We start from the raw sequence: 57,671 nt of genomic DNA, 5'->3' as shown, positions 1-57,671 counted from the left end.
TTATGGCGTACCGGCAGCCAACCAGCCTCATACCAAGGATCAGAGATCGTGCCTCTCGGGGGTTGCGATCGGGGGGGGGCGCCGATTCAAGAAGGCAAGCGGATTGGAGTTTGCCATGGCGATCGCGCTTTGCACAGATTTCGACGCCGCCTATGTGAGGAAGGCGGCTCGCGGCTCGCGGGACGGCGCACAGACCTGACGCTTGTTCGTGCTGGCAGCGATCTATGATGGCGCGAGCCGGACCGAGGCGGCCAGCGCGGATCGGCGGGGGCATGTTGCAGATCGTCCGAGATCGGGTGGCGAAGTTCAATGCGGCTGGTCCTTGCCGGGTTGATCGACCGGAATCCACTAGCTTCGCCACGCGCGCTCCAACTTCCCTCCACATTTCCTCCATTGAAGCTCGGTACGGCGGGTCGGCTCAACGCGAGGAAATCCCATGGCGACAAGAGAAGGCCCGATAAAGTCGACACGCACGCCGATCTGGATCGGATTGGGCGGCGCCGGCGCAGCCTTGCTGGCCACCGTCATCAATCCCCTGCTCGGCTCGGAAGCCAACGAGCAGGTGCAGATCTTCTTTAGTGAAACCGCGAAGTACATCGCCTTTGCGACGACCTTCTTCGTGGTGTTTTGGGTGTTGCTCGACAAGCCGCTGAAAAAGCGCAAACTGTCGCGCAAGCCTTGGCCCAAGCCCAGTCAGGTGTTTCGCGAGGCGCTGTTCAGCACCTGCACGCAGGTAATTTTCATTGCTGTCGATATCTGGACGGCGTTTCTCGTCCCGGCATCGGAAAAAAACAGCTATAGCGACATCGCTTCCCACGGGTGGGCCTATTACGCGATGATCCTGTTCTTTGTTTTCGTGATCCACGATGCGTACTTCTATTGGATGCATCGCATCATGCATCACCCGAAGCTGTATGATCGGGTGCACAAGGTTCATCACGAAAGCACCGACCCGACGCCTTACTCGGCGTTTCACTTCCACCCGCTGGAGGCGTTGGGCGAAGCAGGCGCGGCGGTGGCCATGCTCCCCCTGTTCCTCCTCCTGCCGTGGCACGTTTCGATCCCGGTGGTCTGGGGGCTGGGCCAGCTGGCGTTGAACGTGATCGGCCACCTCGGCTACGAGGTCTATCCGTCCTGGTGGCTCAAGGTTCCGGTGCTGCGATGGAAGAACACCGCGATGCATCACTACATGCATCACCAGATGGTCCGCGGAAACTATGGATTGTATTTCCGCTGGTGGGACAAAATCTGCGGGACCGAGTTCAAGAACCTCGAAACCAAGTATGACGCCCTTTTCAAGGACGGTAAGGTTGCCGAAGTTCCAGCCGGCCAGCCGGCAGGTCAAGCCTGATCGATGCTGCTCGCTGCTGCTTGCTCAATGGAAGGCAGCAGCAGCGAGACGTCTATTTTGGGTTGGTCACTGGCGGGTTGTAAATCATGCGCAACCCCGGCGCGGCGGCCAGGCCGCGTGGACAAATCCAGCGCTTCGGGAACGACCGAAATTGGGTGGAGGCTGTGTGAAAACGCCCTGATATGCTATGATTTTGGCGTTGTAGGAGGCGCCGAAGTGGGACGTTTCATCGAGGGCTGTGACCGCCGGCAGAAGCTGCTTTTGCCCGATAGCGTTGATGATTACGTGTCCGAGGACAACGCGGTACGCGTGGTTGATGTCTTCATCGACGAACTGGATCTGGCGGGGCTCGGCTTCGAGGATGCAGCGTCTACGGGGCGCCCGGGATATCACCCGGCGATGCTGCTCAAGCTATATCTCTACGGGTATCTGAACCAGGTGCAGTCGAGCCGGCGGCTTGAGCGCGAGGCAGGTCGCAATGTCGAGCTGATGTGGCTGACGGGCAAGTTGGCGCCAGACTTCAAGACCATTGCTGATTTCCGGCGCGACAACGGCCAGGCGATCCAGGCGACGTGCCGGCAGTTTGTAGCACTGTGCCGTAACCTTGGCCTCATCGCTGGCGGAACGGTGGCGGTGGACGGCAGCCTGTTCAGGGCGGTTAATACGCGCGACAAGAACTTCACGCCGGGTGCGATCCGCCGTCGGATGGAGCAGGTGGATGCGAGCATCGAGCGATATCTGGTCATGCTCGATACCGCCGACCGGCAGGAAAGCGAGGTCGCCGAGATTCGCACGACCCGACTTGCCGAGCGGCTCGAGGCTCTTCGCCGACAGATGCGCGACCTCAAGGCGATGGAGCAGGCGGTCGAGGCCGCGCCCGATCGGCAGATATCACTGACCGACCCGGATGCGCGAGCCATGGCGAGCACCGGCAAGGGGACGGGACAGGTCGGTTACAACCTTCAGGCAGCTGTCGACGCAGACCACCATCTTTTCGTGGCGCACGAGGTTACGAACGTCGGTCACGACCGAAGTGCGCTTGCTGCCATGGGCAAGCTGGCACGCGAAGCGACCGGCGTGGAAGATCTGACGATACTGGCCGACCGGGACTACTTCTCAGGCGAAGAGGTCCTTGCGTTCTCCGCGATGCCCCATCCTATCTGATCCCAATGACGTTCCGCAACTAGATAGCTAGTCGTCCTGCGACAGTCTCACGACGACCTTGCCGATCGCCGAACGGTTGGCCAGCCGCGCGATCGCTGCGCCGCCTTCGGCGAGGGGGAAGACGCGGTCGATCCGTGGCTTGATCTGTCCGTTCTGCCACCAGTGCAGCAGTTCGCGCACATGGGCGCGATGACGTTCCGGTTCGCGGGAAACGAAGCCGCCCCAGAAAACGCCGCGCATGTCGCAGGCTTTCAACAGCGTCAGGTTGAGGGGCAGATGCGGTATCCCCGCCGGGAAGCCGGTGACTAGGTAGCGACCTTCCCAGGCAATGCTGCGGAGCGCCGGCTCGGCATAGTCGCCACCCACGGGATCGTAGATCAAATGCGCGCCGTGCGGGCCCACGGCCGCCTTGAACGTGTCTGCCAGCGCCTTGGACGCGGCCTTGTCCAAGGGGCCTGATGAATAGATCAACGTGCTGTCGGCACCGGCTTGGCGCGCGGCGGCGGCCTTTTCCGCGCTGGAAACGGCGGCCACGACCGTGGCCCCAAGCGCCTTGCCGATCTCGATTGCAGACAGGCCGATGCCGCCCGCCGCGCCCAGGACCAGCAGCGTTTCACCGGCCTTGAGTTGCCCGCGATCCTTCAGCGCGTGGATCGTGGTGCCATAGGTGAAGACGAGCGCGGCGCCTTCGACCGGATCGGCGCCGTCGGGCAGGCGGACTGCCGAGGCGGCGGGAACGATGACCTGTTCAGCCAGTCCGCCCCCAAGCGTGATCGCGATCAACCGATCGCCGATCGCCCAATCCTCCACGCCCTCGCCCAGCGCATCGACGATACCGCAAACCTCCGAACCCGGTGCGAAGGGGCGGGTTGGCTTGAACTGGTACTTGTCCTCGATGATGAGCACATCGGGATAGTTGATGGCGCAGGCGACGACACGGATCCGCAGTTCGGACCGGCCAGGCTGCGGGGTTGGCAACTCGGCCAGTTCCAGCGTTTCAGGGCCACCGGGCGCGCGGGAGATGAGCGCTTTCATCACAGCACCTCGAACAGGCCGGCCGCGCCCATGCCGCCGCCCACGCACATCGTCACGACAACGTGCCGCGCACCGCGCCGCTTGCCCTCGATCAACGCGTGACCGACCATGCGCGCGCCCGACATGCCATAGGGATGGCCGATCGAGATCGCGCCGCCATTGACGTTGAGCCGGTCATCGGGAATGCCCAGCGTGTCGCGGCAATACAGCATCTGCACGGCGAAGGCTTCGTTAAGCTCCCACAGCCCGATGTCATCCATGCCAAGGCCGAACCGTTCGAGCAGCTTGGGCACTGCAAAGACTGGGCCGATGCCCATTTCATCGGGTTCGGTTCCAGCCATTGCCATGCCGACATAGCGGCCGAGCGGCGTGAGCCCGCGATCGGCAGCCAGCCTGGCTTCCATGATCACGCAGGCCGAAGCGCCATCGGACAGTTGCGATGCATTGCCCGCGGTGATGACGCCACCTTCAACCACCGGCTTGAGCGCGGCGAGCCCTTCTGCCGTGGTTTCCGGGCGATTGCCTTCGTCTTTCGTCAGCGTGACGTCGCGGTGCGAAATTTCTCCGGTGGCCTTGTCGGCGACGGCCATCGTTGCGGTTACGGGCACGATTTCCTGGTCGAACGCTCCGGCGGCCTGGGCCGCGGCGGTTTGTTGCTGCGAGCGCAACGCATAGGCATCCTGCGCAGCGCGCGAGATGCCATAGCGCTTGGCGACAATCTCGGCCGTCTGAAGCATCGGCATGTAGATGTCTGGCACCATCGCGAGCAGCGCGCGATCGGGCTCAACCCGCATTTGCGGCGTCTGCACCAGCGAAATGGATTCAACGCCGCCGGCAACGACCACGTTCATGCGATCGACAATGACCTGCTTGGCAGCCGTGGCGATCGCCATGAGCCCGGAGGAACATTGCCGGTCGATCGTAAGGCCCGAAACCGTTACCGGCAGGCCGGCTCGCAAGGCGGCGGTGCGCCCGATCGTGTGCTGCACGCCCTGCGGCAAGGCAGCGCCGATGATGCAATCGTCAATTTCGGCCGGGTCCACGCCGGCCCGCTCGACAGCGCTGCGGATCGCATGCGCGGCGAGGGTCGGGGAGGGGGTGGCGTTGAAGGCGCCGCGATAGGCGCGGCCGATCGGCGTACGGGCGGTGGAAACGATGACGGCGTCGCGCACGAAAATCTCCTGATGTTTCAAATCGTGAATTGGGTGAGCCAAATGGCGGCAAGGGCGGGCTTGGCGTGCCCCTCGATCTCGATCGTGACATCGAGTGTCTGTTGAAAGCGACCAGGTGACTTCTCGGTAATATCGACAAGCGTCGAGGCCAGGCGAATCCGGCTGCCGGAGCGAACCGGCGAGATGAACCGCACTCGGTCCAGCCCATAGTTCACGGCCATCTTGGCAGGCGGCATGGCGGGGCGTGCGATCGAAGCCTCGAGCCAGGCCAGCAGTGACAGGGTGAGAAAGCCGTGCGCAATCGTGCCGCCGAACGGTGTTTGCGCCGCGCGCGCCGGATCGACGTGGATGAATTGGTGATCATGCGTCGCCTCGGCGAAGAGATCGATCATCTTCTGATCGACGATGACCCAGTCCGAATGGCGGGTTACGCCGATCTCGGCCTGGATGGCGGCGGGAAGATCGGTCATGCGAAGGCCTCTTCCGGCAGGTGGCGCACCAGATCGCTGTGCGTGTCGACCACGCGGAGCCACGCCAAAGCCTGTGGCAATTCGGTTTCGGCCATGAAACGGCAGGCAGCGAGGATGCCGGGCCGCAGCGGACTATCGACGGTGGCCTTCCCGGCCTGGTCCAACCACAACCACATGACCACACCGTGGCCAAAGGCGCGCAGAAACAGCGTCGCATCGTCAAAGGCGCCGGCGCCGCTGCGCTTCTGCAACCCGGCAATGGTCTGTGCCAAGCGGTCCCAGAAGGCGGTCAGCGCAGTGGCACAACCGGCGAGGGTGCCATCCGTGCATGCGGCCGTGGCGGTGATCCTGTCGCGCAGTATTGCGAGGCCGCGCCCATCGGAAAACAGGATCTTGCGTCCCAGCAGGTCAATCGCCTGGATGCCTGTGGTGCCTTCGTGGATCGGATTGAGGCGGTTGTCGCGGTAGAGCTGCTCGACATCGAAATCGCGCGTGTAGCCGTACCCGCCCAGAACCTGGATGGCGAGGTCGTTGGCAGCGAGGCCGAACTCGGACGACCACGTCTTGGCAACCGGGGTAAGCAGCGCGAGCAGTGCCTCTGCATCCTCGCTCGCCTGATCGACAAGGTGCGCGCAATAGAGGCAGAGCGCGATCGCACCCTCGGCATAGACCTTTTGTCGCAGGATCATGGCGCGAACGTCGGGATGGTCGATAATCGGCAGCGGATCGCCGCCCTTGGTGCCGACAGCGCGGCCTTGCACCCGTTCGCGTGCATAGCGCAGCGATTGGCGATACCCGCGGTAGGCCAGGGCGGCAGCGCCCATGCCGACCCCGATCCGGGCCTCGTTCATCATCATGAACATCTGGGCAAGCCCCTGGCCCGGGGCGCCCACGCGCCATCCGATTGCGCCGTCGCGCTCGCCGAAATTGAGCAGGCAGTTGGACGTGCCGCGAAAGCCCATCTTGTGGTTGAGCCCGGCCACGACAACATCGTTGGGCGATCCATCCGCAAGCCATTTGGGCACGATGAACAGCGAGATGCCCTTTGATCCGGCCGGAAGCGCGCCATTCTCGTCGGTGATCTTGGCGAGGACGAGGTGGACGATATTCTCGCTCACATCCTGGTCGCCGCCCGAAATCCACATCTTGTTGCCGGTGATCCGATACCGGACGCCGTGCTCGTCCTCGCCATCGGGGGTGGCGCGGGTGCGGATATCGCCCAGGCTCGAACCGGCTTGCGGCTCTGACAAGCACATCGTGCCAAACCAGCGCCCGGCGATCTGCGGACGCGCGAACCGCGTGATTTGCGCGGGCGTGCCGAACGCGGTGATGAGACGGGCATTGGCCGTCGTCAGCATCGGATAGGCAGAGGTCGACACATTGGCTGCGGCAAAGACCGCGTAGAGCGCCAGCGATGTCGTGGTGGGAAGACCGAGCCCACCCAGCTCTTCGGGGAAGCTGATCCCGAACAGGCCGAGTTCGGCATAGCGGGCCAGGGCCTGCTTGATCGCGGGCAGAATATGCACGCCATCCGCATCGAGCGTCGGCTCCTGGAGGTCGGCCTGGCGATAGTGCGGCATGAATTCGTCAGCCGCGAGCTTGTGCGCCATTTCCAGCATGGCGAGGAACGTGCCATGGTCATCCCCGCCCAGTGCGTTCAGCCAGTCGCCCAGCTGGAAGGCAAGCAATCCGGCCGAGGGCAATGCATCGCTGCTCATCAGGCGTGCCCCAAGGCAATGAAGCGTTCAAGATGATGGTCTTCGTCGCCGAGTTGGTGGCCAATCATCGTCAGCCGCTTGGCGTAGTGCGAGAGCGGCAGCTCCCACGTCATGCCGATGCCGCCGTGCATCTGGATGGATTCCTCGGCCACCAGCGTGCCGACGCGGCCGATCGTGTACTTGGCGGCCGAGACGGCACGTTCGCGGGTGCGCCGATCCTGGCCCAGCGCATCGGCGGCGCTGATCGCGGCAGAGCGCGCCAGCTCGATCTCCAGTGCCACGGTGGCCATGCGATGTTGCAGCGCCTGGAACTTGCCGATCGGCACGCCGAACTGACGGCGCGTGCGCAGATAATCGAGCGTTGTGGTCTTGAGCACGTCCATCACCGCCACGGCCTCCCAGGCAAGCGCGACAATGCCGGCGGCGATCGCCTGCTCGATGAGGGGGAAGCCGTCCTTGGCCACCAGCGTGGCCGGCGTGTTATCGAGGACCAGCTCGCCGCCGCGCCCGCCGTCGACCATGGGATAGCCGCGCAGCCGGGCCGCCGCCTTGTCGACGAGGAACAGGCCGATGCCGGCTTCATCGCCCGGTGCGCCGGCGATCCGCGCCGAGACGAGAATGCGATCGGCCGCCTCGATCTGCGGGACAACCGCCTTGCAACCCTGGAGCGCCCAGCCCGCGCTGTTGGGCAAAGCCTGGGTTTCGACGTCGCTGACATCATATCGGCTCTGCGGCTCTTCATGCGCGAAGGCGAGCAGGGTGGTCCCGGCGATCACCTCGGCCAGCAGCGCGTCCTGTTTGCCCGCGGCCATGGCCAGTGCCTGGCCGGCCATCAGCGTGCCAAGGAACGGCTCGACCACCAGTGCCTTGCCCAATCCTTCGAACACGGCCGCGATATCAAAGCCGGTGCCGCCAAAGCCGCCCGCCCCCTCGCCGAACAGGGCGCCCACGACACCCAGTTCCGCCAGTTCCGCCCAATGCGTGCGCGACCAGCCTTCGGGCGACGCGCTGATCTTGTTGCGGATGTCGAACGGGTAACGCTGCTGAAGATAGCGGCCGAGCATGTCGGCCAGCATCTGCCGATCTTCGCTGTGGTGGAAATACATGGCTCAGAGCTCCAACAGGGCTTTGGTGATGATCTCGCGCTGCACTTCGTTGGAGCCGCCGAAGATCGAGAGCTTGCGGTTGTTGAAATAGTCCACCGCTACCGGCGCCGCATAGTCCGGGCCGATGGGCGCGCCGTTGAAGCCCTCGTCCAGCGCTTCGCTGACAAAGGGCTGGGCGTATGGCCCCAGCGCGCGCCGGGTGAGGCTGGTGATCTCCTGGCGGATCTCGGTGCCGCAGATCTTGAGCATCGCGCTCATTTCCAGCGGCGCCGACCCGCCGCTTCCCGAAGCGGCCAGCACGCGCAGATTGGTGATCTTGAGGTTCTCGAGGTTGATTTCCAACCGGGCGAGCCGCGCGGCGAACAACGGGTCTTCCGCAAGTGGCCGGCCCCCCTTGCGCTGGCTTTGCGCGATTTCCTTGAGGTGGTTGAACGCCGCCATCGAGCCGCCAACCCCGGCAAGGCCCGCGCGCTCGTAGGTCAGCAGGTATTTGGCATAGGTCCAGCCCTTGTTCTCCTCGCCAACCAGGTTTTCGGCCGGCACGCGCACATCGGTGAAGAACACCTCGTTCACCTCATGCTCGCCATCGAGCAGGATGATCGGACGAACCTCTACGCCGGGCGTCTTCATGTCGATCAGCAGGAACGAGATGCCCTCCTGCTTCTTGCCCTCGGTCGAGGTGCGCACCAGGCAGAAAATCATGTCGGCATACTGGCCAAGCGTGGTCCAGGTCTTCTGGCCGTTGACGACGTAATGGTCGCCATCGCGCACCGCGCTGGTTTTCAGGCTGGCAAGGTCAGAGCCTGCGCCAGGTTCGGAATAGCCCTGGCACCACCAGTCGGTGCCGTCGAGGATACGCGGCAGCCAATGATCCTTTTGCGCCTGCGAACCATATTTGATCAGCACTGGGCCGAGCATCGAAACGCCGAACGGGACGATGCGCGGTGCGTGGGCCAGCGCGCTCTCGATGTCGAAGATCGCCGCCTGCGCCACCGACCAGCCGGGGCCGCCGTATTCCTTGGGCCAGTGGTTGGCATACCAGCCGCGTTCGTTGAGGATGGCGTGCCACTCTGCCATGTCCTGCTTGGTGAGCCGCTTGCTGGTGCGCACCTTTTCGGCGATGCGGGTGGGTAGCCGATCCTTCAGGAAAGCCCTGACTTCCTCGCGGAAAGCCATTTCCTCGGGCGAGAAGTGGAGATCCATCAGATCAACCTTTCAAACAGGCCGCCACGCGGCGGGCAAGGGCAGAGCGGGGCCTGCCGGGACAAGCGGAGTGGGGCATCAGGCGACACCCGCCTGGGCGTTGTCGGCATGGGTGGCGCGAATGAGCTTCTTGTCGATCTTGCCGACGCTGGTGCGGGGCAGGCCATCGACGACTGCGAAGCGCTCCAGCTTGGCATAGCGGGTGATGGTGCCCTGGCTGATCGCTGCCTCGATCGGCGCGTTCAGCGCTTCGAGAGTCAGTGCGGCACCGGGCCGCGCGACCACGACCGCCAAGGGCCGTTCGCCCCATTTGGCGTCGGGCATGGCCACCACCGCCACTTCCACCACGCCTTCGGCAGTGGCGACGAGTTCCTCCAGCTGGATGGAATCGATCCATTCCCCGCCGGTCTTGATCACGTCCTTCAGCCGGTCGCGGATGCGGATATAGCCATCGGCATCGATCGTCGCGATGTCCTGCGTGTGCATCCAGCCGCCGCGCCACAATGCTTCCGAGGCCTTGGCATCGCCGGTGTAGCAGGGGGTGAGCCAGGGCGCGCGCAGCACCAGCTCGCCGCGCGTCTGCCCGTCGTGCGGCACATCGTTCATGTCATCATCGACGATCCGCGCCGAAATCAGCGGGGCGGGGACCGTCGCGGTCAGCGCCTCGATTTCTGCCGCGTCATCGCCTTCGGTGCCGGGGCGGATGCGCGCGACCGAGACCAGCGGCCCGGTTTCCGACATGCCGTACCCCGCGATCAGGCGCATGCCCTTGCGACGCCCTTCCGCGCAGAGTTGCGCCGACAGCGCCGATCCACCCACGGTGATCGTCCAGCCGCTGACATCGGTGCCGGTCTTTTCGGCCGCATCGAGCAGCATCCGCAGGATCGTCGGCACGCAGTGCGAATAGGTCACCTTGTGCTGCGAATGCAGCCGGCACAGCATCTCGGGCTCGTACCGACCCGGATAGACTTGCGTCATGCCCAGCATCGTCGCGACATAGGGCACGCCCCAGGCGTGGACGTGAAACATCGGCGTCAACGGCATGTAGACGTCTTTGTAGGCAAAGCCGGTGCCATCCGCCGCGCCGAACGGCGCATTGCACGCCAGCGTGTGGAGCACCAACTGGCGATGGGTGAAACACACGCCCTTGGGATTGCCGGTCGTGCCGGTGGTGTAAAAGGTGGTGGCAACGGCGTTTTCGTCGAAGTCTTCGAACGGATAATCCGGCGAGGCTGCGGCTGACAGCGCTTCGTACTCGCCCTTGGCATAGGCCGGCAGCGCGCCTTGCGTGCCATCCATGATGGCGACCACCGCCTTTACACCGGGCAGCGACGGCAGCACGGCTTCGACCAGCGGAAAGAAATCATGATGGACGAGCAGGATCTCCGCGTTGGCGTGATTCAGCGTGTAGGCAACCTGCGGCGCGGGCAGGCGCACGTTCACCGTCTGCAGCACAGCGCCCATCATCGGAACCGCGAAATAGGCCTCGAGATAGCGGTGGCTGTCCCAGTCCATTACCGCGATCGTCATCCCCTGCTCGGCACCCAGGTCCGCCAGCAGCGAGGCGAGCCGGCCGACCCGCCCGGCGAACTCGCGATAGGTCCAGCTGCCCTGTTCGCGATAGACGATCCGCCGGTCGCCCGCCGTGGTCAGGACACTGTCGAGCAGGTGGCGGATGGTCAGCGGGAAGCGATAGGCCTCGGTCGCCGGTTCAGCGAAGCGTAGCGGCATGATGCTCTCCTCTCGTCTTGTCTTTTTTCTGCGTCGCTTATCGGTCGAGCGGCTTGCCTTGCGCGGCGCATTCGAGCAGCAGCGGTGACAGCGTGAATTCGGCGCCCAGCGCATGCTGGTAGCGTGTCAGCGACTGCGCGATCTTGTCCAATCCGACCGTATCTGCCCAGAACATCGGCCCGCCCTTGTGACGCGGCCAACCATAGCCATAGTTCCACACGACATCGATATCCGAAGCGCGTTGGGCAATGCCTTCTTCCAGGATCTTGGCGCCTTCGTTGACCATAGAGTACAGCGTACGCACCGTGATCTCCTCGTCGGAAATATCGCGCGGGACGATCCCGGCCCTGGCGCGGAAATCGTCGATGATCGTCGCGACGACCGGCGATCGCGTCGGCCGCCGCTTCTCGTCGTAATCGTAGAAGCCGGCTTGCTTCTTCTGGCCCCAGCGTCCCTGCGCGCACAGCGCGTCCTGAAGGCTTTCGATGCGGCTGGGATCGCGATGCCAGCCGATATCGACGCCGGCGAGATCGGCCATCTGGAACGGCCCCATCGGCATGCCGAAGTCGGTATGCACGCGATCGACCTGTTCCGGCGTGGCGCCTTCAAGCAGCAGCGCGTTGGCGTTGGCCTGGCGCGGGATCAGCATGCGATTGCCGATGAAGCCATAGCAGACCCCGGCCACAACCGGCACCTTGCCGATTTTGCGCGCGATAGCCATGCCAGTGGCCAGCGCATCGGGCGCGGTCTTGGCCCCGCGAACCACCTCGACCAGCTTCATCACGTTGGCGGGCGAGAAGAAATGGAGGCCGAGCACGTCCTGCGGGCGCGTCGTTGCCGCCGCGATTTCGTCGATAGAGAGATAGGAGGTGTTTGACGCAAGCATCGCGCCCGGCTTGGCAATGCCGTCGAGCCGGGCAAAAATCTCCTTCTTCACCTCCATGTTTTCATAGACCGCCTCGATGATGAGGTCACAGTCGGCAAGCGCTGAAAAGTCGAGCGTCGGCGTGATCAGGCCCATCGCCTTTTCGACCTGCTCGGCGGTGAGCCTACCCTTGGCGGCGGTTGCCTCGTAGTTTTTGCGCATGACGCCAATGCCACGGTCCAGCGCATCCTGCGCCATCTCGACCATGGTAACCGGGATGTTCGCCGAGAGGAAATTCATCGAGATGCCGCCGCCCATCGTGCCCGCGCCGATCACGCCGACCTTGTTGATCGGGCGGAGCTGGATATCCTTGGGCAGGCCATCGATCTTGGCCGCGGCGCGCTCGGCGAAGAAGACGTGGCGCAGCGCCCTGGACTGCGCGCCGGCGACAAGTTGCTGGAACAGCATGCGTTCCTTTTCCTGCCCCTGGTCGAGCGGCAGTTCGGTTGCAGCCTTCACCGCCGCGATGCAGCCCTGGGGCGCATCGAGGCCCTTGATCTTGCGGGCATTTTGGGTCGCGAACTGTTCAAACACTGCCGGATCGGCCGAAACGGAGCGATCGCCGGTGCGGCGGGGCGCGGCGAGTGTGCGGGCATAGGCGATCGCCTCGGCGGCAAGGCTTTCGTCGCTCTCGGCCAGCTTGTCGACGAGCCCGGCCTGCGCCGCCTTGCTCGCCGCGATCGGCGTGCCCGAGACGATCATGTCAAGCGCGGTTTCCACGCCCACGAGGCGCGGCAGTCGTTGCGTGCCGCCGGCACCGGGCAGGATGCCAAGCGAGACTTCGGGCAGGCCCAGCCTGGCCTTGGGGCTGGCGATCCGGTAATGCGCGCCCAGCGCCACTTCCAGCCCGCCGCCCAGCGCCGTCCCGTGAATGGCAGCGACCACCGGCTTGGCGCTCGCCTCGATCGCATCGACCACCTGCGGCAGCCAAGGATCGACCGGCGGCTTGCCAAACTCGGTAATGTCGGCGCCGCCCGAGAACATCTTGCCGGCGCCGCGAATGACGATCGCCTTGATCGCCGGATCGCCCTGCGCATCGGCCAGCGCCTTGGCCAGCCCCTGGCGGACCTGCGCGCCCAGTGCATTGACCGGCGGATTGGCCATGACAATCTCGAGGACGTCGTCGTGAAGCTTGGTCTCGATCATGGAAGCTCTCTCGTCAGAAGGACGTCTCGCCTAGGCCGCGCGGCCGGGCGAAGGGATGGGAGGAGGAGAGGCCGGCATCGACGACCAGGGCATGGCCGTTGACATAGCTGGCCTCGTCGGACGCGAGGAATGCAACCGCGGTGGCGATCTCGATGGGCTGGCCGCCGCGCTTGAGCGGGTTGAGTTGCCCCAGTTGGTCGCTCTTGCCCTTGGCGCGGGCGCGTTCGTAGAATGGCTGGGTCATGCCCGTCTCGATCAGGCCAGGGCACACCGCATTGACGCGAATGCCCGATCCGCTGAGCTGCTGTGCCGCGGTCTGCACAAGATTGATCACCCCCGCCTTGGATGCGGAGTATGCCGGGCCACCCGCGCCGGCGCGCAAGCCTGCGACAGAGGCGGTACAGACGATCGCACCGGCGGTTCCGGCATCGAGCATGGCCTTGCCGCCATGCTTGATCGCCAGGAACGGACCGATCAGGTTGACCTGCAGCAGGGCCTGCCAATCCTCCACCGACTGGTCGAAGATGCCCGCCATGCCGCCGCTGATCCCGGCATTGGCAAAGATCACATCGATCCCGCCATGCGTCTGGATTGCAGCGGCGATCATCGCCATGACATCGCCTTCATTGCCGGCGTCCCCGCGCATCGCGGTAATCGCGGGATGCGTGGCGGCGGTCGCTTCCACGCCATCACCAAGGTCGACCGCCAGAACCCGTGCGCCTTGTTCGGCAAACAGGATGGCCGTGGCACGGCCAATTCCCGATGCCGCGCCGGTGACGAGGACACTCTTCCCCGCAAACCGCGCGTTCACAGGCCGCCCCGGATCGTCGTGCCACCGTCAACGACAATGCCCTGGCCGGTGACATAGGCGCCGGCTTTCGAGGCGAGGAAGACCGCCGCACCCGCGATCTCGTCGGGCTCGCCAATGCGGCCGAGCGGGGTGACGCGGTTGAGCGCGGCCTCTGCCTCCGGGTCTTCCCACAGCGCCTTGGCAAAATCTGTGCGGATCACCCCGGGTGCGATCGCGTTGACGCGCACGTTGTGCCTGCCAAATTCGATCGCAAGGTTGCGGACCAGCTGAAAATCGGCGGCCTTGGACACGTTGTAGGCCCCGATCACGTCCGATCCGATCAGCCCGCCGATCGAAGAGACGATCACGATCGCGCCGTTTTCGCGCTCGATCATTTCAGGCACGACCATGTTGATCAGCCAATGGTTGGCCAGCACGTTGTTGTCGAAGATCTTGCGGAACTGCTCGTCGGTAATCCCGGCCATCGGGCCGTAATAGGGGTTGGAAGCCGCGTTGCAGACGAGGATGTCGATCTTGCCGAAGCGTCGGCGCGTTTCCGAGACCAGCGTCTGCAGCATCGCCTTGTCAGAGATGCTGGCAGCGATGGCGATGGCACGTTCCTCGCCATGCGTGGCGTTGACGGCGTTGGCAACTTCCTCGCAGGCCTGCTGCTTGCGGCTGGAGATCACCACCTTGGCACCGGCATCGGCATAAGCCTCGGCGATGGCGCGGCCAATGCCGCGAGACGATCCGGTGATGATCGCGACTTTGCCGGTCAGATCGAACAAGTCCATGTTTCTCGCTCTCCTTATGCGGTGGCGCCGGCCTGGCGTGCTTGCGCCCAGGCGGCCTGGGCCAGCGGTCGCAATTTGGCGACGGCTTCTGCGGCCCTGCTGCTCGAGGCATTGCCATCGATCAGACGCTTCTTGATGCCCTGGACGATGCCGACCAGGCGGAACAGATTATAGGCAAAATACCAATGCAGATCGGGCAAGGCGTCCCGCCCGCTAGCCGCGCAATAGCGGTCGACCATGGCGCCAAGCGGCGGCAGCCCTTCGGCAGCAAGATCGATGCCGGCCAGCCCCGATCGCCCGTCACGCGGCATCGCCCAGTTCATCGCGAAATAGGTGAAGTCGGCCAGCGGATCGCCGATCGTGGTCAGTTCCCAATCGAGCACTGCTGCCACCCTGGGGGCGTTTGCGGCGTAGATCAGGTTGTCGATCCGGTAATCGCCGTGGATGATCGCAGTGCGGGTCTGCGCGGGCACGGTGCGCGGCAGCCAATCGATCAGCTTGTCCACCTCGGCAATGTCGTCCGTCTGCGCGGCGCGATACTGCTTGGTCCAGCGCTGGATCTGCCGCTCGAAATAGTTGCCCGGCGGACCGAAATCGCCGAGCCCGACGGCCTGGTGATCGATCGCGTGAAGCGCCGCCAGCGTATCGACCATCGCCTCGTAATAGGCGTGGCGATCGGGCCTGGGGATATCGGGCAGCGTGCCGTCCCACAGCGTGCGGCCCTCCACCAGTTCCATCAGGTAGAAGACGGCACCGATCACGCCCGCGTCCTCGCACAGCGCGATCGGACGGGGCACCGGGAATCCGGTGGGGAAAAGGGCCGAGATCAGGCGAAATTCACGGTCGACCGCGTGGGCCGACGGCAGCAAATGGCCAAACGGCTTGCGCCGCAGCACGAAGTTTCCGGCCGAGGTTGCGATGCGGTAGGTGGGGTTGGACTGCCCGCCCGCAAACTTCTCCACCGCATGCAGCTCGGCAGTGGTGGCCTGTTTCAGCCATCCCGCCAGCTTGTCCTGGTCGAGATCGCTCATCGCGCGGCGTCACGGTATTTGCCGAGTTCGGCGCGGGCGATGGCGCGGGCGTGTACCTCGTCAGGGCCGTCGGCAAGGCGCAGCGTGCGGATGTTGGCCCAGCCTGCCGCCAGCTGGAAATCGCCCGAGACACCGGCGCCACCATGGGCCTGCACGGCATCGTCGATGATTTTCAGCGCCATCATCGGCGCCTGCACCTTGATCATCGCGATCTCGTTGCGCGCGGCCTTGTTGCCGGCGCGGTCCATCATGTCGGCCGCCTTGAGGCACAGCAGCCGCGTCATTTCGATGTCGATGCGGGCACGGGCGACCCGTTCCTCCCACACGCTGTGTTCGGACAGGCGCTTGCCGAAGGCAGTGCGCGAGAGAAGCCGCCTGGCCATGGCCTCCAGCGCCTCCTCGGCCGCGCCGATCGTGCGCATGCAGTGATGGATACGGCCCGGCCCGAGCCTTCCCTGGGCAATCTCGAAGCCGCGACCCTCGCCCAGCAGCAGGTTTTCTGCCGGCACGCGCACATCGGTCAGCGTAACCTCGGCATGGCCGTGGGGGGCATGATCATAGCCATAAACCGACAGCAGCCTCTCGACCTTCACGCCGGGCGTATCGACATCGACCAGGATCATCGCCTGCTGGCTGTGCGCGGGGGCATCGGGATCGGTCTTGCCCATCACGATCGCCAGCTTGGCACGCGGGTCACCCATGCCAGACGACCACCACTTGCGCCCGTTGATCACATAATGATCGCCGTCACGGCGGATCGAGGTGCGGATGTTGGTCGCGTCGGACGAGGCGATCTCGGGCTCGGTCATCAGGAACGCCGAGCGGATGGTGCCCTCCATCAGCGGCTTGAGCCAGCGATCCTTCTGCGCCCGCGTGCCATAGCGGTGCAGCACTTCCATGTTGCCGGTGTCGGGTGCCGAGCAGTTGAACACTTCCGAAGCCCAGCCGATGCGCCCCATCTCTTCGGCGCAGAGCGCATATTCAAGATTGCTGAGCTGCGTTCCCGCGAACACGAAGCTGTCGTCGACATGGGTATGGCCCGATGCCGGCGGCATGAACAGGTTCCACAGCCCGGCAGCCCGGGCCTTTGGCTTGAGCGCCTCGATCGTTTGCGATGGCGTCCAGCGATCGCCGGTGTTGACCTCTGTCCCATAGGCTTCGACCTGCGGCCTGACGTGCATGGCGATAAAATCCCGCACCGCGCCTTGGAAGTGCCGCTCACGTTCGGTGAAGGTGAAATCCATCGATCCTCTCCAGAGGCCGGCCGACTCAAGGGCCATACCCTAAGTTCTAATTATGCCTGACCATGACGCATCGCCGCAGACCTGTCCAGCAGGACTCTACGCTCAAAACGAGATATATTGCGTAAAATCGGCACGGCTCGTCGCTTTGTCTAAACTGACCCGATATTCGAATTGGAGTTTAGGGGCGGCGCAATCTGTGGGTCGACAGCCGCGGCGCGAGTGACGATAAGGCACGCATGTGCGACACCATGCCTCCCACGCCTGGCGCGGAAACCGGCGCTGCCCTGGTCGATAGCGCGACCCGTTTTGACAGGCAGAAGCAGCGCATTGTCGATGCCGCGACGACGCTGTTGAACGATAAGGGCATGCGCGGGATGACGCTGTCCGACGTGGCGACCGAACTGGGCTTGAGCACGACCAGCGTGACCTACTATTTCCGCCGCAAGGAACAGTTGCTGACGGCGGTATTCGAAGACACGCTAGGCCGGCTGGCAGCGATGGTGGATGCAGCGCAGGCAGAGCCGACGCCCCGCGCGCGCGTTGCCCGCTACGTCGAACTGCATTTCGAGCACTTTGCGGGAACCTTGCGCCAGTCGGAGCGGCCGCTGGCCAACCTTTCCGAAATCCGTTCGATGGACGAGCCGGCGCGATCATCGCAGATCGAGCAGTATCGCGGCACGCTGCGGGCGATCCGCAGCTTCTTTGGCCCGGCCCGCGATGCCTCGCACCGCGACGTGCTGATCGCGCGCGCGCACATCCTCAACGAGGCGCTGCTATGGCAGCGCACATGGCTCGGGCAGTTCGCGATCGGTGATATGCCCAATGTCCGGCAGCGTTTTTTCCGGATACTTGACGGCGGTATCCTCACGCCCGGCACCGCTTGGGACGTTCGCGTGTTCACGCCCGGGGCGGTGATCGATGCAGGCGACCAGGAAAGTTTCCTGCGCGTGGCAACGCGTTTCATCAATGCCACCGGCTATCGCGGCGCGTCCGTCAAGCGGATCATGGCGGAGTTCAATCGCACCAAGGGCAGTTTCTACCATCATCTCGATTCCAAGGATGATCTGGTCGTCGCGTGCTGGCGGGCCAGCCACCGCCGGCTGGCCGATCTGCAGACCAGGGCCAGGGCCGAGCAGGCATCGGCGTGGAAGCGGCTTTCCGCCACGGTGCAGTCGGCGCTGCAGTTGCAGTTTGCCGACGAGTTCCCGCTGCTGCGCGTGACGGCCTATCAGGCGATGCCGCCTGCGGTTCGCGCGCTGGCGCTGCGCTATGCCCAGCGCACGGCGCTTGGCATGATGGGCGAGCTGGTGGAGGGGATGGCCGAAGGCGCCGTTCGCCTGGTCGATCCGTTCATTGCCGCACAGTTCCTGCTCGCGGCCATCAACGCGGCCTACGATCTGCAGGGGTGGCGCAAGGATCGCTCGCTGGCCGTGGTCATGGACGCCTACACGTCGGTATTGGGCAACGGCTTGTTCGCCCCGGAGTGAGAGGAGGGCATTCCCGCGCCGCCCGGCTGGGTTGTATAATATAGTCAGGGCTATAATACCTGCTGCTATGTCGCAATCGCTGGGCAACACTGCATGACCGAGTCCGGGCCCCTGGTGCTGGTCGTCGAGGACGAGCAGAAAATCGCTGACATCATTCGGGCCTATTTCGAGCGCGAGGGCTATCGCGTGGTCCGCGCCGCAGATGGGGAGGAAGGCGTCCAGAACCATTACCGGCTGGCCCCGGACCTCGTCATCCTCGATGTAAAGCTGCCCAAGCTTGACGGGTTTCAGGCCTTGGCGCGGATGCGCGCGCATTCCGACACGCCGATCATCATGGTAACCGCGCTGGGCGAGGATTACGAACGCCTTGCGGGGTTGCGTATCGGGGCAGACGACTATGTCGTCAAACCTTTCAATCCGGCCGAACTCGTGGCGAGGTCTGCTGCCGTGCTGCGCCGGGCAAGATCGCAAAGCGTGCCGCAGCGGCTGCGGATCGGGGTGATCGAGATAGACTGCGATGCGCATCTCGTGTCGGTTTCCGCAGGGGAGGGGCCGCGCCGCCTGATCGAGACGACCATCACGCAATTCCGCTTGCTGGAATATCTCGCCCGCGCAAGCCCACGGGTGGTCGGTCGCGGCGCGCTGCTCGATGCCTGCCTGCCCGAAGGAGAGGCGCTCGAACGGACCGTCGACAGCCACCTGTCGAAATTGCGGCGCAAGCTGGAGATGGCCGGGGCTGGCGACGTGCTCGAAAGCGTGCGCGGCGTCGGCTATCGATTGTCGGCGCGATGATGTGGCGCACGCTGCGCCTGCGCACGCAACTGGCCGCGGCGATGATCCTGGCCATCCTGCTGGCCATCCTGTTCGGCTATGTCGGGCTCAATCTCTTTGCGCGATGGCAAGAGCAGATGATGCTCAATGCGCTCGATCCGGTTGCGCGCCAGACGCTGATGGAGGTCGACGCCGGGGGCAGGCCGCCGGCGGCAGCCGCTGTTGCGCTTTACAAGGAGCGGGTGCGGATCGCGCAGACCATCGATCACGAACAGAGCGTGCTGCTGATCGGATTGGCCGCGCTGGCATCGATGTTCGGCATCGCGGTTGGCCTGGCGCTGGCCACCCGCCTTGCCCGCCCGATCGAGGCAGTGAGCCATGCGGCGCGCGCGATCACCTTGGGCGATCTGTCGGCGCGCGCGGCCGAAGGGCCGCCCGGCGCAGGCGAGCTTCGGCAGTTGCTTTCCGATTTCAACAGCATGGCCGAAGCGCTGGAAGCCTATGACCGTGATCTGCGCGAAGGCTCTGCGGCCATCGCCCACGAGTTGCGCACTCCACTGACGATCTTGCGCGGGCGGCTGCAAGGCCAGCTGGATGGGGTGTTTGCCACCGATGGTGCCGCGATCGCCGCGCTGATCCAGGAGGTGGATCTGCTCGCGCGCATTGTCGAGGATTTGCAGACTCTCAGCCTCGCCAACACCGGCCGTCTCGAGCTGAATGTGCGTTTGGCCGATTTGGCGCTGCTCGCCGCCACCCACCTGCACGCCCTCGAGCCGATCCTGGCCACCGCCGGCATGCGCCTGGAAACGCGCCTCGCGCCAACCCTGGTCGAGATCGATGCGCAACGGCTGGGACAGGTCCTGCTCGCGCTTGTCGACAATGCCCGCCGGCATGCCGCATCGGGTGGGGTGGTTGAAGTGGAAACGAAAATCGACGGCGCCAGCGCCTTGCTGATCGTTACCGATCGTGGCCCCGGTTTACCCTCGCACGAACCCGATCAGGTGTTTCGTCGCTTTTGGCGGGGTGAACCGTCGCGCAGCCGCGTGCACGGGGGCAGCGGCCTTGGCCTCGCCGTGGTGAAAGCGGTTGTCGAGGCGCACGGCGGGACAGTCCTGGCAGGCGACCGCCCGGACGGCGGCGCGGTGTTCCAGATACAGTTGCCGCGGCAGCAACGGCGGGGCAAAGCCTGACGCGCTGTCCCGCCGTGCTTGAACCGGCAGGACGTCAGCTATCATAACCGGGCAGGCGGCGATCGAGCTGGCGCAGGAAACCCGGCCAAGCCAGCATCGCCGATTTTGCGCGTCCGGTGCTCACCTGCTGCCGCACCTCTTCCTGCGCAGCGGCCGGCGCAAGCATCACCTTGTCCCGCCCGATCGACAGGGCAGCCACCTGCTGGGCACATGCCTTTTCAAGGTAATACATGCCGAGCCATGCCTCTGCCGCTGTTTCTCCTACTGCAAGCGTGCCATGGTTGCGCAGGATCATGGTCTTTTTGTCGCCCAGGTCCGCGACGATGCGCTCGCGCTCCGCAAGGTTGAGCGCGATCCCTTCATACCCGTGGTAGCTGATCGAGGGCAGCGCGATCAGCGCGTGCTGCGTCAGCGGCAGAAGCCCCTCGCTGTGGGTCGATACGGCAACGCCGTGGTCAGAGTGGAGGTGCATGACGAACCGGGCGTCTTCGCGCGCGCCGTGGATCGCCGAATGGATCGTGAAGCCAGCCGGGTTCACCTTGTACGGCGTCGGCGCGATGATCTTGCCATCCAGATCGATCTTGACCAGCGAAGAGGCGGTGATCTCTTCGAAAAACATCCCATAGGGATTGATCAGGAAATGGTGATCATCCCCGGGCAGTCGCGCCGAAATGTGGGTGTAGATCGCGTCATCCCAGCCGTGCAGGGCGACAAGCCGATAGAGCGCGGCCAGTTCTACGCGGATCTGCCATTCCTGCGATGCGGCATCGGTCTGTGCGGTTGTCCGGTCTGCCGGTGCGAGTGTGTCCATTTCAGTTCTCCTGTCCATCAACCGCTATTTTTACTGCAACTGCGGCGCTGATTTTGGCTCAGCCGGGCCGCTATGCGTAATGCGCATGCTATCGCACCGGGTTGACCCAATCAATAGCGATAGCTATTAATATGCGCTCCCGCCGCTTTGCCGGCCCGGAACCGCCGTGCAACGGGTCACAATGGCCGACGCGCTTGGGGCAGGGCAGGGGCGGTATCGGGCCACAGCGAAGGACAGCGAATAGCATGGGGCTGGGTAACGCAGCGCGGATGGTGCCGCGCGAGGACGCGATCGATCCCGATCTGCCGATCATCGATCCGCACCATCACCTTTGGGAGGATCATCCCGAAAGCCACTATGCAGCAAAGGCGGCGCACCCGTTCAACGATGTCTTTGCGCAAGACCCCGTATATCTGCGCGACGAGTTTCTGGCGGACTTGCGCACCGGCCATAACATCGTCGCAACCGTCTATGTCGAATGCGGCGCATTCTACCACGAGCATGGATCGGAGAACGATCGCGCGCTGGGTGAGATCGAACGCGTCGTGGAAATCGCGCAGGCAGGCGCGGGCGATCCTTCGGGAGGCCAGCCGTGCGCGGCGATCGTTGGCTATGTCGATCTGACCAGCGATGATGCGGCTGCGGCGCTGGCGCGGGCGAAAGCGGCCGGGGCGGGCAAGCTGCGTGGCATCCGCAACATTGGCCCGCATGACGACGAGCGTGTGCTCGGCCCGGTCGCCCCGGCGCCCCGTGGGCTCTATGGCAGCGACGCTTTTCGGCGCGGCTTTGCCGCATTGGCCGAGGCAGACCTGTCGTTCGATGCCTGGGTGTTCGCGCCGCAGATCGGGGAAGTGATGGACCTCGCCCGCGCGTTTCCGCACGTGCCGATCATGCTGGATCACGTTGGCACGCCGCTGGGGATCGCCCGGCACCGCGGCACGCTGGCAGCGACCTTTCCCGACTGGCAGCGCGCCATCCGCGAACTGGCGACCTGCCCCAACGTCCACGTCAAGTTGGGCGGGTTGGGCATGCCCTTCACGATGCTCGACGGCCTCGGGCCCACGCAGCGCGTTGGCTCTGCGACTCTCGCACGCCTGTGGCAGCCCTATATCGAAAGCTGCATCGAAGCGTTTGGGACGGATCGCGCGCTGTTCGAAAGCAACTTTCCGGTCGACCGCTGGGGCGCGGACTATGTCGAAACGTGGAACGCGTTCAAACGCCTGACGCAGTCGGCCTCGGCAGACGAGAAATCGTGGCTGTTCGCGCGCTCAGCTGCCAAATTCTATCGTCTCGACGTCCACGCCGCCTAGACCGCCAGAACCGTTCCTGTTGCACGGGAAAAAGAAGGCCTGCCCCGGCATGCGGTCGGAGCAGGCCTTCTAGCGACGGCGGTCTGCCCACCTGGGTGTCAGGTGGGGATCACGCCAGCCGCAGGCAGAACCGCTTCTCCACCGGTTCGGTCACTTTCCAGGTGCCGGTGAACCCTGCCTCGACCAGGAAGGCATCCCCGGCCTTGACGCTGACCGTTTCGCCGCCATCGGCAGTCAGTTCGATCGCGCCCGCGATCAGATAGATATATTCGTGATAGGGCGTGTTCTCGGAATGCCAGGTGCCGGTGGTGGAATGCCAGGTCCCGGTCACCATGGCCTTGTCTGCTGTCTGGAATTCCAGCCACGTCTTCATCGTGGGAGACCCTTCCACAGGTTTCCAGTTGTCAGACGGGTTGGGATTGAAGAGCCCGGTTTCCGGGACCGAAATTGCAACGCTCATATCGCATCCTTTTCATGACTGCTTGGGCAGCTCGATTTGCAATGGTCAGAGAAAATCCTCAGCGCGGCGCTGCGCAATGTTCAACCTTGGCCGGCGTAACCCAGCACGGCCTTGACCTCGACGAACTCGTGAAAGCCGAAATCGCCCCATTCGCGGCCATTGCCGCTGCGCTTGTAGCCGCCGAACGGCGCCATCAGGTCACGCGCGCCATTGATCGATACCTGGCCCGCACGCATTCTGGCCGCCACCTTGCGCGCCGTTTCGATGTCTGCCCCGCTCACATAGGCGGCGAGCCCATATTCGGTGTCGTTGCCGATCGCGATCGCCTCGTCGAGGGTCTGGTAGGCCATGATCGACAGGACGGGACCGAAGATTTCCTCCCGCGCGATGGTCATGTCAGGCGTCACGTTGGCGAACACCGTGGGCTGGACATAATAGCCCTTGTCCAGGCCTTCGGGGCGCTCGACCCCGCCGGCGACCAGCGTGGCGCCCTCATCGATGCCTGATTGGATAAGCCCGCGAATCTTGTCGAATTGGGCCTGCGAGGCAACGGGGCCGATCTGGGCGTTGCCGTCGGGCGGCCCGACGGTGATGCTGCTGGCGGCAGCGCGCGCACTTTCGATCGCTTCGGCCATGCGCGCGGCTGGCACGAGCATGCGCGACGGCGCATTGCACGACTGGCCGGAGTTGACCATCATGCCTTGTACGCCGCCGGCAACGCTTTGCGGCAGATAGGCATCGTCGAGCACGATGTGCGGGCTCTTGCCACCCAGTTCCTGCGCCACCCGCTTGACGGTTGCAGCGGCGTTGCGCGCCACTTCGATGCCTGCCCGCGTCGATCCGGTAAACGACACCATGTCGACTTCGGGATGCGATGACAGCGGCACGCCCACACCGACGCCGTCGCCATGAACCAGGTTGAACACGCCAGCGGGAAGCCCGGCGGCTTCCAGGATCTCGGTGAAGATCTGCGCGGAAAAGGGGGCGATCTCCGATGGCTTGAGCACCATGGTGCAGCCTGTGGCAATGGCCGGCGCCACTTTGCAGGTGATCTGGTTGAGCGGCCAGTTCCACGGTGTGATCAGCCCGCAGACCCCGATCGGCTCGCGCGCGATCAGTGTCTGTCCGCGCTCCTGGGTGAATGGAAACGTCTTGAGAATTTCCAGCGCAGTGGCGAGGTGCGCCAACCCGATCTGTACCTGGGCATTGCGCGCCAGCGAGACCGGCGCACCCATTTCCTCGGTCACGGCCGCAGCAAGATCGTCGGCGCGCTTCTGGTATTCCGCCAGAATGCTGCCCAGGATGCCGAGCCGGTCTTCCCGGCTGGTGGCAGACCAGCCGGGAAACGCGCGCCGCGCGGCGTGAACGGCCTTGTCGACGTCGGCTGCGGTGCCCAGCGCAATACGGCCGGCGATCGCCTCGGTCGCGGGATTGAGCACATCGAGGGTGTCTTGGCCGGCCGGTTCAACCCATTGGCCGTCGATGTAAAATCGTGTGTAATCGCGCATGTTGGCTCCTCTCAAATCGGCGTCCCCGCGGTTCATTTGAACCAGCCAGGGCGGTAATGATCAGTATTGTTGCTGTCTGGGTTGGCGCTGCGTCGGCCAGGCGTTTGGGCAGTCAGGATGCCGGCACCAGACAAAGTGGAAAGCGCTCCATCTGGCCCATGGCATGCGCCGGAATCCATTGCGGCGCTGTCGTTCCAGGGGTGAGCGTCAGGCCGCGCGCCATCACCGCGTCGAGCAGCACTTCGACCAGCATCACGGCCACATAGCGGCCAGGGCAGATGTGCTGGCCACCGCCGAACGTCGTGCTGCCCTTGCGCGAGCGGTCGAGGTCGAACCGCATTGGATCGGGCACGGCCGCAGGGTCGAAACCGCCGACGCCCCACATCAGCGAGACGATCGCACCGCGTGGAATGCGCACGCCCGCAAAGATAACCTCCTCCATTGCCCAGCGGGGCAGGTGGATCACCGGCGGCTCGATACGCAATGCTTCGAAGATGGCATTGGCCACGAGTTGCCGGTCGGCGTGCACCTGCGCCAGGGCGTCTGGATTTTTCAGCAGCGCGAACAGCGTGTTGGCGGCACCAAGTGCCGCGGTATGAAATCCGTCGATCAGGTTTCCGGCCAGCATGGCGCCAACGTCGCGTGGAACGATTCCCGCCTCCGCGGGATCGTCCGGTAGATCGATCCGCTTGAGGTCGTCAGTCAGGGCAACGACGAAGAGGTTTTCGCCCCGCCGAAGGCTACGCTCGGCCGCTGCCCTGATCACGCGCCAATACCCGCGCATGGCGTTATCGAGCACGATGTAGTCTTGGGCGTCGCGGTTGAAGTGAAAAAGCCGGGTCAGGTCCCGCGTATAGGCCTGCATCGCCACGATTTCGCCGGCGTCCATCTCCAGCATGCGGCCCCAGAACCCGCAGGTGAGCCGCTCGGCGACATCGCGCATCACGTCTATCTCGCCAAATGGGGCAAGCTCATCGAGGATTTGCTGCACGGTTTCCTCTGCCACCGGCCGCATCGCGCTCACCTCTTTGGGGCCGAGGCGGGAAACCAGTGCCTTGCGCACAGGGCGATGGATCGGCGGATTGGCGGTGAAGACCTGGTTTGCCACCACGCGCGCGACTTCGGCACCCAAGGGCGGCGCGGGATCGTCCATGCGCGTGAGCGACTCGCCAAACAGCACCCCGGCGGGAACGTTGCCGATCTGGGGCAGGGCGCCCAGTTTCTGCAAATCCGCATTGCGGAAAACCGCCAGGTTCCCGTCCTGGTCCTGCAGGAAACGCGGTTCGGGCCCGGCGAAAACGCGCTCGGCAAAGGGGCGGATGCTGTCGCGGCCGCCGGTGAAACCGAACTCGGCAAGCGTTCCCAGGCTTCCGATCTCGACAGTGTCCATTCCTGACATCCCTTCTCGTCAAGCGCAGTTGCAGCGTAGCGCATGCGGCTGACATAAACAATAGTCTGGACTATTCTATTGGCTGCGGTATCTGTGCATCTGGATGGAGCGAATCGTGCCTTTGAAAGGCGCTTTCGGCGGCGGGTTTCGCGCAAGGAGGGCTCATGAGCGATCAGACCGAAAAGCAGGCCAGAAACCAGCTCGCAGAGGCTTACCGGCGGGTTGTGGACCTTGGCTTGACCGAGCTGTCTTCGGGAAACCTGAGCGTCCGTTTTGGAAATGGCATGCTCATTTCACCGGCTGGTGCGGATGGTGACAATATTTGTGAAGAGAGCATTGTCTATGTCAACGCATCGGGCGATTGGGACAAAAGTCTCAATCCTTCGAGCGAATGGCAGCTACATGCCAGAATATACCGCAACGATGCCAATACCACGGCAATCGTCCATACCCATTCCGATAATTGTGTCGCGGTTTCGTGCCACTGCCATTCCTTGCCGCCGTTTCACTACCTTGTCGGCCTGTTTGGTGGGGATGACGTGCCGTGCGTGCCCTATTCAACCTTTGGAAGCGAAGCACTCGCGCACGATGTCTCGCACGCGCTGATCGACCGCTACGCCTGCCTCATGGCCAATCACGGCATGACCGCGCGCGGGCCTTCGATGCCCATCGCGATGATGTTTGCCCATCGGCTTGAGATCCTCTGCCGGCAATATCTTCTGGCGCAGCAACTGGGTGAGCCCAATCATCTTTCGGCCGAAGATATGGATGCGTTCCGAGAAAAGATCGCAAAGATGTCCTACGGTCGATAGGATAGTTCTGATTTAGATAAAACTCCCTGTAATCGACTGATAATGATCTGCAATTTTAGGCGATGGAAAAACGGATGAGCGCCGATTTTAACCCATCGACCATGGCGGATACTGTCTATCGATTGGTTGAAAATGGGGTTTCTATGGTTCGATATTTCCCGCCTTTGCGGAAAGCAAATTGACAACCCCGCAAGCTCAAATTTAAATAGTTCACACTATCATTGTCGAGGTTTCTATGGATCGTACTGCCGATCGCGATCTCAAGGCTCGCGCACTCAAGGTCATTCCCAACGGCATGTATGGCCACGAGGCGGTGCATGCACTGCCCGCCACGTTCCCGCAGTTTTTCGAGCGGGCCGAGGGCGCCTATATCTGGGATGCCGATGGCAACCGCTATCTTGATTTCATGTGCGCCTATGGACCGAGCTTGCTTGGGTATCGGGACCAGCGGGTGGACGCGGCCGCCGCGGCGCAGGCGGCGAAAGGCGACACCATGACCGGGCCATCGCCGGTGATGGTCGATCTTGCCGAAGCACTGGTTGCCATGGTGACTCACGCGGACTGGGCGATGTTCTGCAAGAACGGCACCGATGCCACCAGCATGGCGATGGTTGCCGCACGTGCGCAAACCGGCAAACGGATCGTGCTCCTGGCCAAGGGCGCCTATCACGGCGCGGCGCCCTGGTGCACGCCCAATCCCGTCGGCGTCGTGGCCGAAGATCGCGCCATGCTGCGCTATTACGAATACAACAATGCCGAGAGCCTCGAGGCCGCCGTGCGCGCCGCGGGCGACGATCTGGCCGCCATTTTCGCCACGCCGTTCAAGCACGATGCCTTTTTCGACCAGGCGCTGCCCGATCCGGTCTATGCGCGCCGGGCAAGGGAGTTGTGCGACGAAACCGGGGCCATGCTGGTTGTCGATGATGTGCGCGCTGGTTTCCGGCTGGCGCGCGATTGCAGCTGGTCGCTCGTCGGCGTGCAGCCCGATCTGAGCTGCTGGGGCAAGGCCGTGGCGAACGGACAGCCCTTGTCCATACTGCTGGGATCGGATCGCTGCCGCAAGGGCGCTGGCTCGATCTATGTCACCGGCTCCTATTGGTTCGCGGCTATGCCAATGGCAGCCTCGCTCGAGACGCTTCGCATCATCCGCGAAAGCGATTACCTTGAACAGATGATCCGCATGGGCGACCGGCTGCGGGCCGGCTTGGCCAGCGCAGCCGAGCGGCACGGGTTCGGCTTGCGCCAGACCGGGCCGTCGCAAATGCCGATCATGCTGTTCGACGATGACCCCGATCTGCGTGTCGGCTTTGCCTGGGCAGAAGAGATGCTGCGGCGGGGCGTCTATATCCACCCCTGGCATAACATGTTCATCGCCGCCTGCATGACCGAAGCTGACATCGACATGGCCGTTGCCGCGGCAGATGGGGCGTTTGCCGCGACCCGGGCGCGCATGGCCGATCTGCAACCTTCGCCGGTAATCCTGGCGATGGCGGCAGCGAGATCCGCAGAAGAACTCCAGGCCCTGGCCTGACGCGTGCGGCGAGGAGCCAACCATGGACCAGTCGATTGATCTTCTCGCTGTCGGCCTGCTAACAGTCGATATCGCGGTGCGGCCGGTGAACGAACTGCCGCCGATCGATACCGGCATGTTGGTGGAATCGATCCTGCTCTCGCCGGCGGGAACGGCCGGCGGGGCTGCGATGGTCGCCGCAAAGCTCGGGCTAAAGGTCGCCCTCGCATCGGCAATCGGTGATGATCTGCAAGGGGTTGCGGTTCGCCATGGCTTGGAAAAGGCCGGGGTCGATGTCCGTTTCCTCGTCACCAACGAACAGTTTCCCACCTCGTCGACGGTGCTTCCCGTGCGCAGCATCGGCCAGCGTTCGACCTATCATATGGTGGGAGCAAGCATGGTCACGCCCTTGCATGGGGAACTGGAAGCGGCGCTGCCCCAGATCCGGGCCATTCATTGGGGAGCGGTAAACTTCCCCGGCGTTGCCGAGCAGGCTGTCGCGATCCTGAAGGCGGCAAAGGCGGCGGGCGCGTTCGTAACGTGCGATCTTGTCTCCCCGCGCGAGGGGACGATGGAGGATCTTGCCCGTATCCTGCCTTATGTCGATCTTTTCATGCCGAGCCTGGCCGAAGTGCTGCACCTGCACGGCAATGACGATCTGCGCGCGGCGGCCGATCGGTTCATCGCAATGGGCGCCGGGGGATGCGTCTTCAAGCTTGGCCACGAAGGCGCCATCCTGTTGAAGCCGGATAACGCGGTTCAGGTGCCTGCTTTGCCCATCGATCCTGTCGACACGACAACCTGCGGCGATTCCTTCTGCGTGGGATTCCATGCCGGGCGGCGGCGCGGCTTGGATGAAGAAGCGTCGCTTCGTTTCGCGACGGCAACCGCAGCGCAAGTGGCGATGGGCTTGGGCACTGTGGGCGCGCTGTCCAACTTTGACGAAACCATGGTGCTGTCGCGGACTGTCGGCGCGTCTTCCTAGCGATTGCTGGATATTGGCCGGCACTGCGGATAGTGGATCAGGAGGTAATCTGAAAGTTCAAGGAACAGCGATGGCACGGGCGAGAAAAGCAAAGAGCGGGAGCGACCAGGATGTCGAACTCAATACCAAGCTCGCGCCGTCGCAGGATCGCTCCAAGGTCACGTTTGAAATCATTCTCAAGGTCGCGGGCGAGTTGCTTGGCGAAGTGGGCATCGAACGTCTTTCGACCAATATGATCTGTGAGCGTGCGGGACTGACCCCGCCCGCGCTCTATCGGTATTTTCCAAACAAGTATGCCATACTCAGGGAGATGGGCGACCGGGCGATGAAGGCCGAGGATCGTGTAGTGTTCCGCTCGATCGCGACCGGGCAACTCGGCTTCGATGGCCCGCTCGAGCAGGTGGTCGAACATCGCCTGGATCTTTTGACGAAGGTGCGGCGGGCCGCGCGCAGAGTTCCGGGCGGCGAATGGATCTTGCGGGTCATGCGGGCGGTGCCCGTATTGCAAGAAGTGCGGATCGGCTCGACCCAGGCGGTTTCCGACGTGCTCTTTGCCAAGCTCCACGCACAATATCCCGCCGTGGACGAGACCCGGTTGAGAGCCGCGACCCTGCTGAGCACGGCGCTGGGCAGTGCCACGAATGATCTCATCTCCGACATGCCCGAGTGGGGCGACGAGATCGGGCGCGAGTACGCGAATATGGTCAGTCTCTATTATCGTAACCTGCTGGGTGTGACGGTCGAGGCGGCAACAGGGTACGAAAAGGCAAGTTGACCCAGGGCGGCGGTGGGCGCTGCGCGCGACCCCATGGCCGTATCGTGTTGCCGATGCCGACGGAGCGAAGTTTGGAATAACAGTACCTTGACCTCGCAAGAAGGAGCGGCACGGTGACAGCAGATAGCCAGGCGAACGCGGGGCAAGGCGCCTTGAGCCGGGCCGCGATGGCAGCGGCGCTCTTGATCGGCACGGTCGGGCTCGTCATAGCCGGCGTCCAGCCGGTCTTCTTCGGGGCGCTGCTCGCCGCCGACCGCCTTTCGGCGGCTCAAGTGGGGCATGTCGCGGCAGCCGAACTCGTCTCGATCGGCATCGGCGTCGTCATTGCCGAGTCGTTCCTGGAGCGTGTTTCGGTCTGGCTTTCCACGCTCGTTGCCCTGGCGCTGGTCGCGTCGCTCAATCTCGCAACGGTTTGGACCAGCGGATTGGGCGTGCTTTTCGTGCGTGGGCTGGTCGGCCTCTCGGCGGGTGTGCTGGTGTGGATGACCACCGGCGTCATCGTCCGCTCCGCTCGCCCTACGGCGTTGTCGGCTGCGTTTCTGCTGACCCAGGCGATCATTCAGTTCGCAACTTCCACCGGTCTTGCCATTGCCGCTCCCAATGCCCGCGATGGTGTGCCCGTGACGATCGCCGTCCTGGCCACTGCCGCACTGCTTCTGGTTCCCTTGCTGCCCAAGCGCTTGAATCCCCTGCCGCGTGATCCCGCGCAGGTATCGGGTCTGCCCCCGCTGCGGGGGTGGGTTGTCCTGGCGGCATCGCTTTTGATCCAAAGCTGCATCGTTGGGGCGTGGGTCTATTTCGAGCCGCTGGGCCGCCAGGCCGGCATGACACCGCAGCAGGTTGCGTTTGCGGTGCCCGCCTCGCTGGGAGCGCAGGTGGTGGGTGGTTTTGCCGCGATATTTCTTGCCCGGCGCCTGCCCTGGTTTGTGTCGCTGATGGTCTCGAGCATCGCATTGAGCGCCGTGCTGTTCATCTTGTCCACCCCACCAGGGGCTGCGGCCTTTTTCGTTCTCGAAACGCTGTTTGGCGCGATTTGGATTTTCATTACCCCGTTCCTGACGCCGTTGTCGATCGAAAACGACCCGACCCGCCGCACGGCGCTGTTGGTACCGTCGGCCGTCCTGGTCGGATCAGGGTTGGGGCCGCTCGCTGCTTCCACGCTGGCCGACGATGCCAGCGCGGGCCGCGTGCTTCAGCTGTGCGCAGTGCTGGCGATTGGTGCGACTCTGCTCATTGTCGGTCTCTATGTGACGCGATCACGCATCGCAGGCGGCGAGGCCGCGCCGCATGCATGATCGCCAGGCACGCCGAATTCGGCTTAAAATAACGATTGCATAGACTATCATAATGTACTGGCATCAGCGACGCTCACCGCTGTTTCTCGGCAGCGGTGGGCGGCCGTGCAACGGCGGCATAGATCCGCTAGCGAGCGTTCCCCATCTGATTCGCCAAATCTGCGGCCGCAGGGGCAGGGCGCCCCAGCTTGGCAGCAGGTCGTGATTGCGGGATTATGACACTAAAATACTGTAAATATGTAAAATATTTGAGCAATAACGGCGCGTGATTCGCCCGTTCGCCGCGCCATCGGCTGTCTCGCTGAAATCGCGCCAGCGGAGATGGATGCTGTGTTTTGGCGCTGGTTCGCCGATGCCGGATGGCTGGATTTTCGGCGGACTTGTGCGGGTTGCGATAGCACCAGTCACGCTAAATCTGCCGCCCCAGCATTCCCCTATTGCCAAGGTATGTCGAACATGGTTCAATAGCACTAGCTATCGCAATGAGGGCGCGAGCGCCCGCTGCGAAAAGGCCACGGTCCACAACAAAACATGAGGGGGGCTTATGTCCGAGCAGTTGCTAAATCGAACGCTGTTGATGACGAGCGCGATGATGGTTCTGGGATATGCCGGAAGCGCTGCCGCCCAGGCGGCCCCTGCCAACACGGCGGCAGCCGTGGCCGCGGATTCCAACCAGGTCGGTGTGATCGTGGTTACCGCGCAGCGCCGAAACGAAGATATTCAGAAGGTGCCGGTTTCCGTCCAGGCGCTGTCCGGCCAGGACCTTCAGTCGATCGGCGTTAAGAGCACCGAGGATATCGCCCAGGCGACCCCGAACCTCATGATCCAGAGCCCGATGGGGATCGGCAACCAGCCCTTGATCAGTATTCGCGGCATTGGCCTCAATGATTTTGACAGCAACAACGCTGGTCCCAACGGCGTCTATATCGACGATGTCTATATCAGCGCGCCCTCGGCGCAGAGCTTTGCGATTTTCGATCTAGATCAGGTGCAGGTGCTCAAGGGGCCGCAGGGCACGCTCTACGGGCGCAATACCAGCGGCGGCGCCCTGCTGTTCACGTCGAAAAAGCCGACCGACCAGCTAACGGCGGACGTCCATATCGAGCAGGGCAACTACAACACCACATTTGTCACCGGCGCGGTCGGCGGGCCGATTGCGGACAATCTCAGTGCACGCATTGCGGTCGTCTACAATCATTCCGATGGGTTCATGCAGAATGACTTCTACGGCATTTCCGCCAATGGCACGAACAGTAAGGCCGTGCGCGCGCAGTTGCTGTGGAAACCGACGCCGAACCTGAAAATCCTGCTCAGCTCGACCACCGGGCTGGTCAACAACGTGCCCAACGAATATCGTCATATCGGCACGTTGAAGCCTGGCACGCAAAGCGATCCGGCGCCGGTGGTGTGCTCGGTCGCCGATGCCTATGCCGGCAACTGCGTCGACATGTTCGGCTTCGGCACGCCGTCCAACTTCTATCGCGGCCAGTACAACCGCACGCAGTATCTGCGGAACCTCAATCTCAACGAAACCGCCCGGATCGACTACGACCTTGGCCGCGTGACGTTGACCTCGATTTCGGCCTTTCAGCACAACGACAAATACTTTCCCGAGGACAGCGACGCCAACCCGGCCAACCTGGTCGAAGCGACATTTGGCGTGAAAACCAATACCTACACCGAGGAACTGCGTGCGGCGTACACCTCCGCAAAATTCAACTGGGTGTTCGGCCTCTACTACCTCCACGAAGATCTCCGCCAGGATCAACCGCTGGATCTTTTCATCGATGGTGATCTCTACGGCGGTTTCGGCATTCCCGCTGGCGCCGGCAATTTCGATGGCATCGCCCAGCGTGCCTATGACCACAGCCATCAGAAAACCGATTCCGTGGCTGCGTTCGGGCAAGCCGACTACACGCTCGGCAACGTGACGCTCACTCTTGGGGGCCGGCTCACCCACGAACGCAAGACGTTCGAGTATGACGCGTCACGGCAATACCAGTCGGGCGGGCGCGGCAATTTCGGCCCGCTGGAAGGCTTTATTTCTTCGAACCAGACCCAGACCAACACCAATGCCACCTGGCGCGCCGCGGTCAGCTATCGCCCCACGGACGCGATCCTGACGTATGCCAGCGTCGCGACCGGTTTCAAAAGCGGCGTGTTCAACGGCAGTTTTCTGAGCAGCGACCCCGAGCAAGCCCTGTTTCAGCTGCAGCCGGTCAAGCCCGAGCGGGTAACTGCCTATGAAATCGGGGCGAAGACGAGCTGGTTTGATCGCCGGCTGATTTTCAACGTTGCCCTGTTCTACAACGACTACATCGACGAGCAGATCTTTGCGCAGGTTCCGCAGACCGTGAACACTGCGGCCGGACCGATCGAGCAGATCACGCAGGTTCTGGCCAATGCCCACAAGGCGCGGACCGAGGGTGTCGAAGTGGAGCTGACCGCCGCCCCTGTTCGCGGCCTGACCTTCACGCTGGCGCCGGCTTGGCTCAATGCCAAGATCATCAGCGCAGGCTTGCCGATGTTCCAGGGCGCCACGCCGCTCGATGGCAACCGTCTTGCCAATGCGCCCCGGTTCAGCTTTTCCGGAACCGCCAGCTACAAAATCCCGCTCGACGCGTTGAACGGGGATCTCAATTTCCGCTGGAATTCAAGTTATCGCAGCTTCCAGTATTTCGACTCGACCAACGACCCCTATATCACCCAGAGCGGGTACTGGATTCATAACCTGAACATCGTTTACCAGAACAAGCATGGCTTCGATATCGGTGCCTACGTCCGCAACGTTGCCAACAAGAAGTATGCGATCGGCGCGGCCGACCAGACGGCACCGTTCGGGATGATCACGCAGACGGTGGGGGCGCCGCGGACCTATGGCGTCCAGGTTTCGTTCCATTATTGATCATCGTTGCAAGCATGGGTCGGCAAGGAAGCATGATTCCGCTGGCCCATGCGCGATGAATCTGTTGCAGGAGTGTTCGGCACGATGCCCTGGATGGTTGTTCGCGCTGCGGCGCTGATCGTGGCTGCCTTTGCCGCAGGAGCGCCAGCGGGCGCGCAGGCATGGCGGGCGAGTTGGACGGCATCACCCGCGCCGTCGTTGCAGGCGGGCCCCGGTGTTCCGCCGGAATTTGTCAGTCCGGTCATCGCGAACCAGACGATCGTTCAGGTCATCCGCCTGAGCGCGGGTGGCGATGCGGTGCGCCTCCGCCTGTCCAACGAGTTCGGAGCGGCGCCGTTGCACATTGGTCGCGTGACGGTTCGCCTGCTCGATGCGGCAGGTGCCAAGACGGTGGGCGAACCGCGCGTGGTGACCGCCAATGGCAATGCCGACTTCACCGTGGCTCCCGGATCGCCGCTGATCAGCGATGCCATCGCGATCCACGTCCCCGCGCGCGCCCAGCTCAGCGTGGCGATCTACGTCACAGACGAGAAGACCGCCTGCACGTGTCACGCCGATGGGCAGGCCTATACGTTGCTCTCGCCACCCGGCGATTACACCACGCGTGCATTTACCCCGGCATCCCGCACTCCCGCGCGGCCGTTCCTGACAGCGGTCGAGGTGCAGGGCGCCCCCGGCCGGGTTGTCGCGGCATTGGGTGACTCGATCACCGACGGCTATATGTCGACCCCAGATGCAGACCGACGTTGGCCCGACTTTCTTGCCGCGAGGCTGCATGGCACGGCGGACCTTGCGTCTGCGGCGGTGATCAATGTCGGGATCAGCGGCAATCGCGTCCTTGCGCCTGATCCGGTTGCGATCTTCGGGGTTCCGGCCCTGGCGCGGCTCGATCGGGATGTGTTCGCCATGACTGGCGTTACCGACCTGATCGTGTTGGAGGGCATCAACGATATCGGCAGCGCGCCCGAAACGCCCGCCGCCGCGCTGATCGCGGCCTATCAACAGATCACGGCGCGCGCCCATGCCCATGGCATCAAGGTTCACCTGGCAACCATACTGCCGTTCGAAGGCGCCGACTATTATTCCGAGGCGGGCGAGGCGACGCGGCAGGCGGTGAACGCCTGGATCAGAACCAACCCCGGTGATGGTCCCGTGATCGATTTCGACGCGGTCACGCGGGACCCGCTCCATCCCAAGCGAATGCGAACGGAGCTGCAGTCGGGCGATTGGCTGCATCCCAATGTTGCTGGCTACCAGGCGATGGCCGATGCCATCGCCATGGATATGTTCCGGAAATAGCGGCCAAGCCCGGCGCGGCGATCGGCCCGCGCCGGGCACGCGGCCTTATTTCGCTGCCTCGATCAGCTTGGCAACACGGCGGCGGGCCAGCACGGCGCCCTTGTCGATCGGCAGCATCTTTGGCCCCAGCGACCACAGGTCCGGCGTTCCCATCTGCTGCTGGACCTTCTCGATCATCGGCTTGTCCTCGACCTGGAAGGCGTGGACCAACTGTTTGCGCAGCACGGCGTTGAACGCGGCGTCATCGATCAGGAAGTTGCGCGTGTTGCAGCTGAAATAGTGCGTGGTGGTCAGCGTTGCGGGCGTCATGTTGTGCAGGTTGAGCGTGTCGATGCCGCGCTCGGGCTTGCCCACCGGATGCCCGCCAGCGCGCAGGACCATCAGCGCCGGCGCATACCAATCCACCTCGGTCCACAGCTTGGCGGGCGATTCCAGGTTGAACGCCGGCGGCGCATCGTCGCTGTCCGAACGCCAGGCGATGGAGAAGTGATCGGGATATTCTTCCACGGTCGACTTCGCCCGCGTGTTGAACCCGCTACCCAGGCTGCTGGCGTGCAGATAATCGGCGTGGCTCAGATCGAGGATATTGTCGGCGAGCAGTTCGTAGTTGGCCTGGACAGCGGTGTGCAGGCGCAGCTGTGCCGTTTCCGGCGCGGCATCGATGAAGGAAAGGTCGGGCAGCAGGCTTTCGTCCGGCTCTTGTTGGCCGATCCAGATCCACACCGCCTTATGCCGCTCCAGCACCGGGAAACTGGCGACAGCAAGCGTCGAGGTTGCCGCGCCGTGCGGGTTGCGGACGCATTGGCCGGCGGTGTTGAACACCAAGCCGTGATAGGGGCACGCGATCGTGTCGCCCTCCCGCTTGCCTTCGCTGAGCGGTGCAAAGCGGTGGGGGCAGCGATTGTCGAGCACCGCCATCTTTCCGGCGTCGGTGCGGAAGGCGACCATGGGAATATCCAGCACCGTGCGGGTCAGGACGGCACCATCGGCAATTTCATCGGCCCAGGCGAATTGATACCAACGGTTTTGGACAAAACGGGCCATCACGTCATCTCCACTGCGGCGTTGGGTGCCGTGTGATCGGCCACGATCGTGCGCTCCTCGACCACGAACAGCGCTTCCTGCCGGCGGTCCAGCAGGCCGGAAAGATGTGATTGGGGTTCCTCGATCACCGCGCGATAGGCATCGATCGCGCGCCACGCGTCATCACTGTCGAACCACAGGCTTTCCACCCCGGCAAACGGGCTGAGCGGCGCATTGGCGATGAAGTTGGCGGGAAGATTGGCGTCGGCCTCTCCCGCGATGCTGATGCTGCGGGTCATGCGCCGGATGGACGGGGCAAGGGCCGGATGATCGGCGACGCGGCCGGCCTCCTGCGCCCAGGCCTGGGCAAACGCGGCAGGCGGCGCGGCATCGTTGCTGGCGATGAACCGCATGAGCTTGAGCGGCGCGGCGCCGGGCGCGCGTACGCCAACCTCCTGCGTCCGGGTGGCCAGCAGGATGATGGCACTGTGGCAGACGAAGTTGAGTTCGTCGGGCTGGATGGTCTCGCGATAATAGGGATCGGCGATCGAACGGGCAAACGCTGCCCCGTCGGGAAAGCTGATCTCGCTGAACGAGTCATAGTCGGGCCCGGCCACCCACCCTGCCGCATGGGTGCCATAGACCGCATCGAGAACGTGATTCTGGATGTAGCTCTTCATGTAGCCGGGGTTATGCGCCACCGTTGCACCATGAACCTGCTCGGCATAGCGGGAATATTCGCGGTGGGTCATTCCCGCGCGGCGGCGCCCGCCGATGATCATCTTCAGCATCACGTTCTCTCCGGCTTGATCAGTACTTGTATCCAAGGCGCACGCCATACGTCCGGGGCGGGGCATAGACCGACGACAGCACACCCCCGGCTGGGGCCACATACTGCGTGAACAGCGGCACCGCCTGGTTCGTGATGTTGCGAACATAGCCGGTGATCGACCAGCGCTCGTCGGTTGATCCGAACGTGGCCGAGGCATCGAATGTCCAGAACGAACCGCTGTTCTGCTGCGCGAGATATTCGAAACCGACGACGCTGTTGGACCGGTAGCGCGCATCGCCGTTCAGCACGAGCTTGCGGTCCCCCAGCGGAATCGTCTGCTCGATCCCGCCGTTGAGCGACCAGCGCGGCGAATTGTAGCTGGGCTTGCCGGCGCAATCGATCGCGTAGACAGCCGCGCCACCCGCCGTTGTCGGCGTTACGGTACAGCCCACCGCCGGCGGGGGCGAAGCGGCATCACGGGGCGTGTTGTAGGTGTAGCTGGTGGCCTTGGCGTCGAGATACTGGACCGTCCCGCTCAACCGCGTGTTGCGCGTAACCAGCACCTGCGCTTCCACATCGACACCCTTGATGGTCGAGGTGCCGATGTTCTCCGTAAAGTAGTTGGTGGCGTTGTTGGCATCCAGGCCATAGTGCGACACCTGCTGGTTGCGATAGCGCCAGTGGAACAGCTCGATGTTCAACTGCACGCGGCTGTTGAAGAACCGGTTCTTCGAGCCGAGCGTCCACGCCTCGACATATTCGGGGGCGAAGGTTTCGTGCCCGGGGGCGTTGGAGAAGCCACCCGAGCGATAGCCCGTTTCATAGCTGGCGTAGAGCAGCGATGCGCGTGCAACATCGTATTCGGCGGCCAGGCGATAGGTCAAGCGGCCCTTGCTGATCGCGGCATTCACCTGGTTGGGAATGTAGAACAGGATGTTGCCGGCCGAACCATAGGGAACCGCATTGGCTGGCCCGGGCAGTGCAGGTACGCCCGGCACCTGGGCTAGGGTCTGGACAACGGGCAGCGATGGCCCGCCAAAGCAGCCGGTGCCGAACGGCGGTGGCGCGTTGTTGCACAGTTCGACGAGCGTGTCGGAGCTGCCGTTGAACGTCTTGCTGTCGTGCGTGTAGCGCCCGGCCGCGACAAACCGCACCGCATCGCCAAGATGGGCAGTTACCCGTCCAAAGGTGGCGTAAGACGTGGTCTTCGACGTAAAATCCTGGAAGGAGATGATCTGGTACTGGTTGATGCCGTACTGCCCCTTGACGGTTTCGTCGAAGTAGTAGCCGCCGATCAACCAGTCGAACGGACCGACCCGCGGACCTTGGAAGCGCATTTCTCCGCTGAACTGGCTGTCGTTCTCGCGATTGAGCGACCCTCTGAACGACGGGCCATTGAACAGGTTGTCGAGTTTGGAATGCCGGTAGGCCGGCACGATGGTGAGCGTGCCCCCGGCCAGATCGGCATTCACTTCGCCGGTCAGGCCCCAGTAGGTGTTGTTGAGATAGGGGCGCACCAGCGGGGCCGGATTGATGAACGTGCCGGGAATGACCGCCTGTGCAAAATAGGCGCTGCCCGAACGCGACAGGAGGCCGCTGTATGGATCGACGTTCGCCGGCGTGAACGTGTAGTTAGCCGGAGATGTCGCGGTTGCGGGCGTGCCCGGCGTGAAGTTTTCCGTGCCGACATAGCTGCCGCCAACGCCCCGGCCGCCCTGATGCGAATAGTCACCGCTGATTCTGACCGTCACGCCGGGGCTCGGGCGGACGAGCAACTGGGCGCGGATGGCCTGGCCTACTTCATCTGACGTGCCGTCCTGGTTGTAGCCGTCGCGGTTCACGATCTTGCCGGCCAGGCGGAACGCGGCATTGTCACCGATCGGCAGATTGGCAGCAGCTTCGACGTCAATGGCATTGTAATTGCCGAAACCGCCCGAAATCGACACTGACCGCTCGCCCAGCTTGGGCTTGGCGGGGATGACATTGATGGCCCCGCCCGTGGCGTTGCGACCATACAGCGTGCCTTGCGGCCCCTTTAGCACCTCGATCCGTTCCAGATCGAAGAACGTGCCGGTGGTCGATGTGGGCCGGCCCAGATAGACGCCATCGAGGTTGAACGCGATCGCCGGATCGGAATAGCCGTTGTTGGTGAAGTTGCCGACGCCGCGCACGAAGAACGTGGTATTGGCGCCGCCGCCTTGCTGCACCGTCAGCGCGGGCACCGTGGCGTTGAGCGTCGTTGCCGTGACTACCCCGGCGCGGGTCAGTTGCCCAGGCGAAACGACATCGATCGCCACGGCGGCGCGCTGCGCATTTTCGACCCGGCGCTGGGCCGTGACGACGATCTCGGCAAGCCCGGTCGTTTGCCCGGATGGTTCGGCCTGGGCATTGGCTGCCGGCGCCACGGCAGTGCCAGGCGTCGCAGCTTGCGCGGCGGCGATCACGGGCAGCGACACTGCCGCAAACGCAGTGCCGACCAACAATAATGCCTTCATCATTTCTCCCCTTCGTGGCTCTCTTGGGCCTTGTTGGGGCGATTAAGCCCGGTTTGCCGGGCGTGGGCAAATTGCATGTTTGCACCACATTATTCGTGTGATGAATGATCCGGGCAATTCCCTCGTTTCCAGTGATGATCCCTTGCTGCTATAGCGGGGGCATGACGGCCCCGCTCAACCTGGCTTCGCTCGACCTCAACCTGATGGTCATCTTCGATGCGCTGATGAAGGATCGCCACCTCTCGCGCGCCGGTGATCGGGTCGGGCTGAGCCAGCCAGCGATGAGCCACGCCTTGCGTCGCTTGCGCGGGGTGCTGGGCGATGATCTTTTCATCCGCCGCGGCGGGACCATGGACCCAACCCCGCGCGCGCTGGCCCTGGCCGACCCGATCGGCGGCGCGCTCGACCGGCTGCGCGCCGCGTTGGACACCGAGCCCGAATTCGAGCCGGCCACGGCGGAGCGCAGCTTTACGCTTACCATGTCGGATGCGAGTGCAGCGCATCTGCTGCCCAATCTGATCCCCCGCCTGCGGGCCAGCGCGCCTGGGGTGGACATCGACCTGCTGGCATCAGGTGCGCGAGAGGGGACCGAGCACCTGCTATCGGGCGCGGCCGATCTTGGCCTGGGGGTTTTTCCCAATCTGCCCGAACGGCTGCACTGCGAGCCGGTCCAGTCACTGAAAATGGTCTGCATCGCCGATCGCGCGCATCCGGCACTATCTGGCGGAATGACGCTTCAGGCGTTCCTGACGCTGCCGCACGTCGGCGTGGATATCGGCCAAGGAACCGGGGCGAATGTCGATTCGCTCATCGAAACCATGGGCCTGCGCCGCCGCATCATGCTGCGCGTGCCGCATTTCCTGATCGTTGCCAGCGTCGTGATCGGGTCAGACCTTCTTGCAGTCGTCCCTTCGGCGATCCTGCGCGAGGAGGAGAAGGCCCATCTGACGATCCACGAATTGCCGGTTGCCCTGCCGGAAATTGCCATCCACATCGCGTGGCGCGCGCGCCAATCGCAGGATCCTGCGCTCCGCTGGCTGAGGAAAGCGGTGGCGGAGGCCATAAAGCAGCCGTTCTGGAGAGCCGCGCCGATCCAGAATTGTGCCTACCCCTGATTGGCAGTGGTGAAACTTCGCCCGTTAACAATTCATTCTTGCCGCCGATCTACTCTGGAACGGGAGTTGCTGCGGGCAGACACGGGATGGACGACCTCCACGACAAGAGTGCGGTCGATCTGCAGTTCGCGCTGATCGATCAGGCATTGGACAAGCGCGGCCCTGCGCTGCGCTTCCCGCGCGCGCTGGAAGAGCAATTCGAACAGGAAACCGGGCCGGTGCGGGTGCGCTGGTATGTGCGCATGGCGCTCTTGTCCCTGGCGCTGTTCGACTCGCTTGTCGTGCTCGACTATTTTTCCCTGCCCGATGCATTTGGCCTGGCATTGATCCTGCGGCTCGGGCTGGTGACCAGCCTGACGGCCGCAGTGGTCGGGATAACCGCGCGCCATCCCCCGGCCGCCGTGCGCGAAGGGTTGCAGGTGGCACTCTCCACGGTCATGGCGCTTTCCATCTATGTGCTGGTTGTCGCCAGTGCGAGCCCGCTGCGCGAGAACTATCATCTGGGCATCCTGTTCGTCATGATGTTCACAGTGATGGTGCTGCGCTTGCGCTGGCGCTATGCCCTCTTGGCAGCGGCCATCACGGTGACGGTCCAACTCCTGACGCTCGCCAGCCTCCAAGACGCCTCGGCGCAGTCGAAAGGGGCATCCGCCTTCCTCTCCATGGCCTTTGCCGGATTTGCGCTGGTGGCGCTCTACAGCCTGGAAAAGATGGAGCGGCGGGGCTGGCTGCGTTCGGTTCGCGATCGCCTGTGCGCGCAGGTTTTCGAGGAGCTGTCGATCATCGATCCCCTCACCGGCCTGGGCAATCGGCGCGCCCTGGAGCAGTGGGTCACGGTCCAGCGCCAGGTTCATGCCGGCCGGCCGGTATCGGTGGTGATGGTCGATATCGATCACTTCAAGGCCTATAACGACACGTTCGGCCATCTTGCCGGGGACGACTGCCTGCGTCGCATTTCGGGGTTGCTGGTATCCGAGGCGCGCAAGACGGGTGACCGGGTATGCCGCTTCGGCGGCGAGGAGTTCATTGTCTTCCTCATCGACATCGATCTGCCGACCGCGATCCTTGTTGCCGAACGCATGCGGCGCGAGATTGCCGCGCGGCGCATACCGCACAAGGCACCGGTCGGGCCGCCCTTCGTCACTGCCAGTTTCGGCATTGCGACAGGCGCATTGACCGATGATTTCGATCTCAATGTGCTGATCGAGGGATCCGACGCCGCGCTCTACAAAGCCAAGCAGCGCGGGCGCAACTGCATCGAGCCGCCGCTGCTCGGCCTGGCCGAGCCCTTGCATGCCACCGGATAAGTGCTGGCGCTGCTTGCCCTTGCCGCTGCGTCGGTCAGCCGATGAGCAACGCGTCAGGTCGAAGCGAACAGCTCGGGATGGGACAGAAGCCGGCGCTGGCGGGCATGGAGGGCCATGACGATGCCGAAGAAGCCGACAAGGCAGGCGCCGGCGACGATCAATGCCCCTCTGCTGTCGGTGGCAGTAACGCTGAGGGCGCACAGCAGCGGGCCAAGGCTGGCGCCAAGCGCCTGGGCGCCGGGGACGAGCAAGGTGGCTCGCCGCGTGGGATCGACTTCGGCGGTGAAGTTGAGCTGATAGGGCATCAGCAGGCCCCAGAACACGCCGAAGCAGACGGCGCACAGGGCAAAGCCGATCGGCCCGGGCAATTGAAACAGCACGACGATCAGCGCCGCGTTGCACGCCACCGAAACGCCGTATACCCGGAAAAACGAAACCTTCGGCGCGATCGCGGCGGTCAGCAGCGATCCCACGATCGAGGCTGCCACCGTCACTGCAAGGACCAGCCCAATCAGGTCTGATCCGAGGTGGGCTTCCGTGCCGATCTGCCCGAGGTAGGAAAAGAAGCCGAAGACAAAGGCGTAGACCAGCACCACGCCAAGCAGGCTGAGCGCGCCGGCCGGTGGCAGCTTTTGCGCGGGCGCCCCTTCGGACTGGTCATTGACGACGGCGGGCAGTCGGTTGGGCACGCCCAGCGCGAAGACCGCCGAGAGCGCCGAAGTGCCGGCCAGCGCCAGGAATCCGCCGTTGGCGCCCCAGGCCGGCATCAAGGTGAGCGGCAGGAGCGCCGAAAACGCCACCTGGACCAATCCCTGCAACACCATCAGCACCGCGCCGAGCTTGGAGGGATTGCGCGAGCGCGCCAGCAAAAGCGAAGGGATCGACAGCAAAACCCCCGCGCTAAATCCGGCAATCCCGCGATCGACGTAGAGCATCGGCGCTGCATGGCGCATGCTCATCACGTTGGCAGCGATCAGCGCCATGGCCGCAAGCAGCCCGCGCAGCCGCAGATGAACCGGCTGGAGCCTGGCGCTGGCGAGCGCCACCCCGGAGGCAAGAGCAAGGAATTCCACCGTCACCGCGCCGCCCAGGCCCGCGGCCGATATCCGGCCTTCGTTCACCAACGCTCCGAACAGCAGCGGCTGAATGCCGGCGATCACCAGGGCAAACGTTCCCACCGCCATCACCGCTGCAAGCTCGCGGTGCGTCGGCGGATCGAGCAGCCAGGCCTGCCGACGCTTCACCGATGTAGCCATACGCGCTCTCCTTGCCGGTGGATCGCCGACGCATTGAGGCTAGCTAAAACTATACACCTGTCAATGGCGTGTCGCCGCCGCCCGGCTCACGACGTGGTCAAGCGGCTCATGCCGGTGAGGATCAGGGCGGCTTCCTTGAACAGGGTCGCGCGGGCAACCCGGTCTTCCTCCAGGGCCAGTTCGTCGACCACGAAGCCGAATTCGGCACGAATGCGCAGCCTGGCCCACAGCACTTCATCGGCAAGGTCGGTGATGGCTGGGCGGTAAAACCGGAACATCTGGTCGGTGAACCGCCGCTGCCATTCCAGCCGGACATGGGCAAGATGGGGCAGCGCGCGCATGGCGCGGATTGTCCACACGCCGCCGGGCTGCGTTTCGATGATCTCGGATGCGGTGCGAAACCAGTCTGCCAGCAGGATCGGGTTTTCGCTGGTGTCCAGCGTCGCGCCATTCTTGAAAAGCCAGACGGCAAAGGCGTCGAACTGCCGCTTTTGCAGCCGCGTGGCGAGTTCCTCGATGATCTGGTACTTGTCATCGAAGTAGCGATAGAGCGCCGGTGGGGTGAGCTGCGCGCGTTCGCAGATTGCATTGGTCGTCAGCCGCTCGAACCCGACTTCGCCCAGCAATTCGCCGGCCGCGGCGATTAGCTTCTCATAGGTTTCGATCGCCCTGCGCGAGCGCGGAACCACTTTCGTGTCTTCCAGATCCTGGCTGCGCGCCGCCTCTCGCTTTGGAGTCGCGTGGGGGCGTGCGGCCTTGCTTCCTGCCGACGATGCGCGCGCTTTCTTGAGACCTTTATTCTCGCCTGTCGCCATGTCTGCGACGGTTTCCGTTTTTCCTGCCATGCCTTCCCCTACCCGAAAAAGCGCCGCCACGCGACAGCTGGCGGCGGGAAATGCATCCACGACCCCTCCTGTCGATCGGCCTATTGCCAAATGGATAGTTTTAGCTAACTTGTCGCAAACAGATGAGGAGCAGATCGATGGGGAGAAGCACCAAGACCAATCGCATGATCGGCGCAGCAAGCGCGACGGCGCCCATGGCACTGATCGTCGCAGCCTTGCTGCCCGGCCAAGCGCTGGGCCAGACCGCACCGACCGCTGCGGGCCAAACCACGCCAGGGGCGAGCCAGGGCGCCGCCGTCGGCCAGGGTGATATCGTGGTGACGGCGCAGCGTCGCAGCGAGAACATCCAGGATGTGCCGATCACCATCGAGGCGTTCTCGGGTGACTCGCTCAAGAAGCTCGGCGTTGAGGCTGCCGCCGATCTCGGCAAGATTGCCACCAACGTTGTGGTCTCCCTTCCGCAAGGCGCTGGAAACCAGCCCGCGATCACCATCCGCGGGATCGGGCTCAACGTGAACAATTCCAACAATTCCGGGCCGAACGGCATCTATGTGGATGAGTTCTATCTCAGCGCGCCCACATCGCAGGCCTTCGCGATGTTCGACCTGGATCGTGTCGAGGTGCTCAAGGGGCCGCAGGGAACGCTCTATGGCCGCAATACCTCGGGCGGCGCGATCAACTTCATCACGGCCAAGCCGACGAATACGTTCGAGGGCTATCTCGATGCGCGCTACGGCAATTTCGATACCTCGCAGATCAGCGGCGCGGTCAGCGGCCCGCTGACCGACACGCTCTCGGCTCGCTTTGCCTTCGTCCGGAATTACTCGGAAGGGTACAATTACAACACGTTCCTCAATCGTCGCCAGAACGGCGCCGATGACGAGTCCTTCCGCGCGTCGCTGCTCTACAGGCCGACGCCGGATCTGCGCATTCTGGTTGTCGGGCACGTCTCCCATGTTGACCGGCTGCCCGACAATTATGCCCATCTCGGCGCGTTCGAGCCGGGCTCGGTCGAAACCGGATCGCCCGTGGTCTGTTCGGTTGCCGCAACCTATGCCTCGCAGTGCGTCGACATCTACAACCAGCCGAGCGATCCCAAGCGCTATTCCATCGCGTCCAGTCGGACAGAGCATCTGAAAGTGACGGACAGGGGCGTTGTCGGGCGGGTCGAATGGTCACCGGGCACGATCACCGTCACGTCCGTGACGGGTTACAATTACAACCAGCGCTTCCTGCCCGAAGACAGCGACTCCTCGCCCTATCGCGAGTTGGAGGTGAACTGGGGCAACAACAGCAACGAGTTCACCCAGGAACTGCGCGTCAACCAGACCAAGCAAAACTATAACTGGGTGGCGGGTGTCTATTACCTGCACGAGCGCCTCAACCAGAACCAGGACTATGGGCTCCTGCTCGACATTGACCGGTTTTACGGTCCTGGTGCAGGCGATGGGTTGGCCAGCCGGCAGTTCGCCCGCAATACGCAGGTGACAGACGCCTATGCCGCCTTCGGGCAGGGCGAATACAGCCTGACCCGCACGCTACGCCTGGTGCTCGGCGGCCGGTTTACCCACGAGCGCCGTTCGTTCCGGTTCAACAGCCAGGTGCAGTACCAGAGCGGCGGCATGGACAACTTCACGCCACTGGCCCAGGTTGCCGACAGCACGAGCCGCCTGCAGAATTCCGCATTCTCCTATCGCATCGGCCTGAATTTCAAGCCTATGCCTGGCGTTCTGGCCTATGCGACCCTGACCACCGGCTTCAAGGGCGGCGATTTCAACGGCGGCTTCCTCAGCCCCGATCCCGCCCAGGCCGCCTATCAGCAGCGCCCGGTGAAGCCCGAAAAGGTGACAACCTACGAAGTGGGCGTCAAGGCGACGTTCCTCGATCGCGCCGTCACGTTCAATGCCGCGCTGTTCTACAACGATTATCGCGACATGCAGCTGTTTGCCCTGGTGCCCAGCCCGATCGGGCCGCTCAATCTTGCGGCCAATGCCGAAAAGGCGCGCACCTATGGCGCGGATATCGACCTGACCGTTCGCCCGGTCCGCAATCTGACGTTGAGCGCGCAGGTGGGTCTGCTGAACACCAAGCTCGTGCGGTTCCTGCTGGTGGTTGATCCTACCGTGCCGGACTATTCGGGCAACCAGCTGGCGTTCTCGCCCAAGTTGAGCACGTTCCTGCAGGCGCAGTACCATCTCCCGATCGGCGAAAGCCAGGCGATCGATCTGCAATACAGCGCCACGTACAAGGGCCGGCAGTTCCTGGACGCGACCAACGATCCCTATACGACGCAGCAGGCCTATTGGACGCAAGACGCGCGCGTCGCGCTGACGATCTCGCAGCTGGAGCTGTCGGCCTTCGTGCGCAATCTCGGCAATACCTACTACGCCACCGCTGCGTTCAACAGCATCAGCCCGTTCGGCTTCGTCCAGCCCAACTATGCGCCGCCGCGCACCTATGGCGTTGGCGCGAAGATAAACTTCTGATCCAGGCGCAATCCCTCTTCAGCGAGCGAACCACCATGACCCATACCCTGACGCTGCTGGCCGACGACCTGGCCTTCGGCGAAGCGCCACGCTGGCACAACGGCGCGCTCTACCTTTCCGACATGCACGCCCACCGCGTGCTGCGCTATTCGGAAAGCGCTGGGTGGGAGGTTGTTGCCGAACACGATGGTCCCGTCTCGGGCCTGGGCTGGTTGCCGGATGGCGACATGCTGGTGGTGTCGATGCATGATCGCAGGATCCTGCGCCATCGCAACGGCGTGTTCGAGGTGCATGCCGATCTTTCAGACATTGCCACGTGGCACGCGAACGACATGATCGTGGCGCCAGACGGCACTGCCTATGTCGGCAATTTCGGCTTCGATATCGACACCCATCCCATTTCGCCGTGCACCGCAAGCATCGCGCGGGTTACGGCCGATGGTACGGTGTCGACGGCGGCGGCCGGGTTGTGGTTTCCCAACGGCATGGTGATCCAGCCCGATGGCGCCACGATGATCGTTGCCGAAAGCGGCACGCGCGTGCTGACCGAACTGACGATCGCAGCCGACGGCGCGCTGGTCGAACCGCGGCTCTGGGCGCGATTGCCCGACGATGCGCTGCCGGACGGCATTTGCCTGGATGCCGCCGGCTGCGTCTGGGCTGCCTCGCCTACGTCGCGCGAAGTGCTGTGCCTGCGTCGGGACGGCGAAGTGGTCGATCGCATCGCGACCGAGCAGGAAGCGATCGCCTGCGTGTTCGGCGGTGAAGACCGGCGCACCTTGTTCATCCTCACCGCCGACAGCAGGACGCCGGCGATCGCGCGCGACGTGCGGACAGCCCGGGTCTATGCCGTTCGCATGGACGTGGCCGGCGCTGGCCTGCCCTGACTGATCATCGTTGCAGAAAGTGCCTCGGTCCGCGCCCGCGGGCCGAGGCACGCTGTTTCAGGCCGCTGCGCTCTTGCCCTTGCGACGCTCCGCCAGGTTATGTGCGCCCAGCTGCTCGGCCTGGCCGGCAATCTTCAGCAGTTCGGCCGCGTTGCCACCCAGCCGCCGCACGAACTTGGCGCGGTCTGCGGGCATGAACACCTCCAGCTTGCGCCGGCGCATCGCCTCCAGCACCACCTGCGCGACATAGTCGGCACTTACCGAGTCAGAGAGGAATGCCATGGGCACTTCGTCGCTGGCCGCCTCTGCCTCCAGCATCGGCGTTTCCGTCGACGTGGGGTGGACGATCGTGAAGTCCAGCGGCGAATCCCGCTCTTCCATGGCGAGGCCCAGGTGGAAGGCGCGCAGCGCGAACTTTGCCGCAGCATAGCTGGCAAGCCCCGGGAAGGGCAGGAACGCGGTCATGCTGCACACCGTGACGAAGTGTCCATGCCCCTGTTCGCGAAAGCGCGGCAGCGTGGCGACCATGCCGCGCATCGGCCCCATGGCATTGACCTCCAGCGTCAGCGCATGATCATCCATGGCGACATTGCGAACATAGCCGGTCCGCACGATCGCTGCATTGTTGATCAGCACATCGAGCCGGCCATGTTGCGCCCATGCCAGGTCGAGCGCGGCAGACCATTGCGCGTCCGAGGTAATGTCAAGCGCGACGCTTTGCGCGCGCTCGCCGATGTGCTGGGCAACGCGTTCCGCGCCGGCAACATCGATGTCGGCGATCAGCACCCTGTGTCCCTGCGCGGCAGCAGCGCGCGCGATGGCAGCGCCGATGCCGCTCGCGCCACCTGTTACAAGGACAATCTTTTCCTTCGTCTTCCGCATTCGTCTTCCTCTCTGAACCGACCGCAACGGCATCACCGTCCAAAGGGGCCGGCATGCCGCCTTGCGCGGAGACTCCCGCAAGCGGCGCAGCCCTGACGGAGGTGCCCCCAAGCCTTGGTAGGGCGTCCACGCGCGGATTGACAGATAAAAAATATAGTGAAAGCTATACAGAACGAATGGGCTGCGGATATGATGGTTCGTTCGGTCCAGGCACGAGAAGGAAGATGGGCATGGCACAGGCAGAAGCACCCGCGGCAACAGCCGCCGGGGCCGGGCATTTTCGGATCAGGGGACTGTCGCATCTCGCGCTCGTCGTGGCTGACGTGGCGGTGACCACGGCGTTTTATCGCGATCGCCTGGGCATGGCGGTGATCCACGATGGCCGGGCCGAGGCGGTGCCGAACGTGAAGGGCATGATCGGGCAGCTGTTGCTGGAACTGGAGCAGCGCGAGCCCATGACTGGCACCGATACCATCACGCCTGCGCTCACCGTGGACGATATCGACGCCGCGTTTGCGGCGCTGGCCGATGTGCGCATCGGCTTGGGCGACCAGCCCGATGCCATGTTCGGCGTCCGCTATTTCTCGGTCCGCGATCCCGATGGGCGCGCGGTTGAGCTTATTGCCTTCCCCAATGGGGAGGCTGACCTGGGCGCCTTCGGGCGCAAATTCTTGGAAGGCAGCGCCGCATGACCCAATCGCTTTCACCCGAAGCCCGCCTCCAGGAACTCGGCCTCGTGCTGCCGCCGGCCATTCCCTCCATCGGCAACTTTGCGCCTGCCCTGCTCGATGGGGGCTTGCTCTATCTTTCGGGGCAGGGCCCGCGCGATGCGGCCGGCTACCGCTTTGGCAAGGTCGGTACTGATGTTTCTGCGGACGAAGCGCGCGAGCATGCCCGGCTGGTGGGCCTTTCGCTGCTTGCCGTCATGCGCCAGGAACTCGGCTCGCTCGACCGCGTCCGGCGCGTGGTGCGCCTGTTCGGCATGGTCAATGCGACGCCGGACTTCGTGCTGCATTCGCGCGTGATCGACGGCTGCTCTGACCTGATGTGCGCGGTGTTCGGCGACGAGGCTGGCCGGCACGCGCGATCGGCGGTGGGCGTGGGCTCGCTGCCGGGGAACATCACGGTCGAAATCGAGGCCGTTGTCGCGGTGCATCCATGAGCGGCGCAGAGCAAACTCCGCTGCGCTTCGACGGTGATCTGGCGGGCACGCTCATGCCCTGGGACAAAGGGGTGCCGGGGGGCGGCGGACCGATCCCGCTGGCAGAGGTGGCGGGCAAGCGCTGGAATCTCTTGCGAGAAGACCTGCCCCTGCCGGTCGCGGTGCTGGACGGAGACAGCCTGGAGCGCAACAGCCGCTGGATGCGGACCTTTGCAGCCGAGCACGGCGTGGCGCTGGCCCCGCATGGCAAGACCACGCTCGCCCCGGCGCTGTTCGACCTGCAGATGCGCGATGGCGCGTGGGGGATTACGGTATCGACACCCCACCAGATCGCCGTGGCCGTGGCGGCTGGGCATCGGCGCATCTTTGTGGCGAACCAGTTGATCGGGCGCAGCGGCATTGCCTATGTGCTGGATCAGCTTGAGCGGGACCCTGAGCTTTCCATCTATTCGCTGGTCGATTCGCTCGATCTGGTCGCCCAGATTGCCGCCGTCGCAGCAGAGAACGGCGGCCGTCGTGCGCTGCCGGTGCTGGTTGAAATGGGTTTTGAAGGCGGGCGCACCGGATGCCGAACGGTGGAGCAGGGCCTTGCCGTCGCGCGCGCGGTGGCGGCCTCGCCCCACCTCGACCTTGCCGGGGTCGAAGGCTTTGAAGGCATTATCCGCAAGGCGGACCTGGAATCCACGCTCGATGCCGTGAACGTATTCCTGGGCCAGGTTGTCGCGCTTGCGCAGGCATGTGACCGGGAAGGGCTGTTCGTCTCGGACGATGTGCTGCTGAGCGCGGGCGGATCGGGCTTTTTCGATCTGGTCGTCACTGCGTTCAATGCGGCGCGGTTGCAGCGCCGCACCACCACGCTGCTGCGCAGCGGCTGCTACATCACGCACGACTCGGGCCTCTACACGTTCCTCTTCTCCCTGCTGAACATGCGGGCGCCCGAACTGCTGGCCCAGGATGCGCCAAGCCCGGCCTTGCGCGTCTGGGCCTATGTGCAGTCCATGCCCGAGCCCGGCCGCGCGATCGTCACCATGGGCAAGCGCGATGTCGGCTTTGACGAGATGCCCAAGCCGGAACTTTGGCATCGCCCCAGTGCAGACATGTCGGCGCCGCAGGCGCTTACGCCGGACCATCAGGTTGTCGCACTCAACGACCAGCACGGGTTTCTCGATATCCCGCGCGATTCCCCGCTGCGGGTGGGCGACATGATCGGCTTTGGCATCTCTCATCCGTGCCTCACTTTCGACAAGTGGCGGGTGCTGCACGTGATCGACGGCGCGTTCGACGTCGTCGGATCCATCCGAACCTATTTCTGAGCACACAAAAAACTGGAGAGGAATTATGGCAAACCCGCTTATCGAACGCCTCAAGCGCGGCGAAGTCTGCGTCAACGGGTGGCTGCTGGCGCCTGATAGCTATGTTGCCGAGATCATGGCGCAGACCGGCTGGGACAGCCTGACGATCGATCTGCAGCATGGGCTGCATGACTATCGTTCGGCGGTAGAGAGCCTGCAGGCCTTGCATGGCCGCGGCCCGGTGCCGCTGGCGCGCGTGCCGTGGAACGAGCCGGGCATCATCGGCAAGATCCTGGATGCGGGCGCATGGGGCATCATCTGCCCGATGGTCAACAATGCCGAGCAGGCGCGCGCGCTGGTGGATGCCTGCCTCTATGCGCCGCAGGGTGCCCGCTCCAACGGGCCGGTTCGCGCTGGCTTCTATGGGACGGCGTCGCCTTATCAGGGGATCGCCAATGCCAATGTCCTGGTCCTGCCACAGATCGAGACGGTTGAGGCGGTGGAGAACCTGGAGGCAATCCTCGACGTGCCGGGCATCAGTGGCGCCTATGTGGGGCCGAGCGACCTTGGCCTGGCGATGGGGCTCGCGCCCGTGCTCGATCGCCAGGAGCCGGAGATCCTGGCCATCTACGATCGCGTGATCGCGGCCGTGCGCGCGCGCAATCTCATTGCTGGCATCCAGAACGGAACGGCCGCCTATGCCGCGGAAATGGCGGCGAAGGGCTTCCAGATCGTGACAGTGGCCACCGACGTCAACCTGATGGGCATGGCCGCGTTCCAGGCCGTGACGACAACGCGCACGCTGATCAAGCAGTCGGCATCCGCAGACGCCGCGACCGCCTGATCCTGACCAGGAGACTGGTGCGCGGCATGGCCCGCGCACCAGCTCTTTCGTCAGTCGCGGTAGCTGGGATCGATACGGTCCAGCTTGCGCAACAGCGCCGGCCACGCCAGCCGCTCTGCCACCAGGCCCATGCCGGCAGGGGACGATTGCAGCGCGACCTTGGACAGGGTTTCGGGGGGCGGGGCATGCAGCGCATCGCGACCGGCCGACAGCATCAGCACCTGCGCCTCGCAGGCGCGCTCGAGGAAATAGAGACGCAGGAAGCAAGCAGCGACGCTCTTGCCAACCACCAGCGTACCGTGGTTGCGCAGGATCATCAGGTCGGCGTCTCCCAGATCAGCCACCAGGCGTTCCCGCTCCGCCAGATCCACCGCAAGCCCTTCATATTCATGATAGGCGAGGCCGCTGCCGGCGATCATCGCGGTCTGGGTATGGGGCAGCAGCCCGCTCTCCATGGCCGAAACAGCCTGGCCGTGCGGAGTGTGAAGATGCATCACCGCGACAGCGTCCTCGCGGGCCATGTGGATCGCCGAATGGATGGTGAAGCCGGCGGGGTTGACCGGATGCGGCGTCGCGCTCACCGGATTGCCATCGACATCGATCTTCACGAGGCTGGACGCGGTGACTTCCTCGAACATCAGGTCGTATGGGTTGATCAGGAAATGATGCTCGGGGCCGGGAATGCGTGCGGACAGATGGGTGAAGATGAGGTCGTCCCAGCCGAAATGGGCGACCAGCCGATAGGCCGCGGCCAGGTCGATCCGGATCTGGCGTTCCGCCGCGTCCATGGAATCAGGGGCTTGCGTGGCGTTCAGGGTCATGCGTCTCTCCAGTGGTTATTGCCGCAAGGATGCCACAGACCGGCTGGTCTCTTTGTCGATTGGCCGACATTTCCCTGCGACCCAGGAATGATCGAATGACAAAGGAAGCGCAGTTCCTTGCGGCCATGCAGGGCAAGAGCGAATGGTTTGCGAGCCTGGCCGATCCGATCCAGGCGCAGCTTGCTGCCGCGGCCCAGGTGCGCCGGGTCAAGGATGGCGAGGCGGTCTATCGCCAGGGCGATGCGCCCGATGGGTTGTATGCCATGCTGCAGGGCCGTGTTCGCCTGATCGCGTGGAGCCCGGGCGGCGTCGGCTGCCTGCTGCTGCTCGCTGCCGAGGGTATGTGGTTCGGCGAAGTATCGACCATCGATGCCGCGCCCCGCCAGCAGGACGCGATCGCGCAAGGGGCGTGCCAGGTTGCCCGGATACCGCTGGCCGCGATTGCCGCGATTGCCGCATGGCAACCCGAATTATGGCGGCATATCGGCCGGCTGGCCTGCGCGCATCAGCGCCAGGCGATCAGCCACATTCAGGATCTCCTCAGCCTACCGCGCGCCGCACGGGTGGCCAAGGTGCTGCTTGCATCAGTCGCGGGTGACAATGCCCCGGTGGCGATGACCCAGGACGAACTTGCCGGCACCTGCGGCATGGGACGGCAGACTGCCAATGCCATTCTGGGCACGCTGGAGCAGGCGGGCATGGTGCGGCTGGGCTATCGCGTAATCTGGATTCTCGACGCAGAACGCCTGGCGCGCGTGGCCCTGGGTGAAATCTGTCGCATCGACAAAGAATAGTATTTACTATATGAAATTTTTCGGTAGCGTGCGGCAACAGGCACACCGCTTGCCGGCGCGCACGCGTCCACCGCGCGGCCAGCCAGGGAAGGAAATATATATGTCTGTTGCCGGAACATGGAACATCATCGTCAACTCGCCGATGGGGCCGATGAAGAGCGTGACCACCTTCACGGTTTCGGGGGACAGCCTGACCGGCATCGCGACCGATGCCGATGGCGCGCCGCACCCCATCCAGGACGGCAAGATCACCGGCGATAAGGCAAGTTGGAAGGTCGATATCACCAATCCGATGCCGCTCACGCTCACGTTCAATGGCACCGTCGGCGAAACCGGCCTGAACGGCAGCGTTGCGGCCGGCCCGTTCGGCACGTTCTCGTTCAATGGCGAGCGCGGCTGAGCGCCTTGCAGCGCACCTGCCTCGACCCTGGCGGGCCGGGGCGGGCGCGGATCATCCACCCGGCTCCGGCGTGCCCATCGCCCCGGGGCTTGCTTGTCCGGGACAGCGTTTCATGTCAGCGCAACCATTGCAGGGCGACGTCACGCGCCGGTCGATCAGTGACCTTGCGGACCTGCCCCATTCTTTCGAAGCGGGTTTTTCCGAGGATTTCGCCGCGCTGTTCGGAACTGCCGAACGGCTGTTCAAGGCGGGTAGCAAGCGCATCGTCGTGTTTCGTGGCGAGGATCTGCGCAAGATCGCCGCGCTTCCGGCGGTGGGCAACATGCCGCTTCGCGCGCTGGCCGAGCGTGCGATGGAAGAGGCGGGGGATGATCGGGCCGAGCAGGACCAGCCCGATGTGTCGAACTTTGGCCGCATCCTTTTCAATCAGGTCTTTACCGCCAACCCACCGCTCCACGGCCCGACCCGCCAATTGCTGGCCAAGCCGTTCGGCATGAAGCAGGTGGCCGCGTTCGACGATCTCGTGCGCTGCGTGGTGGACACGGTCCTGGCCGAGGTTGCTGGGGCAGGCGAGATCGATTTCGGGTTCGACTTCACCGAACAGGTCACTGCCGGATTCTGGGGCGCACTGATCGGTCTGATGCCATCCGAGCAGCGCCAGGTCGTCGAGCAGGTGCGCGCGATGACGCCGTTCTTTTTCCTCGTTCGCACCACTGCCGAGACTATCCAGGCCAACGCGGCGATCGGCGCCTATCTGTCGCTGATGGCGACGGCGATCGACCGGACATTGGCGGAAGGCAACAATCCGCTTCTCGCCACCATGGCGGCGGAGTTCGGTGCGATCACGATCGAAGGCAAGCCGGAAAGCGTGGCGCTGTCGCTGGCCGCCAATCTGATCGACGGGTTTCACACGGCCGCACTCGCTGCTGCCAACGCCACCTATCAGCTGCTGTGCCATCCCGCTGCCGTGGCAGAGGTGCGGGCGGACCTGCAGCGTGTCGGCGCCGCTATCGACGAGGGACTGCGGATGTTGTCACCGGTCATCGTGACACACCGCTATGCGCTGGAAGACTTCGTGTTCGACGATGTGCTGGTGCCGGCCGGAACCGCAATTGCCATGCTGTGGGCGGCAGGCAATCGCGATCCCGAAATTTTTGAAGACCCCGGCGCCTACAGGCTGGAGCGGACGCGGCGCTATGACGCCACGTTCGGCGGCGGCATTCACCTGTGCCCGGGCCGCAATATTGCCCGGTTGATGGTCCATCGCATGCTCGCCCGGCTGTTCGCCCCTGACGTGCGGATCGAACTGGCCGGGCCGGTGGAGTGGATCAAGCAGTCGACGATGCGCCAGCCTTACCGCATGCCTGCGCGGATAGACATCGCGCGTGACTAGGACTTGCGACGGGTTTACGCTGATCGCTTTGGTGTGATCGGCATGCGCGACACCTTGACCCCGTTCGAGGGCCATGGCGAACACCTAGTTGCGCGCATTCCCGGCGCCCGCCATTGCTGCGATGCCAACAGCGCACCTGGCCCCGCTTGAGGCTGCAGAGGCGCTGGCCGCGGCCATCGCAGCCTTTTCTGGAGAGCTGACATCCAATGCCTGATGCTTTCATCTGCGACGCCATCCGCTCCCCGATCGACAAGCTCAATGGATATATCTGGCCACCATCCGCGCCAACGATCGGCGGCTGTGATGCTCAAGGCGCTGCTTTTGCAGCAGTTCTATGGTCTGTCGGATGCTGACCTGGAAGAGGCGATCAACGATCGGGTATCGTTCCGGCGGTTCATCGGCCTGCCACTGGAAGCCTCTTCGCCCGATCACACGACGCTATGCCGGTTCCGCAACCGCCTGGTCGAGGCCGGGCTGAGCGAGAAGCTGTTCGGCGAGTTTTCGCGCCAGTTGGAGGCGCGCGGGCTGGTGCTTATCGGCAAAGACATGGCGTAACCATGGGAAGCGATTGCGGATCGCTTTGAGCACATCGACGGCGCCGTCGCGGTCTTGAATGTCGGCAGCGTGGACGAGGATGAAGATCAGGAAGTCGCTGGTATCGGTCACGATATGCCGCTTGCCCCCTTGATCTTCTTACCGGCGTCGTAGCCCCGAACCCCTCCGCTTTCCGTGGTTTTGACCGACTGGCTGTCGATCACACCGGCACTTGGGCTGGCCTCCCGTCCCATCTGTTGGCGGGCTGTCGTGACCAGCAACTGATTGATCGTGGCAAGCAGGCCGCTGTTGCGCCACGCATAGAAGTACCGCTGCACAGTCGAGAGCGGCGGGAAATCCTTGGGCAGCATCCGCCACTGGCAGCCGCTCGTTGCCAGGTATCGCGTGGCAGAACAAGGCGGTGGTCTATGATCTACTGTTCCGCGCAGCGGCCGACACGATGCTGACCATCGCGGCCGATCCCAAGCACCTCGGCGCGCGCATCGGCATCACCGCCGTGCTGCACACATGGGGCTCGGCACTGACCCACCACCCGCACGTGCACATGATCGTACCCGGCGGCGGCATCGCGCTGGACGGCTCGCGGTGGATATCCTCGCGTCCGGGCTTCCTGCTGCCGGTGCGGGTGCTGGGGGCATTGTTCCGCCGGCTGTTCCTCACGCGCCTGTTGGCCCTGTTCGACGCCGGCGAGCTGGGCTTCTTCGGCGCCCTGGCGGACCTGGCCTCGCGCAAGGCCTTCCTGCGGCATCTGTCCCCGATCCGGAAGAAGCGCTGGGTGGTCTATGCCAAGCCGCCCTTTGCCGGCCCGCAGGCGGTGCTGGCCTATCTCTCGCGCTACACCCACCGCGTCGCCATCTCGAACCGGCGGCTCATCAGCTTCGACGAGACCGGCGTGACGTTCCGCTACAAGGACTATCGCCGCGATGGCGCCGAGCGCCAGAAGGTCATGACGCTGGCGACCGACGAGTTCATCCGTCGCTTCCTGATCCACGTCCTGCCGCGCGGCTTCCACCGCATCCGGCACTACGGCCTGCTTGCCAGTTCAACGCATAAAGACGCCCTGGCGCTCGCCCGCAGGCTGCTGGGCGTCGCCGTGCCGGCCGAGGACCCCGCACCCGACGAGCCGCCCGATCACCGCCCGCCATGCCCGTGCTGCGGCGGGCACATGGCCATCATCGAGACCTTCGCCCGCTGGTGCCAGCCCCGCGCTCCGCCAGCGCCAGCACCGCTGGCCCGGAGACACGCGCCATGATCCGGCATGGCTCGTCCCGCACAACGGTCTTGCCCATGGCGCATCGACCGATGGCCCCGCGCATGCCCGTCCCAGGTTTACACCGGAGGCAGGGTGTATCGGTCAACTAAACCGATCCCAGCAGCAATACAACGCTGGCCAAAATCGCTTCGATCCGGTCACCCGGGGGAATGCCAGGCCGGCAGCGCTTATCCGCCAGACCTATCCCGAAAACGCTTTACCCATAGATCAGCGCGTGGGGCCCGCGGGTTCCTGCACTGGAGGCTTTCGTACGCAAGCGCCCGAAACCCTTCGCATTTCGAGCCATCCCCGACGAGCTCAGAGATGACTGTTATTGCCGTAAGCAGCCATTTCCGCGCAGTCTAGCTGCTCAATTAAACGAGCGTCGCCGCCACAGATCGATTAATTCTCCTCGTCACCTGTTCCGGCGTTCGTCGCGTTCGCGCTGGCGAAGGCGTTTAACATACGCCGCGTCGACCGGATCGTGAGGTCCGAGACCGAGCGCACAAGTCGCGAGTGAGGCAAGGCTATTGTCGCTCAACTTAAAGTCGCGCGCAATGAACCCGTGATGCGCAATTCTGTTCTCCTCGATCGACGCAAATAGTGCCTTATACCAATGTGCGCTGAGGCTGACTCACGCTGGGGATTCCCAAGTCGGTGAAAATCTGATTCGACGTTGCGAGCACATGGAGGCTTGCGATG

The 57,671-nt window shown here is 63.9% G+C and carries 48 protein-coding genes and 4 pseudogenes (1 of these 52 running past the window's edge); 28 read left to right on the top strand and 24 right to left on the bottom strand.

Translation table 11 applies throughout. The annotated features are described in order from the left end of the window. The 3 genes and pseudogenes from FHT19_RS23300 to FHT19_RS23290 all read left to right on the top strand — a co-directional run. Positions 1-199: the 3' portion of a hypothetical protein gene (locus FHT19_RS23300; RefSeq protein ID WP_169476993.1), read on the top strand. The gene continues 113 nt to the left of window position 1, outside the view; 199 of the gene's 312 nt are visible here — the last part of the coding sequence; its start codon lies off the left edge, out of view; its stop codon occupies positions 197-199. A gap of 237 nt (positions 200-436) precedes the next feature. Continuing rightward, positions 437-1,351, top strand: a complete 915-nt coding sequence (locus FHT19_RS23295; RefSeq protein WP_168557919.1) for a sterol desaturase family protein — start codon at positions 437-439, stop codon at positions 1,349-1,351. A 216-nt stretch (positions 1,352-1,567) separates the two neighbouring features. Further along, positions 1,568-2,488: pseudogene (locus FHT19_RS23290) on the top strand (IS1182 family transposase); the annotation flags it as partial. Between the two features lie 54 nt (positions 2,489-2,542). Here FHT19_RS23290 and FHT19_RS23285 read toward each other — a convergent pair. From FHT19_RS23285 to FHT19_RS23230, 12 genes are all read right to left on the bottom strand, one after another. Continuing rightward, entirely contained in the window at positions 2,543-3,550 is a 1,008-nt protein-coding gene (locus tag FHT19_RS23285; RefSeq protein WP_168557920.1) for an NADPH:quinone oxidoreductase family protein, read from the bottom strand. Further along, positions 3,550-4,722: an acetyl-CoA C-acyltransferase gene (locus tag FHT19_RS23280; RefSeq protein ID WP_168557921.1), complete on the bottom strand. Its 1,173-nt coding sequence runs from the start codon at positions 4,720-4,722 to the stop codon at positions 3,550-3,552. Before FHT19_RS23280 ends, FHT19_RS23285 begins: the two co-directional genes overlap by 1 nt. A 17-nt stretch (positions 4,723-4,739) precedes the next feature. Then, entirely contained in the window at positions 4,740-5,192 is a 453-nt protein-coding gene (locus tag FHT19_RS23275) for a MaoC family dehydratase (RefSeq protein ID WP_168557922.1), read from the bottom strand. Then, positions 5,189-6,910, bottom strand: a complete 1,722-nt coding sequence (locus tag FHT19_RS23270; protein WP_168557923.1) for an acyl-CoA dehydrogenase — start codon at positions 6,908-6,910, stop codon at positions 5,189-5,191. The genes FHT19_RS23275 and FHT19_RS23270 overlap by 4 nt, the downstream gene beginning before the upstream one ends. After that, positions 6,910-8,016: an acyl-CoA dehydrogenase gene (locus FHT19_RS23265; protein ID WP_168557924.1), complete on the bottom strand. Its 1,107-nt coding sequence runs from the start codon at positions 8,014-8,016 to the stop codon at positions 6,910-6,912. The genes FHT19_RS23270 and FHT19_RS23265 overlap by 1 nt, the downstream gene beginning before the upstream one ends. 3 nt (positions 8,017-8,019) lie before the next feature. Beyond that, positions 8,020-9,219, bottom strand: a complete 1,200-nt coding sequence (locus FHT19_RS23260; RefSeq protein WP_168557925.1) for an acyl-CoA dehydrogenase family protein — start codon at positions 9,217-9,219, stop codon at positions 8,020-8,022. A gap of 78 nt (positions 9,220-9,297) precedes the next feature. Further along, entirely contained in the window at positions 9,298-10,950 is a 1,653-nt protein-coding gene (locus tag FHT19_RS23255; protein ID WP_168557926.1) for a long-chain-fatty-acid--CoA ligase, read from the bottom strand. Between the two features lie 37 nt (positions 10,951-10,987). After that, positions 10,988-13,021 carry a 3-hydroxyacyl-CoA dehydrogenase NAD-binding domain-containing protein gene (locus tag FHT19_RS23250; RefSeq protein ID WP_168557927.1) on the bottom strand — a complete coding sequence of 678 codons (2,034 nt, stop codon included), beginning with the start codon at positions 13,019-13,021 and terminating at the stop codon, positions 10,988-10,990. A 13-nt stretch (positions 13,022-13,034) separates the two neighbouring features. Then, positions 13,035-13,832 (bottom strand): SDR family oxidoreductase, encoded by a 798-nt coding sequence (locus tag FHT19_RS23245; RefSeq protein ID WP_168557928.1) that lies wholly within the window; start codon positions 13,830-13,832, stop codon positions 13,035-13,037. Then, positions 13,829-14,605: an SDR family oxidoreductase gene (locus FHT19_RS23240; RefSeq protein WP_168557929.1), complete on the bottom strand. Its 777-nt coding sequence runs from the start codon at positions 14,603-14,605 to the stop codon at positions 13,829-13,831. The genes FHT19_RS23245 and FHT19_RS23240 overlap by 4 nt, the downstream gene beginning before the upstream one ends. A 14-nt stretch (positions 14,606-14,619) precedes the next feature. After that, complete coding sequence (locus FHT19_RS23235) at positions 14,620-15,636, bottom strand: phosphotransferase family protein (RefSeq protein WP_168557930.1); 1,017 nt, start codon at positions 15,634-15,636, stop codon at positions 14,620-14,622. Continuing rightward, positions 15,633-16,880, bottom strand: coding sequence for an acyl-CoA dehydrogenase family protein (locus FHT19_RS23230; RefSeq protein ID WP_169476992.1), 1,248 nt, complete (start codon positions 16,878-16,880; stop codon positions 15,633-15,635). The genes FHT19_RS23235 and FHT19_RS23230 overlap by 4 nt, the downstream gene beginning before the upstream one ends. 236 nt (positions 16,881-17,116) lie before the next feature. Between FHT19_RS23230 and FHT19_RS23225 the strand changes: the two genes are divergently transcribed. From FHT19_RS23225 to FHT19_RS23215, 3 genes are all read left to right on the top strand, one after another. Continuing rightward, positions 17,117-18,367 carry a TetR/AcrR family transcriptional regulator gene (locus tag FHT19_RS23225; protein ID WP_168557932.1) on the top strand — a complete coding sequence of 417 codons (1,251 nt, stop codon included), beginning with the start codon at positions 17,117-17,119 and terminating at the stop codon, positions 18,365-18,367. 93 nt (positions 18,368-18,460) lie between these two features. Then, complete coding sequence (locus tag FHT19_RS23220; protein ID WP_082350005.1) at positions 18,461-19,159, top strand: response regulator; 699 nt, start codon at positions 18,461-18,463, stop codon at positions 19,157-19,159. After that, positions 19,156-20,328 carry an ATP-binding protein gene (locus tag FHT19_RS23215; RefSeq protein WP_168557933.1) on the top strand — a complete coding sequence of 391 codons (1,173 nt, stop codon included), beginning with the start codon at positions 19,156-19,158 and terminating at the stop codon, positions 20,326-20,328. The genes FHT19_RS23220 and FHT19_RS23215 overlap by 4 nt, the downstream gene beginning before the upstream one ends. A gap of 34 nt (positions 20,329-20,362) precedes the next feature. Here FHT19_RS23215 and FHT19_RS23210 read toward each other — a convergent pair whose 3' ends face one another. Continuing rightward, entirely contained in the window at positions 20,363-21,139 is a 777-nt protein-coding gene (locus FHT19_RS23210; protein ID WP_168557934.1) for a class II aldolase/adducin family protein, read from the bottom strand. 245 nt (positions 21,140-21,384) lie between these two features. Between FHT19_RS23210 and FHT19_RS23205 the strand changes: the two genes are divergently transcribed. After that, positions 21,385-22,449, top strand: coding sequence for an amidohydrolase family protein (locus tag FHT19_RS23205; RefSeq protein ID WP_246866342.1), 1,065 nt, complete (start codon positions 21,385-21,387; stop codon positions 22,447-22,449). A gap of 109 nt (positions 22,450-22,558) precedes the next feature. On the opposite strand, the gene FHT19_RS23200 is transcribed toward FHT19_RS23205, so the two are convergent. The 3 genes from FHT19_RS23200 to FHT19_RS24810 all read right to left on the bottom strand — a co-directional run bounded on the left by FHT19_RS23200 (position 22,559) and on the right by FHT19_RS24810 (position 25,480). Next, positions 22,559-22,909 carry a cupin domain-containing protein gene (locus tag FHT19_RS23200; protein ID WP_168557935.1) on the bottom strand — a complete coding sequence of 117 codons (351 nt, stop codon included), beginning with the start codon at positions 22,907-22,909 and terminating at the stop codon, positions 22,559-22,561. An 80-nt stretch (positions 22,910-22,989) separates the two neighbouring features. Next, on the bottom strand, positions 22,990-24,417 hold the full coding sequence (locus FHT19_RS23195; RefSeq protein WP_168557936.1) for an aldehyde dehydrogenase family protein: 1,428 nt from the start codon (positions 24,415-24,417) through the stop codon (positions 22,990-22,992). A 112-nt stretch (positions 24,418-24,529) separates the two neighbouring features. Then, complete coding sequence (locus FHT19_RS24810) at positions 24,530-25,480, bottom strand: cytochrome P450 (RefSeq protein WP_168557937.1); 951 nt, start codon at positions 25,478-25,480, stop codon at positions 24,530-24,532. Between the two features lie 6 nt (positions 25,481-25,486). Here FHT19_RS24810 and FHT19_RS23185 point away from each other — a divergent pair, with 6 nt between their 5' ends. The 8 genes from FHT19_RS23185 to FHT19_RS23150 all read left to right on the top strand — a co-directional run bounded on the left by FHT19_RS23185 (position 25,487) and on the right by FHT19_RS23150 (position 35,388). Next, the gene (locus tag FHT19_RS23185) at positions 25,487-25,813 is read left to right on the top strand and encodes a hypothetical protein (RefSeq protein WP_168557938.1); all 327 of its coding nucleotides are present in this window, start codon (positions 25,487-25,489) and stop codon (positions 25,811-25,813) included. Positions 25,814-25,971: 158 nt separating this feature from the next. Beyond that, complete coding sequence (locus FHT19_RS23180) at positions 25,972-26,619, top strand: class II aldolase/adducin family protein (protein WP_168557939.1); 648 nt, start codon at positions 25,972-25,974, stop codon at positions 26,617-26,619. 235 nt (positions 26,620-26,854) lie between these two features. Then, complete coding sequence (locus FHT19_RS23175) at positions 26,855-28,150, top strand: aminotransferase class III-fold pyridoxal phosphate-dependent enzyme (RefSeq protein WP_168557940.1); 1,296 nt, start codon at positions 26,855-26,857, stop codon at positions 28,148-28,150. Positions 28,151-28,172: 22 nt separating this feature from the next. Beyond that, the gene (locus FHT19_RS23170; protein WP_168557941.1) at positions 28,173-29,114 is read left to right on the top strand and encodes a PfkB family carbohydrate kinase; all 942 of its coding nucleotides are present in this window, start codon (positions 28,173-28,175) and stop codon (positions 29,112-29,114) included. A 70-nt stretch (positions 29,115-29,184) separates the two neighbouring features. After that, positions 29,185-29,889: a TetR/AcrR family transcriptional regulator gene (locus tag FHT19_RS23165; RefSeq protein ID WP_168557942.1), complete on the top strand. Its 705-nt coding sequence runs from the start codon at positions 29,185-29,187 to the stop codon at positions 29,887-29,889. A 167-nt stretch (positions 29,890-30,056) separates the two neighbouring features. Further along, on the top strand, positions 30,057-31,184 hold the full coding sequence (locus tag FHT19_RS23160; RefSeq protein WP_169476991.1) for a hypothetical protein: 1,128 nt from the start codon (positions 30,057-30,059) through the stop codon (positions 31,182-31,184). Between the two features lie 544 nt (positions 31,185-31,728). Beyond that, complete coding sequence (locus FHT19_RS23155) at positions 31,729-34,089, top strand: TonB-dependent receptor (protein ID WP_168557944.1); 2,361 nt, start codon at positions 31,729-31,731, stop codon at positions 34,087-34,089. A gap of 48 nt (positions 34,090-34,137) precedes the next feature. Beyond that, the gene (locus tag FHT19_RS23150) at positions 34,138-35,388 is read left to right on the top strand and encodes an SGNH/GDSL hydrolase family protein (protein WP_169476990.1); all 1,251 of its coding nucleotides are present in this window, start codon (positions 34,138-34,140) and stop codon (positions 35,386-35,388) included. Between the two features lie 45 nt (positions 35,389-35,433). On the opposite strand, the gene FHT19_RS23145 is transcribed toward FHT19_RS23150, so the two are convergent. From FHT19_RS23145 to FHT19_RS23135, 3 genes are read right to left on the bottom strand one after another with little or no spacing between them, the layout of a single operon-like run. Next, positions 35,434-36,432, bottom strand: coding sequence for an aromatic ring-hydroxylating dioxygenase subunit alpha (locus tag FHT19_RS23145; protein WP_168557946.1), 999 nt, complete (start codon positions 36,430-36,432; stop codon positions 35,434-35,436). Further along, entirely contained in the window at positions 36,432-37,202 is a 771-nt protein-coding gene (locus FHT19_RS23140; protein ID WP_168557947.1) for an EthD domain-containing protein, read from the bottom strand. The genes FHT19_RS23145 and FHT19_RS23140 overlap by 1 nt, the downstream gene beginning before the upstream one ends. A 19-nt stretch (positions 37,203-37,221) precedes the next feature. Next, complete coding sequence (locus tag FHT19_RS23135) at positions 37,222-39,663, bottom strand: TonB-dependent receptor (protein WP_246866343.1); 2,442 nt, start codon at positions 39,661-39,663, stop codon at positions 37,222-37,224. A 176-nt stretch (positions 39,664-39,839) separates the two neighbouring features. Here FHT19_RS23135 and FHT19_RS23130 point away from each other — a divergent pair, with 176 nt between their 5' ends. Both FHT19_RS23130 and FHT19_RS23125 read left to right on the top strand, forming a co-directional pair. Further along, positions 39,840-40,793 (top strand): LysR family transcriptional regulator, encoded by a 954-nt coding sequence (locus tag FHT19_RS23130; protein WP_168557949.1) that lies wholly within the window; start codon positions 39,840-39,842, stop codon positions 40,791-40,793. Between the two features lie 86 nt (positions 40,794-40,879). Beyond that, complete coding sequence (locus FHT19_RS23125; RefSeq protein WP_168557950.1) at positions 40,880-42,100, top strand: GGDEF domain-containing protein; 1,221 nt, start codon at positions 40,880-40,882, stop codon at positions 42,098-42,100. 53 nt (positions 42,101-42,153) lie between these two features. Here FHT19_RS23125 and FHT19_RS23120 read toward each other — a convergent pair whose 3' ends face one another. Then, positions 42,154-43,356, bottom strand: coding sequence for an MFS transporter (locus FHT19_RS23120; RefSeq protein ID WP_168557951.1), 1,203 nt, complete (start codon positions 43,354-43,356; stop codon positions 42,154-42,156). Positions 43,357-43,442: 86 nt separating this feature from the next. Next, complete coding sequence (locus FHT19_RS23115) at positions 43,443-44,201, bottom strand: TetR/AcrR family transcriptional regulator (RefSeq protein ID WP_210425814.1); 759 nt, start codon at positions 44,199-44,201, stop codon at positions 43,443-43,445. Between the two features lie 137 nt (positions 44,202-44,338). Here FHT19_RS23115 and FHT19_RS23110 point away from each other — a divergent pair, with 137 nt between their 5' ends. Then, a complete protein-coding gene (locus FHT19_RS23110; RefSeq protein WP_168557952.1) occupies positions 44,339-46,687 on the top strand; it encodes a TonB-dependent receptor in 2,349 nt (782 codons plus the stop codon). A 35-nt stretch (positions 46,688-46,722) separates the two neighbouring features. Continuing rightward, entirely contained in the window at positions 46,723-47,574 is an 852-nt protein-coding gene (locus FHT19_RS23105) for an SMP-30/gluconolactonase/LRE family protein (protein WP_168557953.1), read from the top strand. Positions 47,575-47,631: 57 nt separating this feature from the next. On the opposite strand, the gene FHT19_RS23100 is transcribed toward FHT19_RS23105, so the two are convergent. After that, complete coding sequence (locus FHT19_RS23100) at positions 47,632-48,456, bottom strand: SDR family NAD(P)-dependent oxidoreductase (protein ID WP_168557954.1); 825 nt, start codon at positions 48,454-48,456, stop codon at positions 47,632-47,634. Between the two features lie 230 nt (positions 48,457-48,686). On the opposite strand from FHT19_RS23100, the gene FHT19_RS23095 reads away from it, so the two are divergent. Genes FHT19_RS23095 through FHT19_RS23080 form a run of 4 tightly spaced genes read left to right on the top strand, consistent with a single transcriptional unit; the run spans position 48,687 to position 51,754 of the window. Continuing rightward, a complete protein-coding gene (locus FHT19_RS23095) occupies positions 48,687-49,148 on the top strand; it encodes a VOC family protein (protein WP_168557955.1) in 462 nt (153 codons plus the stop codon). Further along, complete coding sequence (locus FHT19_RS23090; protein WP_168557956.1) at positions 49,145-49,618, top strand: RidA family protein; 474 nt, start codon at positions 49,145-49,147, stop codon at positions 49,616-49,618. The genes FHT19_RS23095 and FHT19_RS23090 overlap by 4 nt, the downstream gene beginning before the upstream one ends. After that, positions 49,615-50,931 (top strand): amino acid deaminase, encoded by a 1,317-nt coding sequence (locus FHT19_RS23085; RefSeq protein WP_210425815.1) that lies wholly within the window; start codon positions 49,615-49,617, stop codon positions 50,929-50,931. The genes FHT19_RS23090 and FHT19_RS23085 overlap by 4 nt, the downstream gene beginning before the upstream one ends. A 25-nt stretch (positions 50,932-50,956) precedes the next feature. Continuing rightward, on the top strand, positions 50,957-51,754 hold the full coding sequence (locus FHT19_RS23080; RefSeq protein ID WP_168557957.1) for an aldolase/citrate lyase family protein: 798 nt from the start codon (positions 50,957-50,959) through the stop codon (positions 51,752-51,754). Between the two features lie 50 nt (positions 51,755-51,804). Here FHT19_RS23080 and FHT19_RS23075 read toward each other — a convergent pair whose 3' ends face one another. Continuing rightward, positions 51,805-52,575 (bottom strand): class II aldolase/adducin family protein, encoded by a 771-nt coding sequence (locus FHT19_RS23075; protein WP_168557958.1) that lies wholly within the window; start codon positions 52,573-52,575, stop codon positions 51,805-51,807. 95 nt (positions 52,576-52,670) lie between these two features. On the opposite strand from FHT19_RS23075, the gene FHT19_RS23070 reads away from it, so the two are divergent. The 4 genes and pseudogenes from FHT19_RS23070 to FHT19_RS23050 form a co-directional block, all read left to right on the top strand. Next, positions 52,671-53,369: a Crp/Fnr family transcriptional regulator gene (locus FHT19_RS23070; RefSeq protein WP_169476989.1), complete on the top strand. Its 699-nt coding sequence runs from the start codon at positions 52,671-52,673 to the stop codon at positions 53,367-53,369. Positions 53,370-53,469: 100 nt separating this feature from the next. Then, complete coding sequence (locus FHT19_RS23065) at positions 53,470-53,769, top strand: hypothetical protein (protein WP_168557960.1); 300 nt, start codon at positions 53,470-53,472, stop codon at positions 53,767-53,769. Positions 53,770-53,881: 112 nt separating this feature from the next. After that, a complete protein-coding gene (locus FHT19_RS23060) occupies positions 53,882-55,162 on the top strand; it encodes a cytochrome P450 (RefSeq protein ID WP_169476988.1) in 1,281 nt (426 codons plus the stop codon). A 300-nt stretch (positions 55,163-55,462) separates the two neighbouring features. Beyond that, a pseudogene (locus FHT19_RS23050) lies at positions 55,463-55,696 on the top strand (transposase); the annotation flags it as partial. Here FHT19_RS23050 and FHT19_RS23045 read toward each other — a convergent pair. Then, a pseudogene (locus FHT19_RS23045) lies at positions 55,697-56,109 on the bottom strand (IS5 family transposase); the annotation flags it as partial. It lies immediately after the preceding pseudogene. On the opposite strand from FHT19_RS23045, the pseudogene FHT19_RS23040 reads away from it, so the two are divergent. Beyond that, positions 56,097-56,969, top strand: a pseudogene (locus FHT19_RS23040) (transposase); the annotation flags it as partial. The pseudogenes FHT19_RS23045 and FHT19_RS23040 sit on opposite strands and share 13 nt — an antisense overlap. Between the last annotated feature and the right edge of the window lie 702 nt (positions 56,970-57,671).

It is taken from the genome of Novosphingobium sp. SG919 (genome assembly GCF_012932495.1).
Taxonomy (GTDB): Bacteria; Pseudomonadota; Alphaproteobacteria; order Sphingomonadales; family Sphingomonadaceae; genus Novosphingobium; species Novosphingobium rhizosphaerae.
The sequence above is the reverse complement of the archived record's forward strand: the minus strand, read 5'-3'. Positions and strand labels throughout refer to the sequence as shown.

Bases quoted from the DNA above. Each gene is read 5' to 3' on its own strand.
- FHT19_RS23295 (WP_168557919.1), top strand. From the start codon at position 437: ATGGCGACAAGAGAAGGCCCGATAAAGTCGACACGCACGCCGATCTGG.
- FHT19_RS23285 (WP_168557920.1), bottom strand. From the start codon at position 3,550: ATGAAAGCGCTCATCTCCCGCGCGCCCGGTGGCCCTGAAACGCTGGAA.
- FHT19_RS23275 (WP_168557922.1), bottom strand. From the start codon at position 5,192: ATGACCGATCTTCCCGCCGCCATCCAGGCCGAGATCGGCGTAACCCGC.
- FHT19_RS23270 (WP_168557923.1), bottom strand. From the start codon at position 6,910: ATGAGCAGCGATGCATTGCCCTCGGCCGGATTGCTTGCCTTCCAGCTG.
- FHT19_RS23265 (WP_168557924.1), bottom strand. From the start codon at position 8,016: ATGTATTTCCACCACAGCGAAGATCGGCAGATGCTGGCCGACATGCTC.
- FHT19_RS23260 (WP_168557925.1), bottom strand. From the start codon at position 9,219: ATGGATCTCCACTTCTCGCCCGAGGAAATGGCTTTCCGCGAGGAAGTC.
- FHT19_RS23255 (WP_168557926.1), bottom strand. From the start codon at position 10,950: ATGCCGCTACGCTTCGCTGAACCGGCGACCGAGGCCTATCGCTTCCCG.
- FHT19_RS23250 (WP_168557927.1), bottom strand. From the start codon at position 13,021: ATGATCGAGACCAAGCTTCACGACGACGTCCTCGAGATTGTCATGGCC.
- FHT19_RS23240 (WP_168557929.1), bottom strand. From the start codon at position 14,605: ATGGACTTGTTCGATCTGACCGGCAAAGTCGCGATCATCACCGGATCG.
- FHT19_RS23235 (WP_168557930.1), bottom strand. From the start codon at position 15,636: ATGAGCGATCTCGACCAGGACAAGCTGGCGGGATGGCTGAAACAGGCC.
- FHT19_RS23230 (WP_169476992.1), bottom strand. From the start codon at position 16,880: ATGGATTTCACCTTCACCGAACGTGAGCGGCACTTCCAAGGCGCGGTG.
- FHT19_RS23225 (WP_168557932.1), top strand. From the start codon at position 17,117: ATGTGCGACACCATGCCTCCCACGCCTGGCGCGGAAACCGGCGCTGCC.
- FHT19_RS23220 (WP_082350005.1), top strand. From the start codon at position 18,461: ATGACCGAGTCCGGGCCCCTGGTGCTGGTCGTCGAGGACGAGCAGAAA.
- FHT19_RS23215 (WP_168557933.1), top strand. From the start codon at position 19,156: ATGATGTGGCGCACGCTGCGCCTGCGCACGCAACTGGCCGCGGCGATG.
- FHT19_RS23210 (WP_168557934.1), bottom strand. From the start codon at position 21,139: ATGGACACACTCGCACCGGCAGACCGGACAACCGCACAGACCGATGCC.
- FHT19_RS23205 (WP_246866342.1), top strand. From the start codon at position 21,385: ATGGGGCTGGGTAACGCAGCGCGGATGGTGCCGCGCGAGGACGCGATC.
- FHT19_RS23200 (WP_168557935.1), bottom strand. From the start codon at position 22,909: ATGAGCGTTGCAATTTCGGTCCCGGAAACCGGGCTCTTCAATCCCAAC.
- FHT19_RS23195 (WP_168557936.1), bottom strand. From the start codon at position 24,417: ATGCGCGATTACACACGATTTTACATCGACGGCCAATGGGTTGAACCG.
- FHT19_RS23185 (WP_168557938.1), top strand. From the start codon at position 25,487: ATGGATCGGCGGATTGGCGGTGAAGACCTGGTTTGCCACCACGCGCGC.
- FHT19_RS23180 (WP_168557939.1), top strand. From the start codon at position 25,972: ATGAGCGATCAGACCGAAAAGCAGGCCAGAAACCAGCTCGCAGAGGCT.
- FHT19_RS23175 (WP_168557940.1), top strand. From the start codon at position 26,855: ATGGATCGTACTGCCGATCGCGATCTCAAGGCTCGCGCACTCAAGGTC.
- FHT19_RS23170 (WP_168557941.1), top strand. From the start codon at position 28,173: ATGGACCAGTCGATTGATCTTCTCGCTGTCGGCCTGCTAACAGTCGAT.
- FHT19_RS23165 (WP_168557942.1), top strand. From the start codon at position 29,185: ATGGCACGGGCGAGAAAAGCAAAGAGCGGGAGCGACCAGGATGTCGAA.
- FHT19_RS23160 (WP_169476991.1), top strand. From the start codon at position 30,057: ATGGCAGCGGCGCTCTTGATCGGCACGGTCGGGCTCGTCATAGCCGGC.
- FHT19_RS23155 (WP_168557944.1), top strand. From the start codon at position 31,729: ATGTCCGAGCAGTTGCTAAATCGAACGCTGTTGATGACGAGCGCGATG.
- FHT19_RS23150 (WP_169476990.1), top strand. From the start codon at position 34,138: ATGCGCGATGAATCTGTTGCAGGAGTGTTCGGCACGATGCCCTGGATG.
- FHT19_RS23145 (WP_168557946.1), bottom strand. From the start codon at position 36,432: ATGGCCCGTTTTGTCCAAAACCGTTGGTATCAATTCGCCTGGGCCGAT.
- FHT19_RS23140 (WP_168557947.1), bottom strand. From the start codon at position 37,202: ATGCTGAAGATGATCATCGGCGGGCGCCGCCGCGCGGGAATGACCCAC.
- FHT19_RS23130 (WP_168557949.1), top strand. From the start codon at position 39,840: ATGACGGCCCCGCTCAACCTGGCTTCGCTCGACCTCAACCTGATGGTC.
- FHT19_RS23125 (WP_168557950.1), top strand. From the start codon at position 40,880: ATGGACGACCTCCACGACAAGAGTGCGGTCGATCTGCAGTTCGCGCTG.
- FHT19_RS23120 (WP_168557951.1), bottom strand. From the start codon at position 43,356: ATGGCTACATCGGTGAAGCGTCGGCAGGCCTGGCTGCTCGATCCGCCG.
- FHT19_RS23115 (WP_210425814.1), bottom strand. From the start codon at position 44,201: ATGGCAGGAAAAACGGAAACCGTCGCAGACATGGCGACAGGCGAGAAT.
- FHT19_RS23110 (WP_168557952.1), top strand. From the start codon at position 44,339: ATGGGGAGAAGCACCAAGACCAATCGCATGATCGGCGCAGCAAGCGCG.
- FHT19_RS23105 (WP_168557953.1), top strand. From the start codon at position 46,723: ATGACCCATACCCTGACGCTGCTGGCCGACGACCTGGCCTTCGGCGAA.
- FHT19_RS23100 (WP_168557954.1), bottom strand. From the start codon at position 48,456: ATGCGGAAGACGAAGGAAAAGATTGTCCTTGTAACAGGTGGCGCGAGC.
- FHT19_RS23095 (WP_168557955.1), top strand. From the start codon at position 48,687: ATGGCACAGGCAGAAGCACCCGCGGCAACAGCCGCCGGGGCCGGGCAT.
- FHT19_RS23090 (WP_168557956.1), top strand. From the start codon at position 49,145: ATGACCCAATCGCTTTCACCCGAAGCCCGCCTCCAGGAACTCGGCCTC.
- FHT19_RS23085 (WP_210425815.1), top strand. From the start codon at position 49,615: ATGAGCGGCGCAGAGCAAACTCCGCTGCGCTTCGACGGTGATCTGGCG.
- FHT19_RS23080 (WP_168557957.1), top strand. From the start codon at position 50,957: ATGGCAAACCCGCTTATCGAACGCCTCAAGCGCGGCGAAGTCTGCGTC.
- FHT19_RS23075 (WP_168557958.1), bottom strand. From the start codon at position 52,575: ATGACCCTGAACGCCACGCAAGCCCCTGATTCCATGGACGCGGCGGAA.
- FHT19_RS23070 (WP_169476989.1), top strand. From the start codon at position 52,671: ATGACAAAGGAAGCGCAGTTCCTTGCGGCCATGCAGGGCAAGAGCGAA.
- FHT19_RS23065 (WP_168557960.1), top strand. From the start codon at position 53,470: ATGTCTGTTGCCGGAACATGGAACATCATCGTCAACTCGCCGATGGGG.
- FHT19_RS23060 (WP_169476988.1), top strand. From the start codon at position 53,882: ATGTCAGCGCAACCATTGCAGGGCGACGTCACGCGCCGGTCGATCAGT.